At 70.4% G+C, this 41,529-nt stretch carries 29 protein-coding genes and 1 pseudogene; 17 read left to right on the top strand and 13 right to left on the bottom strand.

The features are described from left to right. Positions 1–223, top strand: a pseudogene (locus CAP_RS54575) (hypothetical protein); the annotation flags it as partial. 196 nt (positions 224–419) lie between these two features. On the opposite strand, the gene CAP_RS51520 reads toward CAP_RS54575, so the two are convergent. The 3 genes from CAP_RS51520 to CAP_RS39265 all read right to left on the bottom strand — a co-directional run bounded on the left by CAP_RS51520 (position 420) and on the right by CAP_RS39265 (position 9,034). Further along, entirely contained in the window at positions 420–1,421 is a 1,002-nt protein-coding gene (locus tag CAP_RS51520; RefSeq protein WP_156041548.1) for a hypothetical protein, read from the bottom strand. 14 nt (positions 1,422–1,435) lie between these two features. Then, positions 1,436–7,474 carry an NHL domain-containing protein gene (locus CAP_RS46555; RefSeq protein ID WP_052376765.1) on the bottom strand — a complete coding sequence of 2,013 codons (6,039 nt, stop codon included), beginning with the start codon at positions 7,472–7,474 and terminating at the stop codon, positions 1,436–1,438. A 537-nt stretch (positions 7,475–8,011) separates the two neighbouring features. Then, on the bottom strand, positions 8,012–9,034 hold the full coding sequence (locus tag CAP_RS39265; RefSeq protein ID WP_156041547.1) for a hypothetical protein: 1,023 nt from the start codon (positions 9,032–9,034) through the stop codon (positions 8,012–8,014). Between the two features lie 102 nt (positions 9,035–9,136). Between CAP_RS39265 and CAP_RS39260 the strand changes: the two genes are divergently transcribed. The 4 genes from CAP_RS39260 (at position 9,137) to CAP_RS39245 (ending at position 14,590) form a co-directional block, all read left to right on the top strand. Then, positions 9,137–10,951 (top strand): hybrid sensor histidine kinase/response regulator, encoded by a 1,815-nt coding sequence (locus tag CAP_RS39260; RefSeq protein ID WP_052376764.1) that lies wholly within the window; start codon positions 9,137–9,139, stop codon positions 10,949–10,951. 204 nt (positions 10,952–11,155) lie between these two features. After that, complete coding sequence (locus CAP_RS39255) at positions 11,156–12,955, top strand: hybrid sensor histidine kinase/response regulator (RefSeq protein ID WP_052376763.1); 1,800 nt, start codon at positions 11,156–11,158, stop codon at positions 12,953–12,955. A gap of 95 nt (positions 12,956–13,050) precedes the next feature. Beyond that, positions 13,051–13,689: a 7-carboxy-7-deazaguanine synthase gene (gene queE / locus CAP_RS39250; protein ID WP_044250499.1), complete on the top strand. Its 639-nt coding sequence runs from the start codon at positions 13,051–13,053 to the stop codon at positions 13,687–13,689. Between the two features lie 34 nt (positions 13,690–13,723). After that, positions 13,724–14,590, top strand: coding sequence for an NAD(P)-dependent oxidoreductase (locus tag CAP_RS39245; protein ID WP_044250521.1), 867 nt, complete (start codon positions 13,724–13,726; stop codon positions 14,588–14,590). Between the two features lie 191 nt (positions 14,591–14,781). Here the strand turns inward: CAP_RS39245 and CAP_RS39240 are convergent, their stop codons facing one another. Both CAP_RS39240 and CAP_RS39235 read right to left on the bottom strand, forming a co-directional pair. Further along, positions 14,782–16,179 (bottom strand): FAD-dependent oxidoreductase, encoded by a 1,398-nt coding sequence (locus CAP_RS39240; RefSeq protein ID WP_044250497.1) that lies wholly within the window; start codon positions 16,177–16,179, stop codon positions 14,782–14,784. A 275-nt stretch (positions 16,180–16,454) separates the two neighbouring features. Beyond that, a complete protein-coding gene (locus CAP_RS39235) occupies positions 16,455–16,730 on the bottom strand; it encodes a hypothetical protein (protein ID WP_156041545.1) in 276 nt (91 codons plus the stop codon). A 165-nt stretch (positions 16,731–16,895) separates the two neighbouring features. Between CAP_RS39235 and CAP_RS39230 the strand changes: the two genes are divergently transcribed. Beyond that, positions 16,896–17,120 (top strand): hypothetical protein, encoded by a 225-nt coding sequence (locus tag CAP_RS39230; protein ID WP_044250493.1) that lies wholly within the window; start codon positions 16,896–16,898, stop codon positions 17,118–17,120. A 72-nt stretch (positions 17,121–17,192) separates the two neighbouring features. Here CAP_RS39230 and CAP_RS39225 read toward each other — a convergent pair whose 3' ends face one another. Next, a complete protein-coding gene (locus tag CAP_RS39225) occupies positions 17,193–18,182 on the bottom strand; it encodes a 5'-3' exonuclease (protein WP_052376761.1) in 990 nt (329 codons plus the stop codon). Positions 18,183–18,326: 144 nt separating this feature from the next. Between CAP_RS39225 and CAP_RS39220 the strand changes: the two genes are divergently transcribed. The 6 genes from CAP_RS39220 (at position 18,327) to glmM (ending at position 24,652) form a co-directional block, all read left to right on the top strand. Then, complete coding sequence (locus tag CAP_RS39220; protein WP_044250491.1) at positions 18,327–19,076, top strand: CoA transferase subunit A; 750 nt, start codon at positions 18,327–18,329, stop codon at positions 19,074–19,076. 11 nt (positions 19,077–19,087) lie between these two features. Then, complete coding sequence (locus CAP_RS39215; protein ID WP_044250489.1) at positions 19,088–19,750, top strand: CoA transferase subunit B; 663 nt, start codon at positions 19,088–19,090, stop codon at positions 19,748–19,750. A 12-nt stretch (positions 19,751–19,762) separates the two neighbouring features. Beyond that, positions 19,763–20,620, top strand: a complete 858-nt coding sequence (gene accD / locus CAP_RS39210) for an acetyl-CoA carboxylase, carboxyltransferase subunit beta (RefSeq protein ID WP_044250487.1) — start codon at positions 19,763–19,765, stop codon at positions 20,618–20,620. Further along, positions 20,617–21,939 (top strand): bifunctional folylpolyglutamate synthase/dihydrofolate synthase, encoded by a 1,323-nt coding sequence (locus tag CAP_RS39205; protein WP_052376760.1) that lies wholly within the window; start codon positions 20,617–20,619, stop codon positions 21,937–21,939. Before accD ends, CAP_RS39205 begins: the two co-directional genes overlap by 4 nt. A 133-nt stretch (positions 21,940–22,072) precedes the next feature. Then, positions 22,073–23,173 carry an SDR family NAD(P)-dependent oxidoreductase gene (locus CAP_RS39200; protein WP_231511966.1) on the top strand — a complete coding sequence of 367 codons (1,101 nt, stop codon included), beginning with the start codon at positions 22,073–22,075 and terminating at the stop codon, positions 23,171–23,173. 60 nt (positions 23,174–23,233) lie between these two features. Then, entirely contained in the window at positions 23,234–24,652 is a 1,419-nt protein-coding gene (gene glmM / locus CAP_RS39195) for a phosphoglucosamine mutase (protein WP_081865736.1), read from the top strand. 17 nt (positions 24,653–24,669) lie between these two features. Here glmM and gpmA read toward each other — a convergent pair whose 3' ends face one another. The 5 genes from gpmA to CAP_RS39170 all read right to left on the bottom strand — a co-directional run bounded on the left by gpmA (position 24,670) and on the right by CAP_RS39170 (position 31,228). Further along, the gene (gene gpmA / locus CAP_RS39190) at positions 24,670–25,416 is read right to left on the bottom strand and encodes a 2,3-diphosphoglycerate-dependent phosphoglycerate mutase (protein ID WP_044250481.1); all 747 of its coding nucleotides are present in this window, start codon (positions 25,414–25,416) and stop codon (positions 24,670–24,672) included. Positions 25,417–25,509: 93 nt separating this feature from the next. Next, on the bottom strand, positions 25,510–26,430 hold the full coding sequence (locus tag CAP_RS39185) for a DUF4397 domain-containing protein (RefSeq protein WP_197041546.1): 921 nt from the start codon (positions 26,428–26,430) through the stop codon (positions 25,510–25,512). A gap of 159 nt (positions 26,431–26,589) precedes the next feature. Further along, positions 26,590–28,449: a sensor histidine kinase gene (locus CAP_RS39180; protein WP_052376759.1), complete on the bottom strand. Its 1,860-nt coding sequence runs from the start codon at positions 28,447–28,449 to the stop codon at positions 26,590–26,592. A gap of 320 nt (positions 28,450–28,769) precedes the next feature. Then, positions 28,770–29,780 carry an ABC transporter ATP-binding protein gene (locus CAP_RS39175; protein ID WP_231511968.1) on the bottom strand — a complete coding sequence of 337 codons (1,011 nt, stop codon included), beginning with the start codon at positions 29,778–29,780 and terminating at the stop codon, positions 28,770–28,772. A gap of 5 nt (positions 29,781–29,785) precedes the next feature. After that, entirely contained in the window at positions 29,786–31,228 is a 1,443-nt protein-coding gene (locus CAP_RS39170; RefSeq protein ID WP_044250476.1) for a sigma-54-dependent transcriptional regulator, read from the bottom strand. A gap of 256 nt (positions 31,229–31,484) precedes the next feature. On the opposite strand from CAP_RS39170, the gene CAP_RS39165 reads away from it, so the two are divergent. The 5 genes from CAP_RS39165 (at position 31,485) to CAP_RS39145 (ending at position 39,234) form a co-directional block, all read left to right on the top strand. Beyond that, positions 31,485–32,771, top strand: coding sequence for a DUF1552 domain-containing protein (locus CAP_RS39165; RefSeq protein WP_044250473.1), 1,287 nt, complete (start codon positions 31,485–31,487; stop codon positions 32,769–32,771). A 41-nt stretch (positions 32,772–32,812) separates the two neighbouring features. Continuing rightward, on the top strand, positions 32,813–35,155 hold the full coding sequence (locus tag CAP_RS46550; RefSeq protein ID WP_052376757.1) for a DUF1592 domain-containing protein: 2,343 nt from the start codon (positions 32,813–32,815) through the stop codon (positions 35,153–35,155). A 158-nt stretch (positions 35,156–35,313) separates the two neighbouring features. Next, a complete protein-coding gene (locus CAP_RS39155) occupies positions 35,314–36,678 on the top strand; it encodes an FHA and sigma-54 interaction domain-containing protein (protein ID WP_052376756.1) in 1,365 nt (454 codons plus the stop codon). Then, entirely contained in the window at positions 36,675–38,372 is a 1,698-nt protein-coding gene (locus tag CAP_RS39150) for a serine/threonine protein kinase (protein ID WP_052376755.1), read from the top strand. The genes CAP_RS39155 and CAP_RS39150 overlap by 4 nt, the downstream gene beginning before the upstream one ends. A 4-nt stretch (positions 38,373–38,376) precedes the next feature. Continuing rightward, positions 38,377–39,234: a hypothetical protein gene (locus tag CAP_RS39145; protein ID WP_044250470.1), complete on the top strand. Its 858-nt coding sequence runs from the start codon at positions 38,377–38,379 to the stop codon at positions 39,232–39,234. Positions 39,235–39,284: 50 nt separating this feature from the next. Here CAP_RS39145 and CAP_RS39140 read toward each other — a convergent pair whose 3' ends face one another. Both CAP_RS39140 and CAP_RS52985 read right to left on the bottom strand, forming a co-directional pair. After that, positions 39,285–40,418, bottom strand: coding sequence for an NADH:flavin oxidoreductase (locus CAP_RS39140; RefSeq protein WP_044250467.1), 1,134 nt, complete (start codon positions 40,416–40,418; stop codon positions 39,285–39,287). 63 nt (positions 40,419–40,481) lie between these two features. After that, positions 40,482–41,529 (bottom strand): hypothetical protein (locus tag CAP_RS52985; RefSeq protein WP_044250466.1); only part of this gene is annotated, 1,048 nt, incomplete at its 5' end.

The following is a 41,529-nucleotide window of genomic DNA, read 5'->3' as shown; positions in this document are numbered from 1 at the left end:
CACGCCCTCGCCGACCCCGTCCTCACCGTCGCCCGACCCTGACCACGCCCTCGCCGACCCCTTCCTCACCGTCGCCCTCCACCACGCGACCACGAAGCCCCAGCGCTTCGAGGTCGCAGCCCATTACACACCCCACGACATCGTCCCCGCCGTGCAGCACGCCACACTGGGCAGCAGTCAGGCACCGTCCTCCTCACCTTCGGAGACCACCCCTCGGAGGTAGCGCGGGCGGTCGGGGGGTCAGGATCGGAGCTTATGCCAGCGCTGCACGGCGATGGTGAACCGGCGCAGCCGCGGGGTGCACTTGCTTGCAGGGCCGAACCTACCTCACCGCCAAGCCCTCAACCCCAAACCAGGCCAGGTTCTGTCAAACCCGGCCACTACCCGGCATGGATCACGGACCTCGGTGCTGGTGGCCGTCAGCCGCGCGAGGTACCCCGTAGTTCTGCAAGCGTCCACTCACCGCCATCCATGACGGCAACGATGGGCTGTGCAGGGTCATAAGCGGCACCACCACCGATAGAGCATGCCGGTCCATCAGAGATATCGCGGATCCCGCGCTCCAGAAGATCCAGGCCGCGACGGGTCATCCTGTACCGCACTCCACTTGGAAGGGCATTCGATGGTTGACGTTCAACGTCGATGACCGGTTTCTGACCGTCATGACCTAGCCATTCGTGCAAGCGCCTGACCATGAAGGCATCTCCTGTGCAATAGAGCCGAGTCCGCAAGGCCACACCCTCATCGGAACGACGCATCAGGATCTCACCGAGATGCGACCATGACCTACTGACACACTTCAGCAGTAGCTCGTCGAGAAGAGACACGTGCAATTGTTTCCGGATCATGCGAGGAAAATGCTGGAGATGGTAGTGACGCATTCGTCGCAGAACCGGGTCCTCTGTTCGACAACGCACGCTGAATCTCACGGGTTTCGAAGAAGTGAAGCTGCGCCAGCGGCGTTCGTCAGCGCGCCGCTGGGTCTTGCTGATGGGCTGTGCGCCTCCGCGGAGGAGCGCTCGAAGCTCGCTCAGCCCGAGCCGCTCCTCGCAACAGCCGAGCAGGTCGTCCCTGGGCTTGTTCCCTCGATCGACCATCCGCGCAATGATACGCGTGCTCGACCGTTCTCGCGTCAATGAGCAGATCATCCAGCGCAGTGCCGAGAATTGAAGAGATCCGGATGACCAGAGGGTGATCTCCGAGTGAGATCCGAGCGCCTCGACGAGCCGGCCGTACATGGCTCGCCACGTTCGCCCCGAGCCTGGAACGTCTCGCCAGTAGCGAACACGAGCGTCGATGAAATCCGTCACGCCGTGCGGGCAGGGACCGACCAAGAGGTTGTCCGTGAAGGGGATGACCATGTCATTGACGAGTCGGCGCAACTGTCGCGACATGTCGGAGCTGGCGATATGCAATGACATCTTCATTCCTCGGCTCAAAAACCGCACCGCTTGCAGATGCTGGAGGGGGAGTCTCCTGCGTTGCAGCGCTCCCAGCATCGCTGGCATTTGGTCTTACCGGCCTCCACTTTCTGGCACTCTGCTCTGCCCGCATTGATGCATTGTTGGTATTGCTCGTCGCAGGATGAATCCGATACATCCCTCACTTCCTCACAAACTCCGCCTGTCAGGTCTTCCGTGGGGGGACCTGGAAGGCACAGGGCCAGGATATCGACCAGGGGCTCACCGAGGATGCCGCCGCTCAACAAGATCCCACCTGCGACACAGAAATAGTCTGCGACGGGTCTCAACCCGCGCGGATCGAATTGGTTCACCGGGTCTCCCAGCGCGTAGGCATAAAGATTTGTATCCCCGCCCTCGAACAGCAGCGGATCCTTCGCCGTCCACCTGCCCGTCTCCGCGTCGTAGTCCCGTGCCCCGAATCTCACGAGGCCGGTCTCCGGATCGTTCAGCCCACCCGCGAACCCGAAGGGCTGGAACCCCGGGTTCGTATCGAGCAGCACCCGCCCAAATTCGTCGTAGTCCAGCCGCTGCGCGATGGCTCCCGTGGCAGCGTCCACCACGAGCCGCACACTCCCGACCTCATCGCTCACGATCCGGTAGGTCGTCCCGCCCTTGAGCATCACCTCGGGCACATTGGGCCGGTCTCCGTAGATGAACCGCGCCACCACCGCCCCACCCGCATCGATCTCCGCCGCAGGTTGGAGCGTGTCCCGGTAGAGCCAGCCTCTCACGAGCGCCCCGTTCACCTTCTTGCCGACGCGGCGCCCGACGGGATCCACCACGTAAGCGACGACCGTCCCATCCGGCAGGGTCACTTCCCGCAAGTTCCCGAGCGCGTCGTAGCGGGTGAGCATCGTCGCCCCGGTCGTCGTGTCCGTACGGCTCTGGAGGACCCCTCTGTCGTCGTAGGTGAAGGTGAAGCTCCCGTGGGTGAGCAGCCTGTCCTGGTCGTCCACGCTCGCCGTCGCGGTGCTGGTGGCCGTCACCCGGGCGAGGCGGTTGCCGTTCTCGTCGTGGTCGTAGTGGGTGACCAGCACGCCGTCGTGCAGCACGTCACGGAGGCGGCCGGCGAGGTCGTACTCGTAGCCGTCCACGTGGGTCACGCCGCCCAGCGTCTCGGTCTTCTCGAAGACGCGGCCGAGGAGATCGCGCTGGTAGGTGACGGTCATCAGCGGCGCACTCCCTACGGCCACCGTGCGCCCGGTGATCTCACCGAACGCATCGCGCGTGAGCGTCTCCACCGCGTTGCCCACGGTGATGCCGGTGAGCAGCCCATTCTGCGGATGCCGGCTCAGCAATAGCGGCCCCGCGCTCGTGAGCAAGCCGTCCAGGTCGTGACCGAAGAGGACGGTGTCCCCGCCGTTCACGTGCTCGTGTGTCACCCGCAGGTCGTTGTCATAGACGCGATGGAGCGCCCCGCTGATCACCCCCGACCAGGTGACGTCGGTGAGCAGGTGCCCATCGTGGCCGAAGGTCAGCGTCACGCCCGTCGGACCGTTCAGGCTCGCAAGCTTGCCGGTTGCAGGGTCATGCGTGCGGCTGATGGCCCCGGCTGACCCGACGCCTCCGCCGACCCCGCCACCTCCGCCAGTGAAGCCCAGCGCCGCCAGGCGGCCCGCGAAGTCACGCGTGTGGCTCAGCGCTGTGCCATCCGGCAGCGTGGTCACGGAGAGCTGACGATCGACGTCGTAGCTCCAGGTCGTCGGCAGCGGCGCCCCGCTCGCAGGCGGTGGCGGGTCGTACGACGCGCGCTGGTCGAGCGGCGTGTATCCGAACACATGCGCGGGCCGACCTGGCGGCGTGACGGAGAGCAGGTTGCCCACGAGGTCATGGCCGTAGAGCACGGCCTCACCATCGGGCCGGTACGCCTCGACGACGCGTCCGATAGCATCCCTGACGAACGCGTCCACCTGATCAAGGGGATCTGTCACGCTCGCGAGGAACCCACCCGCCGCATACGCGTGCGTCACCGAGCGTGCCCCCTGCGTCATGCTGTCGATCCGGCCGTGCACGTCGTAGGTGAGTTGCACGGGAGCCACGCCTGGTACCACGATCTCTTCGGCTCGACCCTGTGCATCGGCGGTGACGGACATGCTCCTGCCCATCGGCGTGGTGCGGCTCGTCAGGCGCGTGGCCCGCGTATAGACCTCGGTGTAGCTCTTGCCGTTGAGCGTCACCGTCTCCTGGAGTGCGGTGAAGCTCGACGGATCCACAGGGTTCAGCAGCGTGGCGGTGCGTGTTCGGCTGACGGTCAGCGTGCGCCCACCCGGCGTGGTGACCCGCTCCTGCTTCCGGTAAGGCGCCAGCATGCCGAAGATGGGATCGGGCGCGAGCGTCCAGCGCATCGTGCGCCCATCCGGGAGCTGGGTGACCACCTGCCCGGAGGCGTCCGGGGCTGCCGTGCCCTTCAACCCTGCGGCGCTGGTGATGGCCCTCGCCACCTCCGACGTGCCCGGGCTCTGGACCGCATAGGTCGTGCTGCGGCCGAGCGCGGTGGTGACCGTGACCGCCCGCCCCTGCGCGAGCGTGCTTCGCGTGATCGACTTGCTCCCTCCCGCAGGGTCCGTGTCGTCGAGGAGCCGTCCGGCGCTGTCGTACGTGAATCCGTGCGCCCTCCCCAGGGCGTCGGTGAGGCCCGTGAGCAGCCCCCCGTTGCCGTAGCTCAGCGTGGTGATCTCGCTGGCGGGGTTGGTCACGGTGGCGAGCATCCCGTCTCCGTGTCTGGTCAGCGTGGTGGTCTGGCCGAAGGGACCCGTGACCGCCGTGGCGGCCCCGCCCGCGTCCCGGGAGATGGTGACCACGTCGCCCTCGGCATCCTGGACCGACGCAAGGAGGCCCGCGGGGTCGTACTGGAAGGTCAGGAGCGGCGTGCCTGTACGCAGATCGATGGTGCGCAGATGGCGCCCGAGGCCGCTGAAGACATGCGCTTCTCGCGCGTCCTCGGTGGGAAGCGCCAGCTCCCCCAGGGCGACGCCCGGCATCGGCGTCCGCGCGATGCGCCGCACCTGGTGCGAGAGCATCTCTGCGACGACCAGCGCGCCGTCTGGACCCAGCGCGAGCTGACCGGCCTGGCCGATCTCGGCCGTCAACGACCGCGCGCCTTCTGGAGGCGGCTGGGTGGTGTACGTCCCCGTCCCGGCGAAGGCGTGGATCCGTCCATCCGGCGAGATGCGGCGGATCCGGTAGCCCGTGCTGTCGGCCACGAAGAGTGTCCCATCCGGCGCCAGGAGCGCCGTGGTGGGGCTGTTCAGACGCGCGGAGATGGCAGGACCGTCATCCCCGCTGAAGCCGGCCTGACCAGTGCCTGCGACCGTGATGATCCTCCCGCGCCTGTCGACGTGGCGGATCCGGTGGTTCTGCGTGTCGACGATGTACAGGCCGCCGTCAGGGGCCACGACGACGCCACGAGGGCCCCGGAGCCGGGCCTCCGTCGCAGGCCCCTCGTCACCGGTGTCGCCAGCCGTGCCGCTCCCCGCGATGGTGGTGATCGTCCCATCGGTGCCGACGCGGCGAATGCGGTGGTTCTGGGTGTCGGCGATGAACAGGGTGCCATCGGAGGCCGCAGCCACGCTGAAAGGCCCACTCAAGCGCGCCTGGGTCGCAGGACCACCGTCACCGGAGAAGCCCTGCTGTCCGGTGCCAGCCACGGTGCTGATCCCTCCATCCGCTGCGACGCGCCGCACGCGATGCCCGCCCTGCTCGGCGATGTAGAGACTGCCGTCGGAACCGAGCGCGAGCCCTCGGGGGACGTGGACCTGGGCCTGCGCGGCGGGACCGCCATCGCCGGCACCTCCGCCTGTACCGGTGCCCGTGACGGTCCAGAGGGGACCGTCGGGCGCCACGCGCCGGACCCGCTGCTGAAAGGAGGAGCTGAGGTAGACACTCCCATCTGGCCCCACGGCCACCCCGGACACCGTATCGAGCGGCGCACTCCGCGCCGGGCCGCCGTCGCCGAGAGGACCGACGATCTGACCATTGCCGGCAACCGTGCGGATCTCGGTGCCGAGCGCCACGCCGGTGCGGCGGCGCCCGTCGCCCAGGTAGAGGACCCCGGCGCCTGGGCTGTAGACGTGGTGCGCGCTCAGGGTCCAGCCCCCGAGACCGAGCGCGAGGGCGTCGAGGCCACCCAGCCGTCCTTCCCATCGCTTCCAGGTGGTCACCTCCTGGCGGGTGCGGCTGTTCGAGATCTCTTCCCCGGCGAACCCACCGAACGCTGGCGCGAAGTCCGAGGGCGCCAAGTAGATGCCCTCGTAGATGTAGCCGACGCGCACGGTGATCGGCTGCTCTCCCTGAGTCTCACGGCCGAAGACGTCCTTGCCATCCCACACGAACGTGGTCTCGCTGCTAGGCGCGCAAGGGCAGGGGAAGGACTGCTCGATGCGGCGACCGGCGATCTCGATCACGAGGTCGATCCGTTTCACCGTGGGAGGAACCCCGCCTCGCGCCAGCGGGATGGTCAGGGTGCTGCGACCCTGATGCCCGGCCACGCGATCACTGCGGTACTGCAAGGAGAACGGGGTGCCCGCGAGAGGGATGGATTCGCCGAGCACCTGGTTCTCGCAGTCGATGATGGACCCCTGCTCCTCGCAGGCCATCGGCTCGGGCTCGCCGCGGTCGGGGTCTCGTCCCCCTTCACCTCCGCTGCCGCCCCCACCGCTGTTGCCACTTGCACCACCGTTGCCGCCTGCACCGCTGTTGCCGCTCGACCCCGGTCCAGCCGCAGCGGTGGCGCTGGGTTCCTCGTCCCCATCGACGGAGCAGGTGAGGCTCAACGGCACACAGGCATCCTCCGGGAACCCATAGGGCCAGTTGCAGTCCCAGGGCGTGAAGTGCTGCACGGGAACACGCCACAAGGAATGACCAGGCGGGTACAGCTCGGCGAGCTTTGCCTGCTCGTCGGTGGTGATGCCGAGCAGGTCGAGGGTGGCGCTGTCATCAGGCGCGCCGTTCCCGTCCGTATCGAGGGTAGCGAGGCCGGAAGTGATGTCGAGAATCCGGACGACGCGACCGTTGTCGGACGGGACCCATGCGGCGCGTGCGCGATCGTAGTAGCCCATGGGAACGACCGTCCCGGCGGGGAAGTCGAGGAAGTTGTCGACGTAGAAAGGCAGCGGCTGGTTGAATTCGACGCTGATCGCGCCCGCCGCGAGGGCTTCGTCGGCACTGAGCTCGACGGCGTAGGTGTAGCCGCTGGTCGGCGGCAGATCGGCGGGCATGGACTCGGGGCCTCGGTCGCCGACGGTGTACTCCGTGGCCCGCAGGCTGAGCGTGGAGATGGATTGCAGCGTGCCGTCGGGGAACAGCAAGTCCGCCGTCGTTCCAGGCGGGAACAGGACCGTGGCCTGACGGGTGCCGTCGCCATCCGTGATGATGCTGCCGCGCGCCTCTGCATAGGGAGGCGCCGTGTCCAGGTCGAGCGCGGTGACCTCAGGGTCGAGCGGAACGAGCACCACGTCGGGAGCGTGGGCGTGACCCTGCCAGGGAACATCCACCCGGCGCGCGGCGGCCAGATAGCCATCTGCCTGGTAGGTGATCACGAGGGGGCCGCCACCCTGGACCACCATCGTGAATGCACCGTCAGCGAAGGTGCGGGTGCTCCCGTGCTCGGGGTGGTCGAGCAGGGTGATCGTCACGCCCGCGAGCGGGCTGCCATCGACAGCGCGGACCCTCCCGCGGAGACCCGCCGCGCGTCGAGGGGCCAGGATTGCAGGGTCGGCGCCCGTCTGGATGGGTGCGGGGCCTTCGAGCAGGAAAGCAAGACCGCTCGCCGGCAGCGTGGGTAGGGTGCGATCGAGGGGCGCGCAGGCCGCGTGGGTGATGCCGACCCCAGGCTCGCAAGCGTCGAACGTGCAAGGATCGGCATCGTCGAAGGACGGCGGAGACGCCGCGATGCACTGGCCGGCGCCGTTGCAGGTCTCGTCACCGTTGCATGGATCCGCATCGGAGCAGGGCGTACCGAGGGGCGCTGGAGGGCCGGCGGTGCCTTGAGGTAGGCAGACCGTGGCGGGCAATGAGCTGCCTCCTTGGCCTCCCGAGCCCGCGGTGCCTCCCGAACTGCCAGTACCGACTGCGGCATTGGTGCCGCCTCCCCCTGCGAGACCGCTGCCTCCGCCACTTCCAGCGGGCGTAATCCCGCCACCTCCACCGCTGCCGCCACTCACCGTGGCGGAATTGCCACCTGCTCCTGCACCAGCGTGCCCGCTGGAACTAACCGCATCTCCGCCACTACCGTTGCCTCCAGGGCCGCCGCTCGCAGAGGACGCGGAGACCTCGGCTGCGCCGGTACCAGCAGCGGAGGCGTCAGGCAGCGATCCGGCGTCCTGTCTGGCTGGGGCTGGCGAGTGCTGTCGACAGGCGATCAGCAGCACCAGTGGCATCCATGGAACTAAACGACGAAATCCGAGGTTCATGAAGTGCCGTCCCTCTTCGTTGACGCGAATAACCTCGTCGAGAAGCGCTACTGGCGCACAGGCCGTGCTTCACCGTACGCGACGAACATCGATTCGAGCGTCTGTTGGATGAGTCCACGGCGAAAGCGTGGCGGAGCGTCACCCCGCCGGCAGCTTCCAGCGCTTCGCGAGGGCGGCGGCGAAGTCTTCGGCGGTGCGGGGCTTCTTCAGGTCGAGGACCGAGGGCTCCAGGAAGTCGCAGGGCATCCGGTCGGCGAGTTTGTCCTTGGCGTGCCAGTGGGCGACGACGCGGGGGAGGGTCGCGGACCAGCCGTCGAGGTAGGCGATCACCCGGTCCACGTCGGAGAGGGAGGCGGGGTCGACGAGGAGGATCTGCTGCTCGAAGGCGTCGAGGATAGGGCGCTCGCCGAAGGCGTCGGGCGCGTCGAAGGCGGTGGTGCGGATGGTGACGCAGAGGCCCTTGCGGGTGGCCTCGATGCCCTGGGGGGAAGGAGGGGTGAGACGCGGCCAGCGCGGCTCGCGGACATGGGTCAGCTCGAAGTCGGGGGTGCTCATGACCGGGACGTGCGCGGTGAACCAGGCGTCGAGGGCGGCGACGGCGGGCGCGATCGTCTCGGGAGGGGGGACGAGGAGGTCCTGGAGCTCGGGGGCTTCGAGCATCGCGGCTTCGCAGGCGTCCACGGTGCGGGTCTTGCGGGGCTTGCGGACGGAGGCGCGAAGCGCGGCGCGCAGTGCGGCGTCGAGGTGGGAGGGGAGGAGGCGGGCCGGGGCACCGAGAGAGGTGTCCTGGGCGTCGCGCATGAGGCGACAGACGACTCGGACGAAGGCGGCGAGGAGGGTGTCGAGGCGGTCGAGGTCGCGCTCGGTGCGCTCGCAGAGGGTGAGCACGTGATCGAGGTCGCGGGGCGCGCCGGTGGCGTCGAGGCCCGTGAGACGCAGCGCGACGTGGACGAGGGCGCGGGTGTACAGCACGGGGCCGGACTGGCCGTCCAGGCGGGCGCGCTCCTCGTCGGGGAGCGTGGTGAGGGCGAGGGTGTAGGGGCCGTCGGAGATCGGGAGCGCGCGCGCGAGGGCGCCGTCGATCCGCGCGATCAGCGGCTGCTCGTCGAGGCTCAAGGGAGGGCCGAGGCCCTCGCCTCGGGTGCTCGATGCAAGGCTCATGAAGGCGTCACGGTAGCACGGGTGGGGGATGGCCCGATCGCAGTGACGCCGTGATGGCAAGCGCGCGGAGGGCTCCACCTGGGGCTTGATCCGGGGAGTGAGGTGGTCGACGCTGCGTGGCAGGTGTCGATGCTCTCCTTCCCCCCGAGGCGACGCATGGTGCTGGCGGAGGCGTCTGTGCTGCTGGCCGCGCCGGCGGCAGGAGGTGACGCTGCGACCCTGAAAGAGATCGATATCGGCGCGCTGCTCGGCGGCCTGTTCGCGCTGGCGATGGCGGTCCTGGCGCTCTGGCTGAGGGCGCGGGAGCGGGCGCGGGCGGCGGAGCTGGCGATGGCGAACGCGGCGCTGAAGCGCGAGGTGGAGGAGCGGCAGCGCACCGAGGAGGGGCTGCGCACGAGCGAGGCGTGGCTGCGCACGCTGGTGAGCAACTTCTCGGACGGGGCGGTGTTCCTCGTCGATCGCGACCTGCGCTACCTCGTGGCAGATGGGCGGGCGCTCCAGCCGGCGGGGCTGTCGCGCGAGAAGCTCGAAGGCAAGCCGCTCATCGAGACGGTGCCGCCGGAGGAGTACGCGCAGCTCGCGCCGCTCTACCAGGCGACGCTCGCCGGGGAGGCGCCCGAGAAGATCGAGATCCGCTACGGCGACAGGCTGTACGTCGACTACCCGGTGGCGGTGCGCGGGAACGACGGCGAGATCGTGGCGGCGATGATGATCTCGCTCGACATCACCGAGGTGCGGCGGGTCGAGGAGGAGCGCCGGCGCATCCAGCAGAAGCTGGAGGAGACGCAGCGGCTCGAGAGCCTCGGGGTGCTCGCGGGGGGCATCGCCCACGACTTCAACAACATGCTCACCGCGATCCTGGGTCACGCGGAGATGCTGCGGCAGGATCTGCCCGAGGGGGCGTCGGAGCAATCCAACGTGGAGGCGATCGTGACGGTGACCAGGCGCGCTTCCGAGCTGGTGAAGCAGATGCTCGCCTATGCGGGCAAGGGGCGGGTGTCGCTCCGCGCGCTGGACATCAACGCGCTCATCCGCGATCTGGGCGGGCTCCTGCGGGCCTCGGTGGGGAAGCACGCGCGCGTGCACTACGACATCGCCGAGGGGCTGCCGGCGGTGGTGGCGGACGCCGCCCAGTTAAGGCAGATCGTGATGAACCTGATGGTGAACGCCTCCGAGGCGATCTCCCCCGGGAGCGGCGGGGCCATCACCGTGACGACGAGCCTGGACGCGCTGAGCGCGGCGGATCTGGAGAGGCTCGCCCCCGGCATGGAGCGGGAGCCGGGGCGCTACGTGAAGTTCTCCGTGAGCGACACGGGCGCGGGGATGGACGCCGACACGGTGGCCAGGATCTTCGATCCGTTCTTCACGACGAAGTTCATCGGGCGCGGCCTGGGGCTCGCCGCGGTGCACGGGATCGTGCAGTCCCACCGCGGGGTGCTCTCGGTGGAGAGCAAGCCGGACGTGGGGACCACCTTCCGGGTGTGGCTGCCCGCGAGCGACGAGGTGCCCGAGGTCGAGCCCACGTCCTTGCCAGCGCTGATCGTGGCAGAGCGGCGGACAGTGCTGGTCATCGACGACGAGGAGGTCGTCCGGGTGACGCTCCAGCGCACGCTCGAGCGGCTGGGCTTCGTGGTGGAGATGGCGAACGGCGGCGACGAGGGGCTCGCGCTGGCCAGGGTGGAGGGCAAGGACATCGCGCTCGCCATGGTCGACCTGACCATGCCGGACATGCCGGGCAACGAGGTGGTGCGCGCGCTCCACGAGGTCCGACCGAGCCTGCCGGTGATCCTGATGAGCGGCTACGCCGAGGAGGACGTGACGGCTCAGTACGGCGACCTCGGCCAGACGGCTTTCCTCCACAAGCCTTTCTCACTCGACGAGCTGCGCAGCGTGGTGCGCTCCGCGCTGGAGACCTGATGCACCTGGAGCCCGCCGAAGAGCCGCGCCCTCCCTTAGGATGGCTGGGGGGCGCAGGACGGGGCAGCGCGTGGCGCGCCCTTCGACGGGGGGGCAGCGCGTGGAGGCGCCCCCTCTTTCCCTCGTGGTGCACGGATCTCCGGTATGCTCCGCCGGGAACCGAGGACCCCGTGCCGCCGCGTTGAGCGCGCAGGGCTCTCCGTCATGCCCTCGACCCCGATTTTCCGCGCCTCGTCGCTCTTCCTCATGGCGGCCACGTCGTTTCTTCTTCTCTTCCTCGGCTCGGTGAACGAACTCGGCGCGGCAACCCCGGAGACCTGGATCATCGAACTCGCCTTCGCAGGGACGCTCTTCGCGCTGGCCGTCTCGGGGGTGGCGCTGTGGCTCAAGGCGCGTGAGCAGTCGAAGGAGCTCGAAGCGTCCCACGAGGCCCTCAAGCGCGAGGTCGCGGACCGGAGGCGCACGGAGGTGGAGCTGCGGGCGAGCGAGGTTCAGCTCCGGACCCTGGTGGACCACTTCCCGTGCGGCGGCGTCTTCTTGTTCGACAGCGAGCTGCGGTTCTCCGTGGCCGGTGGGCAGGGGCTCGACTACGCGAACCACTCGCGGGAGAACCTGGAGGGCAAGACGCTGAAAGAGGCGCTGACGCCCGAGAAGTTCACGGAGAACGAGCCCATCTACCGGCTCGCGCTGCTGGAGGAGCCGCAGGCGCCGGTGGAGAGCCGCAACGGTGATCGCATCTACGTGAACCACCCGCACGCGGTGCGCGGGCGCGACGGGCGGATCATCGCGGGGATGCTCATCTCCATCGATGTGACGGACATGCGGCACAGCGAGGAGGAGCGGCGGCGGATCGCGCAGAAGCTCACCGACGCGCAGCGCCTGGAGAGCCTGGGGGTGCTGGCGGGCGGGATCGCGCACGACTTCAACAACATGCTGGCCGCGATGCTGGGGCACGCGGAGGTGCTGGCCCTGGATCTGCCGCCGCGCCGCGCGTCGCGGGAGAGCGTGGAGGCGGTGATCACGGTGACGAAGCGCGCTTCGGAGCTGGTGAAGCACATGCTGGCCTACGCGGGCAAAGGGCGGGTCACGCTCCGGCCGGTGTCCCTGAACGAGGTGATCGACAGCCTGCACGAGATGCTCACCACCGCGGTGGGGAAGCACGCGCGCGTGGTGTCCGCGCTCGGCGCGTCGCTGCCCGCGGTGATGGCAGATCCGGCGCAGCTCCGGCAGATCCTGCTCAACCTGCTGACCAACGCCTCGGAGGCAATCCCGGCGGAGGCGGGCGGGACGATCACCTTGACCACGGGGCTCGAAGTGCTCGACGCGGCGGCGCTGGAGCGCCTGGCGAAGGGCGCGGCGCTCACGCCGGGGACTTACGTGCGCCTGACCATCGCCGACACGGGGAGCGGGATGGCGCCGGAGACCGCGGCCCGGCTCTTCGAGCCGTTCTTCACCACCAAGCCGACCGGGCGTGGCCTGGGCCTGGCAGCGGTGCAGGGGCTGGTGCGGTCGCACCGGGGGGTGATGTCGGTGGAGAGCGCGCTCGGCGAGGGGAGCACGTTCCGGGTGTGGCTGCCGGCGTGCAACGAGGCGCCAGAGCCGCTCGAGGCGCCGCGCTCGGTGGTGCTGCCAGCGCCACGGGGGACGGTGCTGGTCATCGACGACGAGGAGGTGGTGCGGGTGACCCTGCAGCAGTCGCTGAAGCGGCTGGGTTACACGGTGCGCCTGGCCGAGGACGGGACGGAGGGGATCGCGGCGATGCGGGACGGGATCCCGGATCTGCTGCTGGTGATGGTGGATCTGACCATGCCCGACGTGCCCGGCACGGCGGTGGTGCGCACGGCGCGGACCATGCGGCCCGACATCCCGGTGATCCTGATGAGCGGCTACCGCGAGGAGGACGTGGTCGAGCAGTATGGCGAGCTCGGCCAGGCGGGCTTCCTGCACAAGCCGTTCTCTCTGGAAGAGCTGCGCGCGGCGATGCGCGACGCGCTCCTATCGTGAGGGATGCGTCCTGAGGTTCGCGGTCGGGACGTTGGTTGACAGGGGCGCGGCTGGGGCTTACGCCGGGGGGGACGGCCCATGGGCCGAGCCGTGCGATGTCGTACTTCGTGAAGGAGCTGTTCTACTCGCTGCAGGGTGAGGGCCTCCGGGCCGGTCGGCCGGCGGTGTTCTGCAGGTTCACGGGCTGCAACCTGTGGACGGGCCGCGAGGAAGACCGGGCGCGGGCGGTGTGCCGGTTCTGCGACACGCAGTTCGTAGGCACGGATGGGCAAGGCGGGGGGCAGTTCGCGACGGCCGCAGACCTCGTCAGGGCCGTGGCCGCGACGTGGCCGGGCAAGGCGGCGGGGGGGAAGCCTTACGTGGTGTGCACGGGGGGTGAGCCGCTGCTGCAGCTCGACGAGGCGCTGATCACGGGTCTCCATGACGCCGGGTTCGAGGTGGCGGTGGAGACGAACGGGACGCGGAAAGCCCCGCGGGGGATCGACTGGATCTGCGTGAGCCCGAAGGCAGGGGCCGAGGTGGTGCTGCGGTCGGGCAACGAGCTGAAGCTGGTGTTCCCGCAGGAAGACGCCATGCCCGAGCGCTTCGAGCACCTCGACTTCGAGCACTTCCTGCTGCAGCCGATGGACGGGCTGCGGCGGCAGCGGCACACGGAGCTGGCAGTGCGCTACTGCCTGGAGCACCCGCGCTGGCGGCTGAGCCTGCAGACGCACAAGATCCTGAACATCCCCTGACGCGCGGGCGACGCGAGGTGGCAGCATGGCCGCCATGACCATCGCGTTCCTGGGGACAGGGTTGATCGGGGCCGGGCTGGTGGAGGCCGCGCTGGGGCGCGGGGAGCAGGTGACGGTGTGGAACCGGAGCCTCGACAAGGCGCAAGCGCTCGCGGCGAAAGGCGCGCGGGTGGCCGAGACGCCCGCAGGGGCCGTGGCAGGAGCGGCGCGGGTGCACCTCGCGCTCAGCGATGACGCGGCGGTGGACGGGGTGCTCACGCAGGTGGCGCCCAGGCTCGCAGCGGGGGCGCTGGTGATCGATCACACCACGACGCAGCCGGCGGGGACGGCGGCGCGGGCGGAGAGCTGCGCGGCGCGGGGGATCGCGTTCCTGCACGCGCCGGTGTTCATGTCGCCCGCGCTGTGCCGGGAGGCGAAGGGGATGATGCTGTGCGCCGGGCCCGAGGCGGTGTTCAAGCAGGCCGAGGGGGCGCTCGCGCGGATGACGGGTCAGGTCTGGTATCTGGGAGAGCGCGCGGATCTGGCGGCGGTGTTCAAGCTGTTCGGCAATGCGATGATCATCGCGGTGTCGGCGGGGCTCGCGGACGTGCTGTCGCTGGCGGCGGCGGCGAAGGTGGCGCCGGAGGACGCGCTCGGTCTGTTCGACAGGTTCAACCCGGGGGAGAGCGTGCCGATGCGGGGCGCGCGCATGGCGAAGGGGGTCTATGCGCCGGCGTCGTTCGGGCTGGCGATGGCGCGCAAGGACGTGCGGTTGATGCTGGAGACGGCCGGGGATCTGCCGCTCGCGGCGCTGCCAGGCATCGCGGCGCGCATGGATCAGGTGATCGCGGCGGGGCACGGCGAGGAGGACATGGGGGTGCTGGCGGCAGAGGCGCTGGCCAGGGCGCGCGCCGGCGCTTGAGGCGCCGAGGGGGCGGGGCTGTCGGCTCAACCATGGGGCTGGGGCCACTGTCCGCTTCCCGAGGCGATGGGCGTCAGGCCCGAAGCGGCAGAACACTCTGGAGATCGCGGGTGGATCGCGGGGTGGGGGGCCCTGACGAGCTTTGCTTGGCGGGGGGCGGGGGGCGGGGGCGCGAGCCCCTGCCGTGGGAATCAAGAGGGTGGGAAGGAGGCGGCGGCGGCGCGCTTCACGGCAGGCAGGAGCGTGTTCGCCAGGACCTCGGGCTGGAAGAGCGACTGGGGGGGCTTCAGCATCTGCGCGACCTCCACCATGTTCCGGAAGAGGGAGGGCCTCTCGCGCATGCCCTCGATCACCAGGTTCATGTAGGCCTGGACGAGGCGCACGCCCGACGAGGGGCGCTCGCCGGTGGTGGTGGGGTAACGGAAGTCCTCGCTGGTCGCCATGAGCCAGGCGCTCTTGGTGATCTCCCCGAGCTGCCGGTGGAAGCGGGGCGCGAGGCCGGAGAGCCCCGTCCCGCGGCTCCGCTGTGCGATGAGGTGCTGGTCGAGCACCTGAGCGCCCAGCACGGCGAGGGTCATCCCCTGGGCGTAGACGGGGTTGAAGGAGCAGAACGCGTCGCCGAGGAGGACGAACCCGTCGGGGTTGCGGCGCAGGCGCTCGTAATGGCGCCACACGGTGGCAGCGCCGCGGAAGCCGGTGACGGGGCCGAGGGGGCGGGCGCCCTGCAGGGCTGCGCCGATGGCGGGGTCGGGCAAGGTGCGGAGGAACTCGTCGAAGCCGCGCTCGGTGGGATCGGGCGCGTCTCCGGCGACCCCGGTGAGGGTGACCAGCCAGCGGCCCTCCATGGGGTAGATGCCCGCGGCGCGGCTCGACGGGGCGTGGGACCTGACCACGAGGACCTTCCAGCCGTGGGAGGCGCCGGGCGGCGGCTCGAAGAGGCGGCTGGCGTAGCCCGTGTGAGAATCGACGACGCTCTCCTCGGGGAGGGGATAGCCGAGCGCCTCCAGCCATTGCGGCGCCCGGGAGCGCCGGCCGCTGGCGTCGACCACGAAATCGCCACCGAGGACGTCGGTGCGACCGCCGTCACGCGCGCGGACGCGGACGCCACGGACGGCCTCGGCCTCGCGGAGGAGCCCCGTGACCTCGTGCCCGGGGACGAAGGTGATGTTGGGGATGCGGGTGACCCGCTCGCGGAGCACCAGTTCGAGGAGGTCACGGCTGCTGCAATGCCCGGTGAGCCCCGACTGGAAGCGGGGTACCCAGCGGCCGTGCCAGAACATGGCGAAGTCGGCGATCCAGTCCATGGACTCGGCGCCCCGCGCCCGCAGCTCCGAGTCGAGGCCGGGAAACATGTCGTTCATCACCTGCTGGCCCCGGAGGAGGAGCAGGTGGCAGTGGCGGCTCTGGGGGACGCCAGGGCGAGGCCCGGGCTCCGTCGAGGGGGTGTCCCGCTCGACGAGGGTCACCGAATCGAAGCGCCTGGAGAGAACCTGCGCCGCGACGAGCCCCGCAATGCCGCCGCCCACCACGATGGCCCGGTGCCTGAATGGGATCAGCTCTTCACCGCAATCATGAAAGGATGGGCGCATTGAGAGCGCACCGTACCACTTCAATCCGATTCGCCGCAATGCACGGGGTGCAGGCGAGGATGCCGTGATCGCGGCATGGCCGGGAGCGCGCCGCCGCTGCCGCCGCCGTCGCCGCCGTCGCCATTGAGTGGTGACCGTCGATTACCATCGGCTGCCATCCGTCGCCGTCGGCGGGGTGAGCGCGGGCGAGATTGGGGCGGTGCGTCGAGAGGTGCAATCGGCCCGGCGGTGCTTGGTGATACCGCGCACCATACCGGTGGGTGGGGATGCAGGGGTCAGCGGACGCCAGCGTCACGGCGGTGCGCGTCCACCTCGTCCTCAGCGTCATCCTCGGTGTCGGAGAGGATGGGACCGCCGCGGTGGGCGCCAGCTCCCCCTTCACCCCCCCAGTTCGGCGGCTCCGCGTCCGGGGAAGGGCCGGTGCCAGCGCGGCCCGAGGTGTCCTTCTCGGCGCCAGCAGGGCCGAGGGGCCCACGCACGCCAGGCACTTCGTCCACCGTCTGGCCGCCTTGCTTCCGGCTCACGTCGTTCTCGTTCCTCGGCTCCGCCATGCCTTCCTCCTCCCGGAGCACCTGGAGACCGGAGGGGGTCACGTCAACGAGGGGTTCGCCTGAGACAGCATCGATCCAGCCCGCGGCGTCTGGAGCTGGTTCGGCGAATCATGCTGGCCCCGACTGTCAATCCAGAAGCACATGTTAGAGTTACGTCTTGGCGCCATGCTCGCTGCCATGGTGGTAGCTGTCTTGTCGCTCACGGAGGTCAGCATGAACACCCAAATGCTCGAGGATCAGACGTGCGAAGAGACGCATCTGGTCGACGTCCGGGGCTTCGATGAACCGGATGAAGAAGATGAAGAGCAGGCGACACCCGACAGTCTGGATTTCGAGCCCATCGAGGTCCGCTGCGCCGAGGAAGATCCAGCCAAACAGGTGACCGACTGAAGGGAATCTCGTTCGTCGGCCCGTGTTCGAGGCGTCAAAGCGACGCGGGCCGGTGCTCTGAGACCTTCGAGGTCACCCGGGATCCTTCCCCTGAGGGGCCTGCCCGAGGGCGAGTACCTGGGGCGGGACCGGCAGCTTGTGGAGAGGAGTCACCTCTCCGGCGAGCCGGGTGAGGCCTATCTCCTCGTAGAACGAGCGGATGGGCTCAGGATCTCCCCAGCCTACCCGCCATGCCGTCAAATCGAAGGTGATGGGCGCATCGGTCCGGAGCGCGACGAGGCTGCGGCTGAGGCGCGCTTCATCGGCGTGACGGCGCAGCTTCGCGCGGAGGGTGCGCGAGGACTCCCAGTCGGCCTTGTGCAGGATGGCGTCGAGCGAGCCGCGCTTCTGCAGGAGCTCCGCGGCCGTCTTGGCGCCGACCCCGGGGATGCCGGGGATGCCGTCGGAGGCATCGCCTGCGAGTGCCAGGAGGTCGCCGAGCAGCTCGGGACCGACGCCCCAGCGGGCGCGCACCTCCTCGGGACCCATGACGCGCTCGCGGCCATCCCAGATCACGATGTTGTCCGTGGCGAGCTGGCAGAGGTCCTTGTCGTGGGTGACGATGACCACGCGCAGGCCCGCGAGGCGCGCGCGGGCCGTGGCCGTCGCGAGCAGGTCGTCGGCCTCGAACCCAGGCGCCATGAGCACGGGGATGCGGTGGGCCTCGAGGAGGCGGTGCACGAGGGCGAACTGGGGATCGATGTCCGGGTGGCGCGGAGGCCTGCAGGCTTTGTAGGCGGGGAACAGCTCCTGGCGGAACGAGGGGGTGAGGGGGTCGATGGCGGCGGCGAGGTAGCCAGGCCGCCGATCGACGAGGAGGCGCACCAGCATGCCGGCGACGCCGCTCACCGCGCCGATGGGCTCACCGCGGGGTGAGGTGATCGGAGGCATGGCGTGGAAGGCGCGGTGAATCCAGCCCGCGATGTCCACCAGGTAGACCGCATCATCGGCGCCAGGAGGGGGGAGGACGGCAGCGCCAGGAGCGGGGCGGGTGGCATCGCCAGGAGGGGGGAAGGTGGCCATGGAGGTCTCCAGAGCAGGCGGGGGCCGTGGTGCACCGGATTTCGGCGGGCCTCAACCCGACGTCGCGGCGGTGGCGCCGCGCCGCGGCGCAGCAAACGCCGGTCTTTTGCCAGCGGGCGAAGTGCGCTAGCTGTCTCGGTCCGTATGGACAAGGTCTACAAGAGCGCCATCGACGCCGTGCGGGACATCCCCGCAGGGGCGACGATCCTGGCGGGCGGTTTCGGGCTCTGCGGCATCCCCGAGAACTGCATCCGTGCGCTGCGTGAGCTCGGCACGGGCGACCTCGTCGTGGTCTCGAACAACTGCGGCGTGGACGATTTCGGGCTGGGGATCCTCCTGCGCAACCGGCAGATCCGGAAGATGGTCTCGTCGTACGTGGGCGAGAACAAGGAGTTCGAGCGGCAGTACCTCTCGGGGGAGCTGGAGGTGGAGCTGACGCCTCAGGGCACGCTCGCCGAGCGGATCCGCGCGGGCGGCGCGGGGATCCCGGCGTTCTACACGCCCACCGGCGCGGGCACGGCGATCAGCGACGGGGGCCTGCCCGTGCTCTACAACGCCGACGGGTCGGTGAAGCAGTTCTCGGCGAAGAAGGAGACGCGCACCTTCGAGGGCCGCGACTACGTGCTGGAGCCCGCGATCACCGGCGACTACGCGCTCGTCAAGGCGTGGAAGGGGGACCGTTACGGCAACCTCGTGTACCGGCACACGGCGATGAACTTCAACCCGATGATGGCGACGGCCGGGCGGGTGACCATCGCCGAGGTGGAGGAGCTGGTGCCGGTGGGGTCGCTGGACCCCGATCACATCCACACGCCGGGGATCTTCGTGCACCGGGTCGTGCAGGGTGAAGGCTACGAGAAGCGGATCGAGCGGCGCACGGTGCGGAAGGCCTGACGGGGACGACCATGGGACTGACACGGGAGCAGATCGCGCAGCGGGCCGCCCTGGAGCTCCGGGACGGCTACTACGTCAACCTGGGCATCGGCATGCCGACGCTCGTCGCCAGCTACATCCCCGAGGGGATGGAGGTGGTGCTGCAGAGCGAGAACGGGCTGCTCGGCATCGGGCCGTATCCGATCGCGGGGGAGGAGGACGCAGACCTCATCAACGCCGGCAAGGAGACGGTGACCATGCTGCAGGGGTCGTCGGTGTTCACGAGCGCCGAGTCGTTCGCGATGATCCGCGGTGGCCACATCGATCTGGCCATCCTCGGCGCGATGGAGGTCTCCGAGCGCGGCGATCTCGCGAACTGGATGATCCCCGGCAAGATGGTGAAGGGGATGGGCGGGGCGATGGACCTCGTGGTGAGCGCGAAGCGGGTGGTGGTGATCATGGACCACGCCGCGAAGAGCGGGGCGCCGAAGATCCTGAAGGAGTGCCAGCTCCCGCTCACGGGCCGGGGCGTGGTGCACCGGATCATCACCGATCTCGCGGTGCTCGACGTGACCCCCGAGGGCCTGACCCTGCGGGAGCTGGCACCCGGGGTGAGCGCCCGGGAGGTGCAGGAGCGCACCGAGCCGACCCTCCGGGTGCCGCCCGATCTCACCGAGATGCGCCTCGGCGCCTGAGCTGGAGTGTCCATGGTGTGGCCGGAGAAGAACGCCCTTTCACTCGACGCGAGCGAGAAGCAGTCCATCGGGGCCGGCGTGTTCCGCCTCTGCGACGGCTGCGGTCAGACGCTCGACGCCGCCGCGCTGGCCGCAGCGTTCGAGGTGTGCCCCGAGTGCGGTCAGCACCACCGGTTGAGCGCCGAGGGGTGGCGCCGCCTCATGCTCGACGGCGGGGAGCTGTCGGCGTGGGACGCGCACCTGATGCCGGGCGATCCGCTCCGGTTCAGCGACGGCAAGGGCTACAAGGACCGGGTGCGCGCCGCGCAGCGGAAGAGCGGCTCGGACGAGGCGGTGGAGATCGGCCGGGGCCGGATCGCGGGCCGGGCCATCGGCTACGGGGCGTTCGTGTTCGACTTCATGGGCGGGAGCATGGGCTCGGTGGTCGGCGAGAAGATCGCCCGCCTCTTCGAGCGCGCCGGCGAGGAAGAGCTGCCCGTCGTGCTGCTCTCGGCCTCGGGGGGAGCGCGCATGCAGGAGGGCATCCTGTCGCTGATGCAGATGGCCAAGTGCGTCGCCGCGCTGGAGCGGTTCCGGAAGAAGCGGCTGCCCTTCGTGTCCGTGCTGCGCCACCCGACCACCGGGGGCGTGGCGGCGAGCTTCGCCTTCCTCGGTGACGTGAACATCGCCGAGCCGAAGGCACTGATCGGCTTCGCCGGGCCCCGGGTCATCGAGAACACCATCCGGCAGACGCTGCCCCAGGGCTTCCAGCGGGCCGAGTTCCTGCTCGACCACGGGATGGTCGACGCGATCCTGTCGCGGCGCGAGATGAAGGAGCACATCGCGGCGCTGCTCGGGCACCTCGCCGACGGGGCGCGGCGGAGGGCGTGAGCCGCCTCCCGGAGCTCCTCGCGGAGCTGCAGCGCCGTACCCGGCGCGGGATGGTGCTGGGGCTCGATCGGATGCGGGAGGCGCTGGCCTCGCTCGGGGATCCGCACTGCGCCTACCCGTGCGTCCACATCGCGGGCTCGAACGGGAAGGGCAGCGTCTCGGCGATGGTGGAGGAGACGGCGCGACGGGCCGGTCTCCGGACGGGGCTCTACACCTCGCCCCACCTGTCGCGCTTCGCCGAGCGGGTGCGGATCGCGGGGGTGCCCATCGAGGAGGACGCGCTGGAGCGGGCGCTCCTGGCGGCGCTCGAAGAGGTGCCGCTGGAGCTGACCTTCTTCGAGGCGATGACCGTGGCGGCGTTCGTGGCCTTCCGGGAGGCCGGGGTGCAGCTCGTGGTGCTGGAGGTGGGCCTCGGGGGTCGGCTCGACGCAACCAACGTGGTGGAGGCGCCATGCTGCACGGCGATCACGTCCATCGCGCTGGAGCACACGGACATCCTGGGCTCCACGCTGGTGGACATCGGCCGGGAGAAGGCGGGGATCTTGAAGCGGGGCGCGCCGGTGGTGCTGGGGCCGCTGGATGCCGCGGTGGAGGCGGCCGTCACGGAGGTTGCCGCGGGGGTGGGCGCAGGGCCCATCGTGCGCGTGCGCGTGCGCGGTGAGCGCGGTGGGAGAGGCGAGCGCGGCGAGCGCGGCGACGAGATCGGCGTGACGCGGCAGGGACGCGCTGCGCGGATCGAGGGCCCCGGAGGGCGGGTCGTCGAGGCCTCGCTCGGGCTCGCAGGGGCGCACCAGGCTGACAACGCGGCGGTGGCCTGCGGCATTGCCTGGCAGCTCGCGGAGCGGTGGCCGGCGGTCGCGGAGGTCCTGCCCGAAGCCCTCACGGGTGCGCGCTGGCCAGGACGGATGGAGCGGCTGACGCACGCGGGGAAGCAGGTGCTGCTCGACTGCGCGCACAATCCGCACGGGGCGGCTGCCCTGGCGGCGGCGCTCGCAGACGAGGCGCCGGATCCCGGAGCGGTCACGCTGGTGTTCGGCGCCCTCGCCGACAAGGCCTGGGCAGAGATGCTGCGCCTGCTCGCGCCCCGGGCAGCCCGTCGGGTGTACACGTGCCCTCAGGGGAGGCTCCCTGCGCCCGTCCAGGAGCTCGCCGCAATCGCTCCGGGTGACGCGCTGACGGACCCCAGGGCAGCGCTCGCGCGGGCCCTGGAGCTGACGCCTCCTGACGGGCTCTGCGTGGTGGCAGGCTCGATCTACCTCATCGGCGAGATCCGCGCGGCGATCCTGGGCATCACGCCTGATCCCATCATCGCGCTGTGATCCGGGGCGGGAGCCGCGGGGGCGGGAGTCGCAGGGCCGGGTGCGCAGCCCGCGCGCGCGGCGCCCGCGGTCGGTGTGGCCCAGGCCGTGCTTCGTCCCGGTCATGCTCAGGCGTTCCAGGGGCTCAGCCCGTTTGTTCACGGTCCTCGCGGCAGGGGTGGCTTCGGTCGCCATCGCCCGCAATGTCATTGCCCGCAGGCGCAGGCTCGATCTGCGCGGACGGGTGGCGGTGGTCACCGGAGGCTCACGGGGACTGGGGCTCCTGATGGCCGAGGAACTCGGGCGGCTCGGGGCCCGGGTCGCCCTCTGCGGGCGGGACGCCGAGGCGGTCTCCCGGGCGCGCGTTCACCTGGAGTCGCTCGGGGTGGAGGTGCACGCCGTGGCGTGTGACCTCGGCGTGCGCGCGGAGGCCGAGGCGTTCGTGGATGGCGTGGTCGACGCTCTAGGCCGCATCGATCTGGTCTTCAACAACGCCGGCGCCATCGGCGTCGCGCCGGTCGAGGAGCTGGGGGTCGAGGGGATCGAGGAGGCCATGCGCTCGAACTTCTGGAGCGCGACCTACGTCACCTTCCGCGCCCTGCCCCACCTGAAGGCGCGCGGGAGCGCGGGCCGCCTCGTCAACATCTCGTCGATCGGTGGGCGGATCGCGGTGCCGCACATGGTGGGCTACGTGGCGTCGAAATTCGCCGTGGCGGGCCTGTCGGAGGCACTCTGCGCGGAGCTTGCGCAGAGCGGGATCAGGGTGACCACGGTCTTCCCGGGGCTGATGCGCACGGGCTCGATCTACAACGCGACCTTCGGCGGGGACACCGAGGCGGAGTTCGCGTGGTTCGGCGTCTCGGCGTCGATGCCGGTGATCAGCATGAATGCCCGCCGCGCGGCGAAGCAGGTGGTGCGGGCGGCGCTCGACGGCGAGACCGAGGTGAAGCTCGGGGTGTCGGCGCGCTCGGCGAGCCTGCTGCACGGCGTCGCTCCGGGGTTCCTGACCCGGATGATCGGGATCGCCGGCCACTTCTTCCCCAGCGCGCCGGGAGGGAATGAGAAGAGGGGGACGGAGAACGGGGGCACGGCGAAAGGCGGTACGGCGACATCAAGCCCGTCCGGATTCAAACGGGGTCGTGACGTCAGGAGTTCGCTGCCTGGCTCGGTCGCGGTCCGGCTGTCCGACGAGGCAGCGCGGAACAACAACGAGGCGCCGCCCGCAGCGGCCCATGGAGCGGGCGGATCCAGGTAGGCGGACCTGGGCGGGTCTGGTAGGAATCGCTGCTTACCCACCACGCATCCAGGGCTGAACGTGGCGAAGCAGACGAAGAATACCCCCGCGCCGACCGCGACCCCGACCCCCGCGACCCGCAAGCTCTTCGGCACCGACGGCGTGCGTGGCGTGGCCAATGTGCCACCCATGACCCCGGAGATGGCGCTGCGCCTCGGCCGCGCCATCACCCACGTCGCCAGGCGGGGGAAGAAGAGGCAGGTGCGGGTCGTGGTGGGCAAAGACACCCGCCTCTCGGGCTACATGCTGGAGACGGCGCTCGCCTCCGGCATCTGCGCGATGGGCGGGCGGGTGATGCTCAGCGGCCCTATCCCGACCCCTGCCGTGGCTCAGCTCACCCAGAGCATGCGCGCCGATGCGGGCATCGTGATCAGCGCCAGCCACAACCCGTACGACGACAACGGGATCAAGGTCTTCGGGGCCAATGGGTTCAAGCTCCCCGACGCCGACGAGGCGGAGATCGAGCGGCTCATGGAGAGCACGGAGCTCGACGAGGCGCGGGTGGTGGGCGGCGAGATCGGCAGCGCGGTGAAGCTCGACGACGCGCGCGGTCGCTACGTGGTGTTCTGCAAGAACACCTTCCCCGCGAACCTGACGCTCGATGGGGTCAAGGTGGTGGTCGACGCGGCCCACGGGGCGGCCTACCGGGTGGCGCCTGCCGTCTTCAGCGAGCTTGGGGCGTCGGTCACGGCGTTCGGGGTGAAGCCGAACGGGTGCAACATCAACCGCGACGCGGGGGCGCTGCACCCCGACCACGTCAAGCACGAGGTGCTGAAGCGGCGGGCTGCCCTGGGGATCGCGCTGGATGGCGATGCCGACCGGGTGATCATGGTCGACGAGCGCGGTGAGGTGGTCGACGGCGACGCGATCATGGCCCTGTGCGCGCTCCGGATGCTCCGCCAGGAGCGGCTGCCGAAGCGGACCCTGGTGGCCACCGTGATGAGCAACCTGGGCCTGGAGCGGGCGCTCAAGGCGCACGGAGGCCACGTGGAGCGCACCGCGGTGGGAGATCGCTACGTGGTGGAGGCGATGCGCTCCGGCGGGTACACCTTCGGCGGCGAGCAGTCGGGGCACCTCATTTTCCTCGACCACGCCACCACCGGCGACGGCATCGTCGCGGCGCTCAAGGTGCTGGCGATCATGATCGAGGAGGGCAAGCCGCTCAGCGAGCTGGCGCGCGAGGCGATGCAGCGGGTGCCCCAGGTGCTGCTCAACGAGACCTTCGCCACGCGGATGCCGACCGAGGCGATGAAGAAGATGACGTCGGAGATCGGCCGCGTCGAGAAGGCGCTCGGGGACCGCGGGCGGGTGCTCGTGCGGTGGAGCGGGACCGAGCCGAAGCTGCGGGTGATGGTGGAGGGGGAGGACGCGGACCAGATCACCACGTTCGCCCAGGAGATCCTGGGGGCGGCGCGCGGCGATCTGGCCCCTGCGAGCTGACGCGCGCGGGCCCGAGCTCAGCGCTTCTGGGTCTGGTTGGCGACGGCCTCCGCCTTCTTGCGCGCAGCCTCCTGGTCCCCCAGGTAGTAGTTCTTCTGCGGCTTGAGCTGCTCGTCGAGCTCGTAGACCAGCGGCACGCCCGTGGGGATGTTGAGGCCGACGATGGCCTCGTCCGACATGTCGTCCAGGTACTTGATGAGCGCCCGCAGGCTGTTGCCGTGGGCGACGATGAGCACGCGCTTGCCGGCGCGGATCGAGGGGGCGATGGTCTCGTGCCAGTAGGGCAGGAAGCGGGCCACCGTGTCTTTCAGGGCCTCGGAGAGGGGCTGCTCCTCGCGGGGGATCTCGGCGTAGCGCCGGTCGCGGCTCGGGTGGCGCTCGTCGTCGAGGGTGAGCGGCGGCGGCGGGGTGGCGTAGCTGCGGCGCCAGATGTTCACCTGCTCCTCGCCGTACTTCTCCACCATCTCCGTCTTGTTGAGGCCCTGCAGGGCGCCGTAGTGGCGCTCGTTGAGGCGGTAGCTCCGGTGCACGGGGAGCCACATGCGATCCATCCCATCGAGCACGATCCACATGGTGCGGATCGCGCGCTTCAGCACCGAGGAGTAGACCACGTCGAAGTCGAAGCCGCTCTCCGAGAGGAGCCGCGCTGCCTCGCGCGCCTCCTCGCGGCCTTTGTCGGTCAGGTCGACGTCGGTCCAGCCGGTGAACCGGTTCTCGCGGTTCCAGGTGCTCTCGCCATGGCGGATGAGAACGAGCTTGGTCATGCGTGCCACCTTGAAAGAGGACAGGGCCGGTGGCTAGCCTGAACGTCGCTCAAGACCTCCCCGGCCTCCAGAACCCCTCCGGAGGCGGGAGCGTCACAGGGATCCGGGGACGATGCAGCTCGTCAGGCCCCCGACCGGCGCGGCGAGGTCCGCGCACACCAGCAGCGCGAGGGGCCGGGGCGTGTCGTCGATGTTGCCGATGACGAACACGGAGGAGAGCTGACCCGCGCCGAAGCCGAGGTCGGGGACGGTCAGCAGATCTTCCGACGCGCCGCTCGTGCGTACGGAGAGGGTCACCCCGGAGCGGGGCTCCGTCTCGACGAACCCCGCGCCGCTTCCGCTCGTCACCGCCTCGCCGAAGGGAAGCTCGGTGGCGAGGGGGACGAAGGACGTGCCCATCTCCTCGCCGACATCGAGCCGGGTCACGTCGGGCACGGCATGCATCAGCCGCACCCCTGTCATGCCGCTGCTGACGGTGGTCTCGTCTGCGAACGCCGTCATCCGGAACTTCTGGACCGAGAGGCTGGCGTCCATCTCGCCGAGGGCCGCGATCGTGAGGCGCCGATCGGCGTCGAGGACGACGCCATCCACGTCCGCCGCACCGATGAAGCCCTTCTCGCAGTCCGTCGCGCCCACGTTCACCACGCGGAACGTGTAGACCCCGGGGTCGACCGCGATGTACCGGGACACCTGGGCGTAGTTGATCCCCTCTGTCACTCCCAGGCCTTCGAGGAGAGGCCCGATCCGCTCGTCTCCGCGCAGCAGACAAGCGTCGAACAGAGGCCCTTTCGGCGAGAGATGGGCGATGCGGAACTCGGACCGAGGTGCTGCCGGTGCGCCTCCAGCGCCGCCTGCACCACCGACGCCCGCCGCGCCGCCGTCACCATCACTCCGGGGAGGCACGCCCTCGTAGTTGTCCGTGACGCTCATCTCGACGCCACACCCCACGTTGACGATGCCAGGGAGGCCGAGCATCAAGCTGACCACGAGCCACCGGTGTCCGCGCTTCGCCATGTTCATCTCCTGTGTGCTCCGATGCTTTTCGAGGAGCACCTGCGCGCCACAGGTGGGCAAGGAGATGAACTAGACTCAGGGCGTTCTCACGGATGCCGCGCACGGAGTCGGGTATCGGCCCGGGCACGATGCAGGCCTCACGCAGGCCTCACGCAGGCCTCACGCCGCAGAAAGCGGCAGGTCCACCGTGAACGTGGAGCCTTGACCGACGGCGCTCTCGACGCGCACCACGCCGCCGTGGACCTCCACGATCTGGCGCACGATCCACAGCCCCAGGCCGAGGCCACCGTAGTTCCGCTCGGACACGGCGCGCTCGAAGCGCTCGAAGATACGCGTCTGGTCCTCCGGAGCGACGCCGATGCCCTCGTCGCGCACGGCGAGTTCCGCGGCGCCGTCGGTGCGACGCAGCACCAGCGCGATGGGCTTGCCCTTGCCGTACTTGGCGGCGTTCGAGATGAGGTTGGTGAGGAGCTGATCGATGCGCTCCCGGTCCCAGCAACCGACCAGCACGTCGTCCGCCTGCAGCGCCACGAGGCAGCCGGCGCGCGCCAGCTCGTCTGCCATGCGGGCGATCACCTCGCGGGTCAGCGCCACCAGGTCGACCGACTCCCGCTGCAGCGACAACCTGCCCGCCTTGATGCGCGCGACGTCGAGCAGCTCGTTGGTCAGCTTGCCCAGGCGATCCACCTGTCGCAGGCACGACCCCAGGCGTCGTGACGCCACGTCGGGCGTGCTCCCGGAGCCTCCGGCTCCCCCGAGTCCCGGGAGCCGCGCCAGCCCCTGGAGGCTGAGCTGGAGGGCCGTGAGGGGCGTCTTCAGCTCGTGGCCGGCAATGCCGAGGAACTCGTCGCGCACCCGCACGGCCTGCTGGGCGTTCTGGAAGAGCCGGGCGTTGTCGATCACCACCGCCACCCGCCGCCCCAGCTCGTCGGCCCAGGTAAGGTCCTCTTCCGTGTAAGGCGGGCCGTCGATCTCGCGTCCGAACGAGATCATCCCGAGCGGGCGACCACGCGCCCAGAGCGGGACCAGAATGGACCAGCGCACACCAGACTGGCGCAGCGCCTGACGGATCTCGTCATCTGCACGCGGCGGCGCCGGAGAGTCCCCCTCCTTGCGACTCTCTTCCGCTGCCAGGTGCTGGTTGAGGAGCGGCCGCCGCTCCTCGATGGGCGCAAGCGCGCGCCCGTCACGGTGGCCATCGTCGAGCCGGCCCCGGGCGACGCGCAGCAGCCGCTCCTTGCGCGGATCCACGTGTGCGAGCGCCACGTGCCAGCGCTCCTCGTCCGGATCCATCAGGTCGACCATGCAGAGGTCGGCGAACCCGGGCAGCACCAGGCGCGCCAGCGACTCCACCGTGGCTTCGACATCGGGCGAGGAGCCGAGGATCGTGCTCGCGTCTGCCAGCAGGGTCAGCCGCTCCCGCGCGCCCTCGGCGACGCGCCTCGCCGCCTTCTCGCGCTCGAAGAGCAGCGCATTCTCGATGGCAAACCCCGCGTGACGGGCGAGATCTTCCACGAGCTCCTTGTCTGCCTCGGTGTGGGCGGAGCTGCCGCGGGAGCGCGCGACCACGAGGCTCCCGACGGCGCGGCTGCGCCCCTTCAAGGGGACGACGATCAAGCTGTGTATCCCGAGGCGACCCCCATGAGGCCGCGCGTCCAGGGAGAGGCCGGCCAGAACATCGCCGGAGGACGTCCTCGGCAGGAAGAGGGTCTGCTTCGTGGCCATCGCCCGACCGAGGAGCCCATCTTCAGGGCGCGTCTGCGCGGCGCGCAGCATCTCCACGAGCACCTCGTGGCTCTGCGGATCGCGGTGGCGCATGGCGAGAGGATCGAGCGAGGTCGTGTCGCCGGACAGCATCCAGACGACCGCCATGTCGCCCACGTCGTCGGCGATCTTACGGGTCACTTCGCGGAGCAGCGCGGCGAGATCCAGGCCGGCTTCGGCGAAGCGCTCGGAGGCTTCGGCGAGGATTCGTAGCCTGGCTGCGGTCCTGCGGCTCTCCTCGAGAAGCTTGGTCATCTCCGCTGCGGTCGTACCTGCGAAAGGCTGGGACCCTGGAGAGGACATGGCTCCAGAGCGTGGCTCCGCGACGTCGCCCGGAGACGCCTCCGCGCGACGGTCGCTCGACCCTGCATCAGTCGTTGAAGGACTGTAGAGCATACCCGGGGGGGAGCATGCGAGGGGCCCCGAGGAGGGCCGCCCGACGGAGGGGTGAGATCCTGCAGGGACTGCCTACGGGTTGAATACTCTTTGATTATCCTGCCGCGGGGAACCGGGAAACCGAAACGATCCTGATTCGCCGTCAGGTCGACTGCGTAGGGTGTCAGGCAGGGGGAGCCCTAAAGGGCATCACGAAGAAAGAGGTCTTCGAGGGTCTCACGACGCGGGGTGACCTCGATCACCTGGGCATCGCTCCGGAGCGCCATCTCCAGGGTGTCCCGCACGCGCGCATCGCCCTCGACCTCGACGACCGTGACGTCTGCACGTCGGGTCACCCGAGCACCAGCTTCCTCCAGCGCGCTCTTCAGCGCATCCGAGGCGTGCGCCAAGGTGATGTCCGTCCTCAGCACCTCACCGCGCAGGAGCTGACGGAGGCTGCCGCTCACCACCACCTTTCCTTCGCGGAGGATGGTGACCCGATCGCACATCGCCTCGACGTCGCTGAGGATGTGCGTCGAGAAGAAGATGGTCCGCCCCTGATCGCGCTCGGCGAAGATCAGATCGCGCACCTCCTTGCGGCCCACCGGATCGAGACCGCTCATCGGCTCGTCGAGGATCAGCATCTCCGGATCGGCGACGAGCGCCGCAGCCAGGCCGGTGCGCTGGAGCATGCCCTTCGACAGGCGCCGGACCTGCCTGTCGGCTGCGTAGGCGACCTTGACCTGCTCCAGCACCTCCATCGCGCGCCGGTCGAGCTTCGCGCCGCTCATGCCGGAGAGCCGGCCGCAGAGGGTCACGAACTCGCGCGGCGTGAGGTACGGGTAGACGTAGGGGTTCTCGGGCAAGAACCCGATGCGGCGCCTCGCCTCCGGCGAAGGCACGCGCGCCCCGAACAGGTAGGCCTCACCGCTGGTCGGCGCGATGAGGCCCGTGAGCATCTTGATGGTGGTCGTCTTGCCGGCGCCGTTCGGGCCGAGGAAGCCGAAGATCTCCCCCCGGCGCACCTCGAAGCTCACCCCCCGCACGGCGTCGACGCGCTTGGTCTTCAGGAGGCCGAGCCAGAACGACTTCGCGAGCCCGCGCACGTCGATGAGCGCGTCCGGATCCGCTTTCCTGTCGCCGCCGGAGGCCGTCGCTCCCTCCTCGCGCGCGCCTTGCTCCTCGACCGCCGCCTCGCTCACCGCATCCACCTCGCTCAACCCGGGGGCTCCGGCACCGACCGTACCTCCCCCTCGTCCTCTTCGCCATCGCCGCGGGCGCCGCCCCGGGTCTCGGCCCGCTTGGCCGCGCTGTACTCGTGGAGCTTGTACTGGATCTTCCGCGGGCTGATCCCGAGGATCGTCGCCGCCTTGGAGGTCGACCCCTTGCACGCCTCGAGCGTCCTCAGGATCGCATACCGCTCCAGCTCGTAGATCGTGCTGCCAGGCACGCGGGGCATCACGTCTGGCGACTCGGCGGGCCCGGTGTGGAGCGCCACCGGCAGGTGAGCCACCTCGATCCGGGCGCTGTCGCAGAGCACCACGGCGCGCTCCACCAGGTTCTCCAGCTCGCGCACGTTGCCCGGGAAGGCATAGGCCATCAGCGCCTGGAGGGCTCCGTCGGAGAACCCCTCGATGCGCTTGCCGTTCTCCTGCGCATAGCGGCCCAGGAAGAAGGTGGCCAGCTCGGGGATGTCGCTGCCGCGCTCCCGGAGCGGCGGGATCTCCAGGGTAACCACGTCGAGCCGGTAGTAGAGGTCCTCGCGGAACAGCCCCTCCTGGACGCGCTGGCGCAGGTCCCGGTTCGAGGCGGCCAGGATGCGCACGTCGACCTTCAGGGTCTCGTTGCCGCCGACCCGCTCGAAGGAGCGCTCCTGCAGGAACCTGAGGAGCTTCACCTGCGTCGGGAGCGGGATCTCGCTCACCTCGTCGAGGAACAGCGTCCCCCCGTTGGCCTGCTCGAAGCGCCCCTCGCGGCGGCCGATGGCGCCGGTGAAGGCCCCCTTCTCGTGCCCGAACAGCTCGCTCTCCAGCAGCGACTCGCTGAGCGCCGCACAGTTGAGCCTCACCAGCGGAGCGGCCGCCCGGGGGCTCGCGCGGTGGATCATCTCCGCGATCAGCTCCTTGCCCGTGCCCGTCTCGCCGACGATGAGGACACTGGCGCGGCTCGGCGCCACCTGCTCGACGAGGCGGAGAAGCTTGATCATGCTCGGGTGGCTGGCGATAACGTGGCCGAACGCGTTGCGCTCGCGCAGCCGGTCCCGGAGCCGCGAGTTCTCCTGGAGCAGCCGCGCCCGCTCCACGGCGCGCTCCACCACCACCGCCAGGACCGAGAAGTCGAGGGGCTTCGTGAGGTAGTTGTAGGCGCCCTTCTTCACCGCCTCGACCGCGCTGGAGATGGTGCCGAACGCCGTCATCACCACGAAGGTCGTGTCCGGGATCCGCTCGTGCGCCTTCTCCATCATCCGGATGCCGTCGAGCCCCGGCATCTTCAGATCCGTGAGCACCACGTCGGGCCCGAACTCCTCGATCTTGCCGAGGGCCTTGAAGCCATCGGCCGCGGTCTCCGTGGTGTAGCCATCCTCGCGGAGGATCTCGGACAGCGCAGCGCGGGCGTTGGCCTCGTCGTCCACGATCAGGATCCGACCTCTTGAAGGCATGCCGTACTTCCTACCACGCGCCTGGCCGTGGCCAAGCACCCTACCTGGGCCCTGAGCATTCAGCCGTCCATGGTGGTGGTTCTCGCGACCATGATCGCGAAGCTCACCCCGCTGCGATCGATCCGATCACCCCCTCTCCTGGAGAGCTGCGTCGCAGGGGTCGCGCAGGGTGAGAGGCGCGATCGTTCGGATCACCCCTCGCATGGAAAACTCCAGCGCTTTCGATGGCATACACGCTGCTCTAGGCTCGCTCGACATGAAGAAGACCTCGATGTCCCGACGTCGGTTCACCTTCGGCCTTGGCGCGTCTCTCCTCGCCGCCCCCATCCTCGGTCTCCTGCACGGGACCACCCGCGCCGACGCGACCAAGGTCGCCAAGCGCCTGGTCATCTTCTTCTCCCCGAACGGCACCATCCACAACCACTGGCGCCCCACGGGAAGCGGCACGAACTTCTCGTTCGGGGCGGGCACCATCCTGGAGCCGCTCGCGAGCCACAAGTCGAAGCTCGTCGTCTGCGACGGCATCGACTTCCACGCGACCGACAACCACGAGCCCGGCATGGCCGCGATGCTCACCGGCAACGGCGACGCCGGCTCGGCCTCGGGCGGGATGTCGGTCGACCAGTACATCGCCACCCGCATCGGTCAGGAGAGCCGCTTTCCCTCGCTGGAGTTCGGGGTGCAGACCAGCGCCTGGGGCGGCAGCACCCAGACCCGCATGTCCTACCTGGGGCCCGGTCAGTTCGTCCCCCCCGAGGACAGCCCGACCGGCGCGTTCCAGCGCATGTTCGGCGATCTGATCGGCGACCCCGAGGACATCGAGCGCGCCATCGCCCGCAAGAAGAGCGTGTTCGACCTGGTGGGCGGCGAGCTGAAGGACCTGCAGCGCCGCGTGGGCAAGGCGGAGAAGGACAAGCTCGAGGAGCACCTCACCGCGGTGCGCAAGCTCGAAGCCGGCCTGACCGGGGGCGCCGGGACCTGCACGGCGCCGACGGCCCCCCTCGCGCTGTCGCCCCACGTGAACGACAACTTCCCCGAGATCGGCAAGGCGCAGATGGATCTGCTGGTGATGTCGCTCGCGTGCGGCATGACCCGCGTGGCCTCCATCCAGTTCAGCCACACCGTCAGCCCCATGGTCCCGAGCTGGCTGAGCATCAGCGAGGGGCACCACTCGCTCTCCCACATGGATGACGGCAACACCTCGGGCGTCGCGCAGTTCGTCAAGGCGGAGCGCTGGTTCGCCGAGCAGTTCAGCTACCTGCTCGACACCCTGGAGGCGACCCCGGACCCCGAGGGAGGCACGCTCCTCGACAGCACCATCGTGCTCTGGTGCAAGGAGCTCGGCGATCCGCGCATGCACGACTGCCGCTCGGTACCGATGGTGATCGCGGGCGGGCAGTACTTCCCGCTGGGCCGCTACCTCAATTTCAACGGCGCCCCGCACCAGCAGCTCCTCGTCTCCCTCTGCCACTCCCTCGGCCTCGACAACCAGACCTTCGGCGACGCTTCCAAGGGCACCGGCCCCCTCCCGGGCCTCGTGTGAGCTCCCCCGGAAACCCAGCCTCTTTGGAACACGGTGTGACCATGCGAAAGCTCAGCATCCTCCCCCGGCTCCTCGTGCCCTTCGTCGCCAGCGCCGCGCTGCTCGCCGCCGTCGCCGCCGTTGCCCCTGGCTGCTCCGGCGGAGACGACGGCGACGAGGCGAAGGCCGGCTGCCCCGACGACCTCGCGTACTTCGAGGCCAACATCTACGAGCCCATCCTCGGCAAGAAGTGCGTCATCTGCCACAGCGAGGGCGGCCTCGCGGCAGGCACCCGGCTCTTCCTCCAGCGCGGCGGGGATCCGGCAGCCGTCGAGGCCAACTTCGAGGCGGTCAAGGCGCTCGCCGCCGACGTGGACGAGGGCGGCACCTCCATCCTCCTCCTCAAGCCCACCAACCTGCACGAGAACGGGCACACCGGCGGCGAGCTGATGAAGCGCGGGAGCCCCCAGTACCAGGCGCTCGAGACCTTCGTGAACCGCGTGAACAAGGGGCAGGGCTGCGACGCCCCCGTCGCGAACTGCGAGGCGACGACGCCGGGCCCGCGCATGCTCCGCCGCCTCTCCCGCAACGAGTACGACGCCACCATCAAGGACCTCTTCGGCATCGAGAGCACCTGGGGCGCGGGCTTCTCCGCCGACACCGTGGTGAACGGGTTCGACAACAATGCCGCGGCCCTCCGGGTGAGCCCGCTCCTCGCCGACCAGATCCGCCGCGCCGCGGACGAGATCGCGGCGAAGGCGCTGGAGAACCCGGGCTCCCTCCTGTCCTGCGCGCCGGCCTCCGGCGACGCGGCGTGCGCGCAGGCGCTCATCGAGAGCTTCGGCCCGCGCGCCTTCCGGCGCCCCCTCACGGACGCCGACAAGGAGCGCTACCGGGCGCTCTACGACACGGTCGCTGCGGGGGAGGGCTTCCTGATGGGTGTTCAGACGGTGATCTCGGCCATGCTGCAGTCCCCGAACTTCCTCTACCGCACCGAGATCGGCGCGCCGGTCGAGGCCCCCGGCGAGGTGCAGCTCACGCAGTACGAGATCGCCACCGAGCTGTCCTACCTCCTCTGGGGCACCATGCCCGACGCCGAGCTGCTCGCCGCGGCCGACGCCGGCACGCTGTCCACGCCCGCGGAGGTCGAGGCCCAGGCCCGGCGCCTCCTCGCCGACCCGCGCAGCGACGAGGCCATCACCCGCTTCATCGAGCAGTGGCTGGACATCGAGCGCCTCGGCGTGGTGCCCAAGGACGCGACGTCGTTCCCGGAGTTCGACATGAACATCCGCGGCGCCATGGAGGCCGAGACGCGGCGCTTCGTGCAGCACGTGCTGCGCGAGGGCGAGGGCACCCTGACCGAGCTGCTCACCGCCAAGTACTCGTTCGGCAGCCCCGAGCTGGCCGCCTTCTACGGGGTGAGCGCTGGCGCCCCTGGCAACGACGGGCTCGGCCAGATCGACCTCGCCGGCACGCCACGCGCGGGCCTCATCACCCAGGGCAGCGTGCTCTCCACCCATGCCCGGCCCAACAGCTCCTCCCCCATCCACCGCGGGAAACTCATCCGGGAGAAGCTGCTCTGCCAGCCCCTCCCCCCTCCCCCGCCCGGCCTGAACGCGCAGCCCCCGGCGGTCGACCCTGCGAAGACCGGCCGCGAGCGCTACACGGAGCACTCCGAGAACGTGCAGTGCGCGAGCTGCCACCGCCTGGTCGATCCGATCGGCTTCGCGTTCGAGCAGTTCGACGGCATCGGCCGCCTCCGCGCCGACGAGAACGGCAAGCCCATCGACGTGAGCGGCGCGATCGTGGCGAGCGAGATGACCGACGGGGAGTTCTCCGGCACCGAGGAGCTGGCGCAGAGGCTCGCGGGGAGCGGCGAGGTGCACGACTGCTTCTCCCTGCAGTGGATGCGCTACGCCTACGGCGTGGAGGAGGACGCGCAGCTCGCCTGCACCGCCAAGGCCGTGGGCGCCGATCTCACGGCGAGCGGCCTGCGGGTGGAGGATCTCATCGTCAGCCTGGTGACCGCCCGGCACTTCACCTCGCGCTCTGGCGACGGCTCGGAGACCGAGCCGGTCGATGGCGGCAGCACCGGCACCCCTGGCGAGACGCCCGGTGAGCCCACGCCCGGCGGCGAGGATCCGCCCCCTGCCACGGGCTTCGACGTGAACATCGACACCAGCAACGACTGGGGCGGCGGCTACTGCGCGGCGGTGAAGGTGACGAACACGGGCAGCGCCCCCGTCACCTGGTCCTTCGAGCACGCCGTGGAGGGGACGATGACCGACCTCTGGAACGCCATCGGCGAGCCCTCCGGCACGAAGACGCGCTTCCGCGGCGTGGAGTGGAACGCCACCCTCGATCCGAGCGCCATCGCCGATTTCGGCTTCTGCGCCACCCGCTGACGTCCCGCGTCGAAGCACATACGCGAGGGACCGTACGAGGGATTCGGGTCGCATCCGGGGGCGCGTGAACCTGGCTTCGCGCACCTCCAGATGGACCTGAATCCCTCGCTTCCGGCCTTGTAGAAGCCCCAAAGCGCACGGTGTAGAGTCGACGCTCCATGAGTTCGGGCCGGGGCTTTGAAGACGTCGAGACTTCCTTCCGACCCAGGATGGCCCGCCCCTCTGCCGGCCGCGTGGGCTTCGTCCTCCGCGTCGTCGCCGGGCCCGACGCAGGTCACACCCTGGCCATCCCGCCCTCCCAGCCTTCGCGCGTGCTCGTCGGTCAGAGCACCTCCTGCGAGCTTTGCCTGCACGATCGCGAGGTCTCGCGGCGGCACCTCGGCCTCGACCTCGCCGAGGGCGACCTGCTCCGCGCCACGGACCTCGGCTCCCGCAACGGCACCCGGATCAACGGCGCCCTGATCATCGAGGCGCTGCTCGCTGGCGGAGAGCGCCTCACCCTCGGCGCCACCACCATCGAGGTCCACCGCGCCGAGCAGGCGGCGGACGAGCCCCTCACCCTGGCCACGGGCTTCGGCCGCCTCCTCGGCGCGAGCCCCGCCATGCGCAAGCTCTACCCCCTGTGCGAGCGCCTCGCCGCCGCCAACGTCCCCGTGGTGATCGAGGGCGAGACCGGCTCCGGCAAGGAGGCCCTCGCCGAATCGCTGCACGAGGCAGGCCCCCGCGCGAGCGGCCCCTTCATCGTGCTCGACTGTGCGGCCACCGCGCCCACCCAGCTCGAAGCCGCCCTCTTCGGACTGGAGCGCGGGGGCGAGACCCGCCTCGGCGCCCTCGAAGAGGCCCACGGCGGCACCCTGCTCCTCGACGAGATCGCCGAGATCGACCTGGAGCTGCAGGGAAAACTCCTCCGCGCGCTCGAACGCGGCGAGATCCGGCGCGTGGGCGGCAGGCAGGCCTTGCGCGTCGACGCCCGGGTGCTGGTCGCCACGCGGCGCAACCTCGACCAGGAAGTCGCCGCCGGGCGCCTGCGCGAGGATCTCTTCTACCGCCTCTCCGCCGCCCGCATCGAGCTGCCCCCGCTCCGCCGGCGCACGGGCGACGTCACGGTCCTCGCCCGGCACTTCTGGTCGCGCATGGCCCGCCCCGGCGAGCCCCCGCCCGAGGACTTCCTCGCCCGGCTCGAAGCCTACGGCTGGCCCGCCAACGTCCGCGAGCTGCAGAACGCCGTGGCGCGCCGCGCCGCGCTGGGTGACCTCGCCGAGGAAGGAACCCCTGCCGCAGCGCCCCCGAGCCGCGCGTCCCAGGTCACCCCGGACGATCCCATCGCCACCATCCTCGCGCAGGAGCTGCCCTTCCCCCGCGCCCGCGATCAGGCCCTCCAGCTCTTCGAGCAGCGCTACGTGGAAGACGTCCTCCGCCGCCACGGCGGCAACGTCGCCCGTGCTGCCGCGGCCTCCGGCGTGGCCCGCCGCTACTTCCAGGTCATCCAGGCCCGCACCCGCAAGCTCTCCGGGGGCGGATGAGCAGCCCCCCCCCCGATCCGCCCCCGAGCGTGCCGCGCAGCGCGACCGCGACACCCCTGCCCTTCCTCGCCGGCCGCTACGCCCTCCACGGCGAGATCGCCCGCGGCGGCATGGCCTCCGTGCACTTCGGCCGCCTCCGGGGCGCCGCGGGGTTCACCCGGGTCGTCGCCATCAAGCGCCTCCACGCGCAGTACGCCCGCGAGCCCGAGCTGGTGGCCATGTTCACCGACGAAGCGCGCCTGACCTCGCGCATCCAGCACCCCAGCGTCGTCCCCACCCTCGACGTCGTCTCCGAGGGCGGCGAGCTGCTCCTCGTCATGGAGTACGTGCACGGCGAGACCCTCTCCCGCCTCATCTTGCAGGCCCAGCGCACCGGCGTCCGCCTCCCTCCCCCCGTCGCGGCGGCCATCATCCACTCCGCCCTCCTCGGCCTCCACGCCGCGCACGAGGCCACCGGCCCCGACGGTCTCCCCCTCAACCTCATCCACCGGGACATCACCCCCCAGAACCTCCTCGTCGGCACCGACGGCGTGACCCGCGTCGCCGACTTCGGCATCGCCAAGGCCGCGGGCCGCCTGCACACCACGCGCGACGGCTCCATCCGCGGAAAGCTCGGCTACATGCCGCCAGAGCAGCTCTACGGCGAGCGCCTCGACCGCCGCGTCGACCTCTACGGTGCCGGTGTCGTCCTCTGGGAAGCCCTCGTCGGCGAGCGCCTGTTCGCGGGCGAGGGCGACGAACCGGCGCTGGCCAAGGCGCTGACGGCCACCGTCGACCCTCCCGGCCTCCGCGTCCCCGACGTCCCCCAGGCCCTCGACGAGGTGGTCTTGCGCGCCGTCGAGCGTGAGCCCCGCCGCCGCTTCGCCACCGCCCTGGAGATGGCCACCGCCCTGCAGGCAGCGCTCCCGCTCGCCTCTGCCACCGAGGTGACCACCTGGGTGCGGGACCTGAGCGGTGAGCGCCTGAAGCTTCGCGCCCAGGAAGTGGCCCGCCTCCAGCAGCTCGCGAGCGATGCGGAGGATGCCCCCATCTCGACGGCCCCCGTGGCTTCCCGCCCCGCTCCCTTGTCGACAAGGGAGATCGCCACCCCCGCCACCCCCTCCGTGGACAAGGACGCGGTGACCGTCACCGCCCCCGCGCTCCGCCCTGCGCCTGCGCCTGCGCCTCCCGACGCGCTCCCCTTCTCCACCCCCACCCAGCCTTCTGCCACACCCGCGGTCTTCACGGCGCCCGGGGCTCCCGCCACCTCGCCCGCGGCCTCCTCACGCCGCGCCCTCGTCGCGGGGTTGCTCGCCGGAGCGGCCCTCACGGCTGCCGTGGCCACCGCGCTCGCCCTGCGCGGCAGCGCGCCCGCCGCCAGTGCCTCCGCGGAGCGGACCACGCCTTCGAACAGCACCGCCAGCACCGCCAGCACCGCGCCCGAGGTCCCCGCTGCGCCCGAGGTCTCCACGGCGCCTGCGGTCCCCTCTCCCCCGGCCACGCTTGCCTCCGCGGCCGCGCCCCCACCCGAGAGTGCCCCGCCCGCTGCTGCCGCGCCAGCACCGGCCACCGCCTCCCAGAGCCGCACGACGACTGTCCCCGCGCGCCCGGCCACCACCACCGCGACGCGCCCGACGCCGAAGCCCGACTGCAATCCGCCCTATACAATCAATGAGCAGGGTCACAAGCGCTACAAGAGAGAATGCCTGCGCTGAGCGGGTGCGCGTCGCAGCCCTCGCCGCATGCACCGTTCTCGCCGTCGCCCCTCCGGTGCACGCCGACGTCGTCGAGGCATGTGTCGAGGCCTCCGAGGAGGCGCAGGCGCGGCGCGATCGCGGCGAGCTGCAGGCCGCCCGCGCCCTGCTGCTCACCTGCGCCTCGGCGGATTGCCCCGCCATCGTGCAGCGCGACTGCACGAGCTGGCTGGAGGACGTCGATGCCCGACAGCCCTCCATCGTCCCCCGCGTGCGTGACGCCGCGGGCCACGATCGCGCCGACGTCCGGTTGCTCATCGACGGCAAGGAGGTCGCCGCCTCCCTCGATGGCCGCGCCTTGCCCGTCGACCCGGGCCCGCGCCGCCTGCGCGTGGAGGCCGAAGGTGCAGCACCCGTGGAGCAGACCCTCCAGATCCGCGAGCGTGAACGAGGGCGGGTCGTCGACGTGGTCCTCGCTGACCTGCCCTCGAAGACACGCCCCCCGCCCCCTCCTCAGCCGGCCCCCCGGGAGAGCACGGGTCTGCACATCCCCGTCGCCTCCTGGGTGCTCGGTGGCGTCGCGGTGGCGGGTGGCGCGGCGTTCACCGTGCTCGGCGTGCGGGCCCAGGGCGAGGTGGACAAGATGCGCTCCACCTGCGCCCCCCGCTGCGCCCCCGATCGCGTGGACGCCGCCAGCCGCGAGGCGCTGGTGGCCAACATCGCCCTCGGAGCGGGCGTCGCCGCGCTGGGCGCTGCTGTGGTCGTGGTGCTCGTGAGCCAGCCCCGGGAAGCCCCCCCTGCCGCGAGGAGATCAGGCCCGGAGCTGCGCCTGGGCCTCGGCGGGCCTGCTGGAACCGGCCTGGTGCTGGGCGGCCGTTTCTGAGTCTCCGCGCGCCCCCCTCGCCCCGCTCCTGCCCCCACCCCCGCCCCGCTTCAGTGAAGCTGCCCGAGCAGCTCCCGGCGAAAGGGTTGCAGCTCGCCGAGGTGACGCGACCTCACGATGGCCGGCCAAGAAGGGTTCGCGATGAGCGACCGCCCCACAGCCACCAGATCGAACTCCTCCCGTTCGAGCCTATCGAGCAGCGCATCCAGCCCGGTGGTGTTCGCGCCGCCAGCGCTGAGGGAGCCCTGCAGGTCGGTGTCGAGGGTGACGGATCCCACGCTGACCGTGGGCTTCCCGGTGAGCTTGCGGGTCCACCCGGCCAGGTTGAGATCACTCCCGGTGAACTCGGGCTCCCAGAAGCGCCGCTGAGAGCAGTGAAAGATGTCCACCCCGGCGTCCACCAGCGGCGCAAGGAACCGCTCCAGATCGGCCGGGGTGTGCGCGAGCCGGGCCCCGTAGTCCTGCTGCTTCCACTGCGAGTAACGAAGAACGATGGGGAAGTCCGGCCCCACCTGCCGACGCACCTCCTTCAGCGTCTCGACGGCGAAGCGCGTACGCGCGACCAGGTCTCCGCCGTACCGGTCGGTGCGCTGGTTGGTCACCTCCCAGAAGAACTGATCGAAGAGGTAGCCGTGAGCGCCATGCAGCTCGACGCCATCGAACCCGAGTTCCCGCGCTGACGCCGCAGCCTTGCCGAAGGCCGCGATCACCGCGTCGATGTCCTCCTGCGTCATCGGCGCGCCGATCGTCTCGCCAGGTCGGCCGATGCCCGAAGGGCTGACCGCATTGAGCGCCGAACCGGGTGGCTCGAGGATGAACCCCGTGTGCCAGAGCTGCGGCATGATCCGGCCACCGGCGCCATGGACCTCGTCGACCACGCGGCGCCACCCGGCCAGCGCGTCTTCCCCGTGGAACCGCGGCACCCTCGGGTTGTTTCCAGCCGAAGGATGCGGGACCCAGGTCCCCTCCGTGATGATCAACCCCACACCTCCTTCCGCCCGACGCCGGTAGTAGGCGGCGACATCGGGCCCGGGGACGCCATCGGGTGAAAAGGCGCGCGTCATCGGCGCCATCACGATGCGGTTGGCGAGGTGCAGCTTCCCCGTGGAGAAGGGCCTGAACAGCGCCTCGGGGGAGCGTGGGGTGGTGTGCGGCGGAGCGGTCGGTTCCTGGGGCTGGTTCACGGGTGCAGAACCTAGCCACACATTCTCCCGACGCCACCTCGGTTCACCACGACATCGACCCGTCTACCGCGCTTCCGTGCCGTAGATGCCGTCCTCCCCCGTCCAGATCACGCAGCCTCCTCCCACGACGATCCCTTCCGGCCGTGAGAGCCCTCGAAACACCCGATCCGGCAGGCCGTCCGAGGTCGTCGCGCACCCCGCGGCGGGACAGCCCATCACCGTCCCCGCGTCGTCGTTCGTCCACCAGAACCTGTCCCCCGCGGCTGCCACGGACCGCGGCATCGTCAGCGGATCGGGCAGCGAGGCGAACAACGGCGAGACCTCCTCCAGTGCACCACAGACATCGGGCCCGAGCAGGCACCGGAAGACCCGCCCCTCGGGCTCGCCGATGGTCACGTACAGGTGCGTCCCGGCCACCGCGATCCCCGAGGGACCGACCATCCCGGGGACGTAAGTGACCAGCGCGGTCCCGTCCTTGTGGACGCGCTGCACCGAGCCATCCGGATCGCCGCCCGAACCGTGGTTCGTCCAGTACACGAGGTCGCCCACGATCGCGAGCCCGTGCGGCCGCGCCAACCCCGTCGCCAGCGTCTCCGGGAAGCAGCCGTTCCTCGCGCAGCGCAGCAGCTTCGCGTTGTAGTTGTCAGGCCCGGTCAACCAGTAGACCTGGTCGCCATCCAGCACGATCTGCCGCGCCACCGTGTCCTCGCCAGGAGGCGCCAGGGTGGTGATTCCCGTGCATCCCGGCAGCGCGCAGCGGTGGATGCCGCCAGTGTTGGTGGACCACACCAGGAAGTCCTCGTCAGCAGCGACTGCCGCGGGCTCCCCGCCCACCGAGAAGGACTGTGGCGCCTCTCCCGGCGCAAGCCGTACCAGCGCCCCTCCGTCGGGATTTCCTGCGTAGAAGGCTCCCCCTGCGAGCGCCACGCGCGCGGGGCTGACGCTCGCTCCCGAGATCGCTGCGAGAGGCTTGCACCCCACCTCGTCGCACTGCCCCTCGCAGAGCGCGCAAGCGGGACAGCCGGATCCCGAGCCCCCCCCACCGACGTTGCTCACGCCCCCGCCCCCGCCCTCGTCGAGCACGGCGAGGTCACGGAACGTCTCCTCCGGC

It is taken from the genome of Chondromyces apiculatus DSM 436 (genome assembly GCF_000601485.1).
In the GTDB taxonomy this organism is placed as follows: Bacteria; Myxococcota_A; Polyangia; order Polyangiales; family Polyangiaceae; genus Chondromyces; species Chondromyces apiculatus.
Note: the sequence above shows the minus strand (reverse complement) of the source record. Positions and strands in the feature narration are given on the sequence as shown.

What these genes read in the sequence shown, in the direction of transcription:
- CAP_RS51520 (WP_156041548.1), bottom strand. Translation starts at nt 1,421, where the DNA reads ATGTCATTGCATATCGCCAGCTCCGACATGTCGCGACAGTTGCGCCGA.
- CAP_RS39265 (WP_156041547.1), bottom strand. Translation starts at nt 9,034, where the DNA reads ATGAGCCTTGCATCGAGCACCCGAGGCGAGGGCCTCGGCCCTCCCTTG.
- CAP_RS39255 (WP_052376763.1), top strand. Translation starts at nt 11,156, where the DNA reads ATGCCCTCGACCCCGATTTTCCGCGCCTCGTCGCTCTTCCTCATGGCG.
- queE (WP_044250499.1), top strand. Translation starts at nt 13,051, where the DNA reads ATGTCGTACTTCGTGAAGGAGCTGTTCTACTCGCTGCAGGGTGAGGGC.
- CAP_RS39245 (WP_044250521.1), top strand. Translation starts at nt 13,724, where the DNA reads ATGACCATCGCGTTCCTGGGGACAGGGTTGATCGGGGCCGGGCTGGTG.
- CAP_RS39240 (WP_044250497.1), bottom strand. Translation starts at nt 16,179, where the DNA reads ATGCGCCCATCCTTTCATGATTGCGGTGAAGAGCTGATCCCATTCAGG.
- CAP_RS39235 (WP_156041545.1), bottom strand. Translation starts at nt 16,730, where the DNA reads ATGGCGGAGCCGAGGAACGAGAACGACGTGAGCCGGAAGCAAGGCGGC.
- CAP_RS39230 (WP_044250493.1), top strand. Translation starts at nt 16,896, where the DNA reads ATGCTCGCTGCCATGGTGGTAGCTGTCTTGTCGCTCACGGAGGTCAGC.
- CAP_RS39225 (WP_052376761.1), bottom strand. Translation starts at nt 18,182, where the DNA reads ATGGCCACCTTCCCCCCTCCTGGCGATGCCACCCGCCCCGCTCCTGGC.
- CAP_RS39220 (WP_044250491.1), top strand. Translation starts at nt 18,327, where the DNA reads ATGGACAAGGTCTACAAGAGCGCCATCGACGCCGTGCGGGACATCCCC.
- CAP_RS39215 (WP_044250489.1), top strand. Translation starts at nt 19,088, where the DNA reads ATGGGACTGACACGGGAGCAGATCGCGCAGCGGGCCGCCCTGGAGCTC.
- accD (WP_044250487.1), top strand. Translation starts at nt 19,763, where the DNA reads ATGGTGTGGCCGGAGAAGAACGCCCTTTCACTCGACGCGAGCGAGAAG.
- gpmA (WP_044250481.1), bottom strand. Translation starts at nt 25,416, where the DNA reads ATGACCAAGCTCGTTCTCATCCGCCATGGCGAGAGCACCTGGAACCGC.
- CAP_RS39185 (WP_197041546.1), bottom strand. Translation starts at nt 26,430, where the DNA reads ATGGCGAAGCGCGGACACCGGTGGCTCGTGGTCAGCTTGATGCTCGGC.
- CAP_RS39180 (WP_052376759.1), bottom strand. Translation starts at nt 28,449, where the DNA reads ATGACCAAGCTTCTCGAGGAGAGCCGCAGGACCGCAGCCAGGCTACGA.
- CAP_RS39170 (WP_044250476.1), bottom strand. Translation starts at nt 31,228, where the DNA reads ATGCCTTCAAGAGGTCGGATCCTGATCGTGGACGACGAGGCCAACGCC.
- CAP_RS39165 (WP_044250473.1), top strand. Translation starts at nt 31,485, where the DNA reads ATGAAGAAGACCTCGATGTCCCGACGTCGGTTCACCTTCGGCCTTGGC.
- CAP_RS46550 (WP_052376757.1), top strand. Translation starts at nt 32,813, where the DNA reads ATGCGAAAGCTCAGCATCCTCCCCCGGCTCCTCGTGCCCTTCGTCGCC.
- CAP_RS39155 (WP_052376756.1), top strand. Translation starts at nt 35,314, where the DNA reads ATGAGTTCGGGCCGGGGCTTTGAAGACGTCGAGACTTCCTTCCGACCC.
- CAP_RS39150 (WP_052376755.1), top strand. Translation starts at nt 36,675, where the DNA reads ATGAGCAGCCCCCCCCCCGATCCGCCCCCGAGCGTGCCGCGCAGCGCG.